General features: G+C 67.0%; 53 protein-coding genes and 2 pseudogenes (1 of these 55 running past the window's edge). 30 read left to right on the top strand and 25 right to left on the bottom strand.

Translation table 11 applies throughout. The annotated features are described in order from the left end of the window. Positions 1-358, bottom strand: partial view of an NAD(P)H-dependent amine dehydrogenase family protein gene (locus QSJ19_RS23210; protein ID WP_286323373.1) — the beginning only. The gene continues 728 nt to the left of window position 1, outside the view; 358 of the gene's 1,086 nt are visible here — the first part of the coding sequence; the start codon lies at positions 356-358; its stop codon lies beyond the left edge, outside the window. A 19-nt stretch (positions 359-377) separates the two neighbouring features. Further along, positions 378-1,427, bottom strand: coding sequence for a Rieske 2Fe-2S domain-containing protein (locus QSJ19_RS23205; RefSeq protein ID WP_286323372.1), 1,050 nt, complete (start codon positions 1,425-1,427; stop codon positions 378-380). A 141-nt stretch (positions 1,428-1,568) separates the two neighbouring features. Here QSJ19_RS23205 and QSJ19_RS23200 point away from each other — a divergent pair, with 141 nt between their 5' ends. The 5 genes from QSJ19_RS23200 (at position 1,569) to QSJ19_RS23180 (ending at position 5,885) form a co-directional block, all read left to right on the top strand. Next, complete coding sequence (locus tag QSJ19_RS23200) at positions 1,569-2,198, top strand: TetR/AcrR family transcriptional regulator (RefSeq protein ID WP_286323371.1); 630 nt, start codon at positions 1,569-1,571, stop codon at positions 2,196-2,198. A gap of 135 nt (positions 2,199-2,333) precedes the next feature. Continuing rightward, complete coding sequence (locus QSJ19_RS23195) at positions 2,334-2,654, top strand: putative quinol monooxygenase (protein WP_286323370.1); 321 nt, start codon at positions 2,334-2,336, stop codon at positions 2,652-2,654. Between the two features lie 164 nt (positions 2,655-2,818). Next, positions 2,819-4,012: a thiolase family protein gene (locus QSJ19_RS23190; RefSeq protein WP_286323369.1), complete on the top strand. Its 1,194-nt coding sequence runs from the start codon at positions 2,819-2,821 to the stop codon at positions 4,010-4,012. Next, complete coding sequence (locus QSJ19_RS23185; RefSeq protein WP_286323368.1) at positions 4,005-4,667, top strand: TetR/AcrR family transcriptional regulator; 663 nt, start codon at positions 4,005-4,007, stop codon at positions 4,665-4,667. Before QSJ19_RS23190 ends, QSJ19_RS23185 begins: the two co-directional genes overlap by 8 nt. Positions 4,668-4,733: 66 nt before the next feature. Beyond that, entirely contained in the window at positions 4,734-5,885 is a 1,152-nt protein-coding gene (locus QSJ19_RS23180; protein ID WP_286323367.1) for an acyl-CoA dehydrogenase family protein, read from the top strand. A gap of 57 nt (positions 5,886-5,942) precedes the next feature. Here the strand turns inward: QSJ19_RS23180 and QSJ19_RS23175 are convergent, their stop codons facing one another. Next, positions 5,943-7,598, bottom strand: coding sequence for a class I adenylate-forming enzyme family protein (locus tag QSJ19_RS23175; protein ID WP_286323366.1), 1,656 nt, complete (start codon positions 7,596-7,598; stop codon positions 5,943-5,945). Positions 7,599-7,725: 127 nt separating this feature from the next. Here QSJ19_RS23175 and QSJ19_RS23170 point away from each other — a divergent pair, with 127 nt between their 5' ends. From QSJ19_RS23170 to QSJ19_RS23150, 5 genes are all read left to right on the top strand, one after another. Next, the gene (locus tag QSJ19_RS23170; RefSeq protein ID WP_286323365.1) at positions 7,726-8,565 is read left to right on the top strand and encodes a TetR-type transcription factor C-terminal domain-containing protein; all 840 of its coding nucleotides are present in this window, start codon (positions 7,726-7,728) and stop codon (positions 8,563-8,565) included. A 147-nt stretch (positions 8,566-8,712) separates the two neighbouring features. After that, positions 8,713-9,669, top strand: a complete 957-nt coding sequence (locus tag QSJ19_RS23165) for a cyclase family protein (protein ID WP_286323364.1) — start codon at positions 8,713-8,715, stop codon at positions 9,667-9,669. Continuing rightward, on the top strand, positions 9,666-11,324 hold the full coding sequence (locus tag QSJ19_RS23160) for a class I adenylate-forming enzyme family protein (RefSeq protein ID WP_286323363.1): 1,659 nt from the start codon (positions 9,666-9,668) through the stop codon (positions 11,322-11,324). Before QSJ19_RS23165 ends, QSJ19_RS23160 begins: the two co-directional genes overlap by 4 nt. Positions 11,325-11,478: 154 nt before the next feature. After that, on the top strand, positions 11,479-12,621 hold the full coding sequence (locus QSJ19_RS23155; RefSeq protein WP_502876329.1) for a serine hydrolase domain-containing protein: 1,143 nt from the start codon (positions 11,479-11,481) through the stop codon (positions 12,619-12,621). Between the two features lie 91 nt (positions 12,622-12,712). Next, entirely contained in the window at positions 12,713-13,777 is a 1,065-nt protein-coding gene (locus QSJ19_RS23150; RefSeq protein WP_286323361.1) for an alpha/beta fold hydrolase, read from the top strand. A gap of 504 nt (positions 13,778-14,281) precedes the next feature. Here QSJ19_RS23150 and QSJ19_RS23145 read toward each other — a convergent pair. The 6 genes from QSJ19_RS23145 to QSJ19_RS23120 all read right to left on the bottom strand — a co-directional run bounded on the left by QSJ19_RS23145 (position 14,282) and on the right by QSJ19_RS23120 (position 20,428). Further along, complete coding sequence (locus tag QSJ19_RS23145; protein WP_286323360.1) at positions 14,282-14,923, bottom strand: endonuclease domain-containing protein; 642 nt, start codon at positions 14,921-14,923, stop codon at positions 14,282-14,284. 48 nt (positions 14,924-14,971) lie between these two features. Then, positions 14,972-16,333 carry an FMN-binding glutamate synthase family protein gene (locus QSJ19_RS23140; protein ID WP_286323359.1) on the bottom strand — a complete coding sequence of 454 codons (1,362 nt, stop codon included), beginning with the start codon at positions 16,331-16,333 and terminating at the stop codon, positions 14,972-14,974. Between the two features lie 17 nt (positions 16,334-16,350). Next, positions 16,351-17,046 (bottom strand): GltB/FmdC/FwdC-like GXGXG domain-containing protein, encoded by a 696-nt coding sequence (locus QSJ19_RS23135; RefSeq protein WP_286323358.1) that lies wholly within the window; start codon positions 17,044-17,046, stop codon positions 16,351-16,353. Then, positions 17,034-17,939, bottom strand: a complete 906-nt coding sequence (locus QSJ19_RS23130) for a class II glutamine amidotransferase domain-containing protein (protein WP_286323357.1) — start codon at positions 17,937-17,939, stop codon at positions 17,034-17,036. The genes QSJ19_RS23135 and QSJ19_RS23130 overlap by 13 nt, the downstream gene beginning before the upstream one ends. A 52-nt stretch (positions 17,940-17,991) precedes the next feature. Further along, positions 17,992-19,338 carry a type III glutamate--ammonia ligase gene (gene glnT / locus QSJ19_RS23125; RefSeq protein ID WP_286323356.1) on the bottom strand — a complete coding sequence of 449 codons (1,347 nt, stop codon included), beginning with the start codon at positions 19,336-19,338 and terminating at the stop codon, positions 17,992-17,994. 202 nt (positions 19,339-19,540) lie between these two features. Then, positions 19,541-20,428, bottom strand: a complete 888-nt coding sequence (locus QSJ19_RS23120; protein WP_286323355.1) for a LysR substrate-binding domain-containing protein — start codon at positions 20,426-20,428, stop codon at positions 19,541-19,543. Between the two features lie 110 nt (positions 20,429-20,538). Between QSJ19_RS23120 and QSJ19_RS23115 the strand changes: the two genes are divergently transcribed. Genes QSJ19_RS23115 through QSJ19_RS23095 form a run of 5 tightly spaced genes read left to right on the top strand, consistent with a single transcriptional unit; the run spans position 20,539 to position 24,371 of the window. Further along, positions 20,539-21,153: a HutD/Ves family protein gene (locus QSJ19_RS23115; RefSeq protein ID WP_286323354.1), complete on the top strand. Its 615-nt coding sequence runs from the start codon at positions 20,539-20,541 to the stop codon at positions 21,151-21,153. Then, positions 21,150-22,400: an allantoate amidohydrolase gene (locus QSJ19_RS23110; protein WP_286323353.1), complete on the top strand. Its 1,251-nt coding sequence runs from the start codon at positions 21,150-21,152 to the stop codon at positions 22,398-22,400. Before QSJ19_RS23115 ends, QSJ19_RS23110 begins: the two co-directional genes overlap by 4 nt. Before the next feature lie 51 nt (positions 22,401-22,451). Then, entirely contained in the window at positions 22,452-23,645 is a 1,194-nt protein-coding gene (locus QSJ19_RS23105; protein ID WP_286323352.1) for an NAD(P)/FAD-dependent oxidoreductase, read from the top strand. A 58-nt stretch (positions 23,646-23,703) separates the two neighbouring features. Continuing rightward, positions 23,704-23,976, top strand: coding sequence for a type II toxin-antitoxin system Phd/YefM family antitoxin (locus QSJ19_RS23100; protein ID WP_286323351.1), 273 nt, complete (start codon positions 23,704-23,706; stop codon positions 23,974-23,976). Then, the gene (locus QSJ19_RS23095) at positions 23,973-24,371 is read left to right on the top strand and encodes a type II toxin-antitoxin system VapC family toxin (RefSeq protein WP_286323350.1); all 399 of its coding nucleotides are present in this window, start codon (positions 23,973-23,975) and stop codon (positions 24,369-24,371) included. Before QSJ19_RS23100 ends, QSJ19_RS23095 begins: the two co-directional genes overlap by 4 nt. Before the next feature lie 27 nt (positions 24,372-24,398). On the opposite strand, the gene QSJ19_RS23090 is transcribed toward QSJ19_RS23095, so the two are convergent. Then, complete coding sequence (locus QSJ19_RS23090) at positions 24,399-25,430, bottom strand: hypothetical protein (protein ID WP_286323349.1); 1,032 nt, start codon at positions 25,428-25,430, stop codon at positions 24,399-24,401. Positions 25,431-25,513: 83 nt separating this feature from the next. Here QSJ19_RS23090 and QSJ19_RS23085 point away from each other — a divergent pair, with 83 nt between their 5' ends. After that, positions 25,514-26,107, top strand: coding sequence for a TetR/AcrR family transcriptional regulator (locus QSJ19_RS23085; protein ID WP_286323348.1), 594 nt, complete (start codon positions 25,514-25,516; stop codon positions 26,105-26,107). Positions 26,108-26,162: 55 nt separating this feature from the next. Here the strand turns inward: QSJ19_RS23085 and QSJ19_RS23080 are convergent, their stop codons facing one another. From QSJ19_RS23080 to QSJ19_RS23050, 7 genes are all read right to left on the bottom strand, one after another. Further along, positions 26,163-27,512, bottom strand: coding sequence for an ammonium transporter (locus tag QSJ19_RS23080; protein ID WP_286323347.1), 1,350 nt, complete (start codon positions 27,510-27,512; stop codon positions 26,163-26,165). 61 nt (positions 27,513-27,573) lie between these two features. Then, positions 27,574-28,614, bottom strand: a complete 1,041-nt coding sequence (locus QSJ19_RS23075; RefSeq protein WP_286323346.1) for a heme-dependent oxidative N-demethylase family protein — start codon at positions 28,612-28,614, stop codon at positions 27,574-27,576. After that, the gene (locus QSJ19_RS23070; RefSeq protein WP_286323388.1) at positions 28,611-29,534 is read right to left on the bottom strand and encodes a PDR/VanB family oxidoreductase; all 924 of its coding nucleotides are present in this window, start codon (positions 29,532-29,534) and stop codon (positions 28,611-28,613) included. The genes QSJ19_RS23075 and QSJ19_RS23070 overlap by 4 nt, the downstream gene beginning before the upstream one ends. Positions 29,535-29,656: 122 nt before the next feature. Further along, positions 29,657-31,222: a heme-dependent oxidative N-demethylase family protein gene (locus tag QSJ19_RS23065; protein WP_286323345.1), complete on the bottom strand. Its 1,566-nt coding sequence runs from the start codon at positions 31,220-31,222 to the stop codon at positions 29,657-29,659. Further along, positions 31,219-32,208, bottom strand: coding sequence for a PDR/VanB family oxidoreductase (locus QSJ19_RS23060; protein WP_286323344.1), 990 nt, complete (start codon positions 32,206-32,208; stop codon positions 31,219-31,221). The genes QSJ19_RS23065 and QSJ19_RS23060 overlap by 4 nt, the downstream gene beginning before the upstream one ends. Further along, positions 32,205-32,759 carry a dimethylamine monooxygenase subunit DmmA family protein gene (locus QSJ19_RS23055; protein ID WP_286323342.1) on the bottom strand — a complete coding sequence of 185 codons (555 nt, stop codon included), beginning with the start codon at positions 32,757-32,759 and terminating at the stop codon, positions 32,205-32,207. The genes QSJ19_RS23060 and QSJ19_RS23055 overlap by 4 nt, the downstream gene beginning before the upstream one ends. Positions 32,760-32,765: 6 nt before the next feature. After that, positions 32,766-33,152 carry a cupin domain-containing protein gene (locus QSJ19_RS23050; protein WP_286323341.1) on the bottom strand — a complete coding sequence of 129 codons (387 nt, stop codon included), beginning with the start codon at positions 33,150-33,152 and terminating at the stop codon, positions 32,766-32,768. Positions 33,153-33,337: 185 nt separating this feature from the next. Here QSJ19_RS23050 and QSJ19_RS23045 point away from each other — a divergent pair, with 185 nt between their 5' ends. Next, on the top strand, positions 33,338-34,063 hold the full coding sequence (locus QSJ19_RS23045; protein WP_286323340.1) for a DUF1275 family protein: 726 nt from the start codon (positions 33,338-33,340) through the stop codon (positions 34,061-34,063). A 56-nt stretch (positions 34,064-34,119) separates the two neighbouring features. Continuing rightward, positions 34,120-34,980, top strand: a complete 861-nt coding sequence (locus QSJ19_RS23040; protein ID WP_286323339.1) for a ribokinase — start codon at positions 34,120-34,122, stop codon at positions 34,978-34,980. 73 nt (positions 34,981-35,053) lie between these two features. Here the strand turns inward: QSJ19_RS23040 and QSJ19_RS23035 are convergent, their stop codons facing one another. Continuing rightward, entirely contained in the window at positions 35,054-35,830 is a 777-nt protein-coding gene (locus QSJ19_RS23035; protein ID WP_502876328.1) for a crotonase/enoyl-CoA hydratase family protein, read from the bottom strand. Positions 35,831-35,952: 122 nt separating this feature from the next. Between QSJ19_RS23035 and QSJ19_RS23030 the strand changes: the two genes are divergently transcribed. Further along, positions 35,953-37,302, top strand: coding sequence for an aspartate aminotransferase family protein (locus tag QSJ19_RS23030; protein ID WP_286323338.1), 1,350 nt, complete (start codon positions 35,953-35,955; stop codon positions 37,300-37,302). Between the two features lie 2 nt (positions 37,303-37,304). Here QSJ19_RS23030 and QSJ19_RS23025 read toward each other — a convergent pair whose 3' ends face one another. Beyond that, positions 37,305-39,326, bottom strand: a complete 2,022-nt coding sequence (locus tag QSJ19_RS23025; protein WP_286323337.1) for an OPT family oligopeptide transporter — start codon at positions 39,324-39,326, stop codon at positions 37,305-37,307. Between the two features lie 153 nt (positions 39,327-39,479). Beyond that, positions 39,480-40,202: a DsbA family oxidoreductase gene (locus tag QSJ19_RS23020; protein WP_286323336.1), complete on the bottom strand. Its 723-nt coding sequence runs from the start codon at positions 40,200-40,202 to the stop codon at positions 39,480-39,482. Positions 40,203-40,502: 300 nt separating this feature from the next. Between QSJ19_RS23020 and QSJ19_RS23015 the strand changes: the two genes are divergently transcribed. The 3 genes from QSJ19_RS23015 (at position 40,503) to QSJ19_RS23005 (ending at position 43,243) form a co-directional block, all read left to right on the top strand. Further along, positions 40,503-40,934 (top strand): MarR family winged helix-turn-helix transcriptional regulator, encoded by a 432-nt coding sequence (locus QSJ19_RS23015; RefSeq protein WP_286323334.1) that lies wholly within the window; start codon positions 40,503-40,505, stop codon positions 40,932-40,934. Positions 40,935-41,184: 250 nt separating this feature from the next. Beyond that, on the top strand, positions 41,185-42,825 hold the full coding sequence (locus tag QSJ19_RS23010; protein ID WP_286323386.1) for an MFS transporter: 1,641 nt from the start codon (positions 41,185-41,187) through the stop codon (positions 42,823-42,825). Between the two features lie 88 nt (positions 42,826-42,913). After that, entirely contained in the window at positions 42,914-43,243 is a 330-nt protein-coding gene (locus QSJ19_RS23005; protein WP_286323333.1) for a hypothetical protein, read from the top strand. A gap of 14 nt (positions 43,244-43,257) precedes the next feature. Here the strand turns inward: QSJ19_RS23005 and QSJ19_RS26875 are convergent. Both QSJ19_RS26875 and QSJ19_RS23000 read right to left on the bottom strand, forming a co-directional pair. After that, a pseudogene (locus tag QSJ19_RS26875) lies at positions 43,258-44,037 on the bottom strand (type IV toxin-antitoxin system AbiEi family antitoxin domain-containing protein); the annotation flags it as partial. Positions 44,038-44,134: 97 nt separating this feature from the next. Beyond that, entirely contained in the window at positions 44,135-45,136 is a 1,002-nt protein-coding gene (locus QSJ19_RS23000) for a LacI family DNA-binding transcriptional regulator (RefSeq protein WP_286323332.1), read from the bottom strand. 165 nt (positions 45,137-45,301) lie between these two features. Between QSJ19_RS23000 and QSJ19_RS22995 the strand changes: the two genes are divergently transcribed. The 4 genes from QSJ19_RS22995 (at position 45,302) to QSJ19_RS22980 (ending at position 49,463) form a co-directional block, all read left to right on the top strand. Continuing rightward, a complete protein-coding gene (locus tag QSJ19_RS22995) occupies positions 45,302-46,483 on the top strand; it encodes a Gfo/Idh/MocA family protein (protein WP_286323331.1) in 1,182 nt (393 codons plus the stop codon). A gap of 41 nt (positions 46,484-46,524) precedes the next feature. Continuing rightward, positions 46,525-47,523 carry a sugar phosphate isomerase/epimerase family protein gene (locus QSJ19_RS22990; RefSeq protein ID WP_286323330.1) on the top strand — a complete coding sequence of 333 codons (999 nt, stop codon included), beginning with the start codon at positions 46,525-46,527 and terminating at the stop codon, positions 47,521-47,523. A gap of 114 nt (positions 47,524-47,637) precedes the next feature. Then, positions 47,638-48,579, top strand: coding sequence for a substrate-binding domain-containing protein (locus QSJ19_RS22985; RefSeq protein WP_286323385.1), 942 nt, complete (start codon positions 47,638-47,640; stop codon positions 48,577-48,579). Further along, positions 48,579-49,463 (top strand): sugar phosphate isomerase/epimerase family protein, encoded by an 885-nt coding sequence (locus QSJ19_RS22980; protein ID WP_286323329.1) that lies wholly within the window; start codon positions 48,579-48,581, stop codon positions 49,461-49,463. The genes QSJ19_RS22985 and QSJ19_RS22980 overlap by 1 nt, the downstream gene beginning before the upstream one ends. Before the next feature lie 119 nt (positions 49,464-49,582). On the opposite strand, the gene QSJ19_RS22975 is transcribed toward QSJ19_RS22980, so the two are convergent. After that, positions 49,583-50,809 (bottom strand): oxygenase MpaB family protein, encoded by a 1,227-nt coding sequence (locus QSJ19_RS22975; protein ID WP_286323328.1) that lies wholly within the window; start codon positions 50,807-50,809, stop codon positions 49,583-49,585. A gap of 67 nt (positions 50,810-50,876) precedes the next feature. On the opposite strand from QSJ19_RS22975, the gene QSJ19_RS22970 reads away from it, so the two are divergent. Continuing rightward, positions 50,877-51,758 carry an SDR family NAD(P)-dependent oxidoreductase gene (locus tag QSJ19_RS22970; protein ID WP_286323327.1) on the top strand — a complete coding sequence of 294 codons (882 nt, stop codon included), beginning with the start codon at positions 50,877-50,879 and terminating at the stop codon, positions 51,756-51,758. Between the two features lie 28 nt (positions 51,759-51,786). Here the strand turns inward: QSJ19_RS22970 and QSJ19_RS22965 are convergent, their stop codons facing one another. Together QSJ19_RS22965 and QSJ19_RS22960 are read right to left on the bottom strand one after the other, a co-directional pair. Continuing rightward, positions 51,787-53,013, bottom strand: a complete 1,227-nt coding sequence (locus QSJ19_RS22965; protein ID WP_286323326.1) for a sulfotransferase family protein — start codon at positions 53,011-53,013, stop codon at positions 51,787-51,789. A 2-nt stretch (positions 53,014-53,015) separates the two neighbouring features. After that, complete coding sequence (locus QSJ19_RS22960) at positions 53,016-54,254, bottom strand: DUF1214 domain-containing protein (RefSeq protein ID WP_286323325.1); 1,239 nt, start codon at positions 54,252-54,254, stop codon at positions 53,016-53,018. A gap of 132 nt (positions 54,255-54,386) precedes the next feature. Here QSJ19_RS22960 and QSJ19_RS22955 point away from each other — a divergent pair, with 132 nt between their 5' ends. The 3 genes and pseudogenes from QSJ19_RS22955 to QSJ19_RS22945 form a co-directional block, all read left to right on the top strand. Continuing rightward, on the top strand, positions 54,387-55,538 hold the full coding sequence (locus QSJ19_RS22955) for an acyl-CoA dehydrogenase family protein (RefSeq protein ID WP_286323324.1): 1,152 nt from the start codon (positions 54,387-54,389) through the stop codon (positions 55,536-55,538). Beyond that, on the top strand, positions 55,538-56,578 hold the full coding sequence (locus QSJ19_RS22950; protein ID WP_286323323.1) for an acyl-CoA dehydrogenase family protein: 1,041 nt from the start codon (positions 55,538-55,540) through the stop codon (positions 56,576-56,578). Before QSJ19_RS22955 ends, QSJ19_RS22950 begins: the two co-directional genes overlap by 1 nt. 370 nt (positions 56,579-56,948) lie before the next feature. Continuing rightward, positions 56,949-57,179: pseudogene (locus QSJ19_RS22945) on the top strand (MspA family porin); the annotation flags it as partial.

Genomic DNA, 57,179 nt, shown 5'->3' with positions numbered 1-57,179 from the left:
GGCCGCTGGCGTGCGGATGATTCGTGTCGCGGTGGAAGCCGGTGATCCAGTCGGCGGTGGTGACGACGTCGATGCCCGCTTCGAGTACCGCGACGTAGAGGCCCTCGTCGGGGAACACGCCGTGGAACGTCAGCACGTCGGGGCGGGCGGCGATGATCTCGTCGACCGATCCGGTGGCGATCACGCCGATGGGCTCCAGACCGACGATCTCGCCCACGTCGCGTCCGATCTTCTCCGCTGTGTAGCAGTGCAATCCGACCAGTTCGAGGTCCGGATGGCTTCGTATCCGACCGATCATCTCCGTGCCGAGGTTGCCGGTGGCGACCTGGAAGACCCGGATCGGCGTCGAGGTGGTCATCGTGATCTGTTCTCCTGAATCAGCGACTCGACGCGGGGATGACCGCGCCGCTCTGGGGTTGACGGGTGGGGTCGACGCCGGCGGGACCGCCGTCGGGATAGAACTGGCGGGCCCAGTCCCGCAGGGCGGTGAAGCCCGCGTACTCCTTGCGCGACAACGCCGGCGGGTCCGAGTAACGCTGGTGCGCCCAGATGGTGATGTCGGCTTCGAACTGTTCGATGACGAAGTCCGCCATCGCCTTTCCGTACGGGGTGAGGTCGCCGTGCTCCTCGCCCGCCTTGCGGCCGATCCACACGGTGAACCGGATGTCGGAGGTGTGGTCGTCGACGGGCGTGACCGCCGGCATCGTCCGGTTGTCGACCATCCCCCGGCTCTTGGTGATCGAACATCCCAGACCGGCGTTGATGGATTCGACTCCGCTGGTGGCGTTCTCGAGCGTGGCGCCCTCGTCGAAGGCGATGGTGAAGTCGACGTAGGAGACCGGTCCGGAGAAGTCCTGGCGGGTGAACTCCGGCATGAACGGAGTCTTGTGCACGAACGTGAAGTGGGCGAAGTCGACGCCGTTCTCCATGATGTACTGCGGGTGGATCTCGAGGCCGGGTCGGAACAGGGTCGCGGCCGGCACCGGCGGGTAGTAGTCGTCGGCGGTGCGGTCGTCCCCGAAGTCGGCGAAGATGTCCGGCACGTCGAAGTGGGGCGGACGGTTCGCGGCGTCGTACCAGAGCCAGACGGCCTCGTTGCGTTCGACGACGGGATAACTCCGGATGCGCCGGCCTCGATTGGGATGGTTCTCATACGGGATGCAGACGTTGCGTCCGTTGCTGTTCCACTCCCACCCGTGAAACGGGCACACCAGGTTCTCACCCTCCACGTGGCCGCCGTATCCGAGGTGCGCGCCCAGATGCTCGCAGTAGGCGTCGAACACCGAGACCTGCCCCGACGCCGACCGCCACGCCACCATCTCCCGCCCGAAGTACGTCATCCGGTGGACGGCGCGTTCGCCGATCTCCGCCGACCACGCCACTTGGAACCAGCCGGTGGGCTCCATCGACAACGGGGTCCTGGCCATCTCCGAACTCCTCTCGCACGTCCTGGCTGCTGCGTGCTCCCGTCCGGGAACGCGAGTCCTGTCGAAAAACCATAGTGGGTTCTGTGAAAGATTCACAGTGGGCTCTGTGAAAAACTTCGGTCGCGGTTAGGATCGGGAGTCATGACCCTCGACGCCGTCGGTGGACGTCGCACGAACCGTCGCGGACTCGCAACCCGTGAGGCGATGCTCGATGCCGCGCTGGCCGCCCTGGCCTCGGGTGATCCCGGGTCGGTGTCGGCCAACCGCATCGCCAAGGACATCGGCGCCACGTGGGGGACGGTGAAGTACCAGTTCGGCGACGTCGACGGACTGTGGGCGGCGGTGCTGCGCAGGACCGCCGATCGCCGCGGCGAACTCCCCTATCGCGAGAACAACACCGCCCCGCTGCGCGAACGGGTCATCGAGATCGTCGAGACGCTGTTCCTCGGGCTCACGTCCGTCGACTCCCGCGCGATCGAGAACCTGCGCGCGGCGCTGCCGCGTGATCACGCCGAACTCGAACGGCTCTACCCGCAGACCGCCGCCGAGTTCGCCTCCTGGAATCACTCATGGGCCCGGGCGTGTCAGAAGGCCTTCGCCGATCTCGAGGTCGACCCCGGCCGCGTTCGGGACGTTGCGGCATTCATCCCGGGCGCGATGCGCGGTTTGGTGTCGGAGGCACGGTTGGGCAGTTACCAGGACGACGCACTCGCCCGCCGCGGATTCGCCGGCGCAATCGTCGCGTATCTGGAACAGCCCGTTCGGGATTGACGCCCACTCGAGATGGGCACTCGGCCCCGGTTCGACGAATCAGGGTCACCGGCGGGGCGTCGTCACCTACCGTCGGTGAGCGGATCGACTCATCACCGATCCCCGACCGACCCATCAGAACAGGGAGTACCACACATGTCAGCAGTCATCGTCGTCGCCACCATCTCACCGAAGCCCGGCGAGGAGGCAGCCGTCCGGGACGCCGTCCTGGCCGCCATCCCGCAGGTACACGGCGAGCCCGGCTGCGACACCTACGCCCTGCACGAGGCCACCGGCGATTCGACCGACCTCGTGATGATCGAGAAGTGGGAATCGATGGAGGCTCTCGCCACCCACGGCGGCGCACCAGCGCTGACTGAACTCGGCAAGGCGATCGGCTCCCTGCTCGCGGGTCCGCTCGATGTCAAGACGTTCAGCGCCGTGCCCGCGGGTGACGGTGACAAAGGCGCCCTCTAGGACGAGGCCGCACGAGGCGAACCTGCGGACTGTTGATTCCGCGGGTTCTGGCGTGCTAGACAAGTAGAACGAGCGTTAGATCGGCGCTGTCACGTTGACGTCGCACCGATGGTCTGCGCCGATGATCAGCCCGTTCCGGTCAACACCACCCTGGGAGGACCCTCATGCCTGAAGCCGTCATCGTCGACGTCGCCCGCCTCGCGTCCGGTAAGGGAAAGCCCGGCGGCGCCCTCTCGGAGACGCAGCCCGTCGAGCTGTTGGCACATGTGCTCAAGACCCTGGTCGAGCGCAACAACCTCGACCCCGCCCTCGTCGACGACGTGATCGGCGGATGCGTCGGCCAGGCCGGCGAGCAGGCGCTGAACATCTCGCGGACCGCGCTGCTGTCCGCCGGGTTCCCCGAGTCCGTGCCGGCCACCACGGTCGACCGGCAGTGCGGATCCAGCCAGCAGGCCGCCCACTTCGCCGCCCAGGGCGTCATCGCCGGCGCGTATGACGTCGTGATCGCCGCGGGCGTCGAATCCATGAGCCGGGTACCGATGGGCTTCACCACCGTCGGGCGCAGCCCGTACGGCCCGAGCATCGCTGCCCGTTACCCCGATGGCCTTGTCGGACAGGGCATCTCGGCCGAACTGGTCGCTGCGAAGTGGAAGTTCGACCGCGACACCCTCGATGCATTCGCCGCACAATCCCACCAGCGGGCCGCGCAGGCGGCGGCGGACGGATTCTTCGACCGCGAGATCATCCCGATCGACGTCACCGACGCCGACGGTGCGCAGATCACCCACACCGTCGACGAGACCGTCCGCGCGTCGACCACGACCGAGGGCCTGTCCGGGCTCAAGTCGTCCTTCCACTCCGAGGAGAGCGCGCAGCGATTCCCGGAGATCAACTGGCACATCACGCCCGGCAACTCGTCACCGCTCACCGACGGAGCGTCGGCCGCCCTGATCATGAGCGACACGATGGCCGCCAAGCTCGGCCTCACCCCGCGCGCACGGTTCCACTCGTTCGCGCTGGCCGGCGACGACCCGATCTTCATGCTCACCGCGCCCATCCCGGCCACGCGCAAGATCCTGGAACGGTCGGGCCTGTCCGTCGACGACCTCGACGCCTACGAGGTCAACGAGGCGTTCGCGTCGGTGCCGCTGGCCTGGGCCCACGAGTTCGGCGCCGACCCGGCGAAGCTGAACCCGCGCGGCGGTGCAATCGCCCTCGGCCACGCGCTCGGCTCGTCGGGCACGCGACTGCTCGCGACACTGGTGAACCACCTCGAGGCGACCGGCGGCCGCTACGGGCTGCAGACCATGTGCGAAGGCGCGGGCATGGCGAATGCCACGATCATCGAACGTGTCTGACACCGTCTCTGCCACCACAGGACCCGCAGTCGCCGACGACACCCTCGACGACTGGCGGGTGATCGTACCGATCACCCTGCCGGTCACGCTCGCAGCCGCCAAGGAGTCGTTTCACAACCGCGGCTTCCACGGCACCTCGATCCGCGACATCGCGTCACGGGCCGGGGTGTCGCTGCCGACGCTCTACTATCACCACGACAACAAGCAGGGCATCCTCGTCGCACTCCTCGAAGCGGGCATGACGTCGGTGCTGCGGCGCGTGCGTGCGGCGATCGCGGACGGCGCGACACCCACCGAGCAGTTGTCGAACGCCATCGAGGCGATCGTCCTGCACATGACCGCGGACCTCGAATTGGCCAGTGTCGCAAGGGAGCTGCGCTACCTCGACGCGGACAACGAGCATCGCCGTCATTACGTCGGCATGCGCACCGAGGTCGAGGATCTGCTGGAAGGTGTGCTCCGCGACGGCATGTCCTCCGGTGACTTCCACCTGGACGACGACGTCAAGGAAGTCCTGCGCTACCTTCTCGGCGCCTGCCAGGAGGTGACCACCTGGTATCACCACGGCGGCCCCCGCACCCCGGCGGAGATCGCCACCTCGTACGCGGCGACATCGCTCCGAGCGGTCGGAGCCGAACCGCCGCAACGAGACTGACCACCGTCGAACAAGCACAACCGATGATCGACGACAACACCGAGACACCCATCTGAGGAGCGAACCATGAAGCGCACAGTCTTCGAACCCGAGCACGAACAGCTCCGCGCGAGCGCGCGCGAGTTCCTCGCCCGCGAATGCGCCCCGAACGTCGAGAAGTGGGACGCCGCAGGCCAGGTGGACCGCGAGTCCTACCTGAAGGCCGGCGAGGCGGGGCTGCTCGGCTTCAACATCCCCGAGGAGTACGGCGGCGGCGGCGTTTCCGACGATTTCCGGTTCAATGCGGTCGTCGTCGAGGAGTTCGCGCGCTTCGGCGGCGCGGCCCCCGGCCTGAGTCTGCAGAACGACGTCCTGGTCCCCTACTTCCTCAACCTCGCGAATGAGGAGCAGCGCAAGCGCTGGATGCCCGGAATGGCAACGGGCGAGACGATTCTCGCCGTCGCGATGACCGAGCCCGGCGCCGGAAGCGACCTGGCGGGCATCAAGGCGTCCGCCAAGCTCGACGGCGACCACTACATCCTGAACGGTAACAAGACCTTCATCTCGGCCGGTATCAACTCCGACCTCGTCGTGGTGGTCTGCCGCACCAACCCGGATCCCTCGGCGGGCCACAAGGCCTTCTCGCTGCTCGTCGTCGAGCGGGACATGGAGGGCTTCGAGCGGGGCCGCAAACTCGACAAGATGGGCCTCAAGGCGGCCGACACCGCGGAGCTGCACTTCACCGACGTGCGCGTGCCGCGGGAGAACCTGCTCGGCGAGGAGAACAAGGGCTTCTACCACCTGATGCACAACCTGCCGTCGGAGCGCCTCTCGATCGCGATCGGTGCGATCGCGGGCGCCCGTGCGGTGCACGAGGAGACCTTGCAGTACGTGAAGGACCGCAAGGCCTTCGGCAGGCCGATCGGCACCTTCCAGCACAACCGATTCGTCGTCGCCGAGCAGTCCACAGAGCTCGACATCGCCGAGCAGTACCTCGACCGCTGCCTGCAGGCCGTCGTCGACGGTGAGCTCACCGCCGTCGACGCATCGAAGGCCAAGTGGTGGTGCACCGAACTCGCCAAGAAGGTCATCGACCAGTGCGTCCAGCTGCACGGCGGCTACGGCTACATGAACGAGTACCGGGTGGCCCGCGCCTACACCGACTCCCGCATCCAGACGATCTTCGGCGGAACCACCGAGATCATGAAGGACATCATCGGTCGGGATCTGGGGCTGTAACCGCTCCCCACATGAAGACCCGTTGAAGGGTGTGCCGGATTCCGGCACACCCTTCACCTATCCGCGAAGCTTGCGCCGCAACAGCTTCCCGGTCGCCGACCGGGGCAGCGAGCCGACGAGCTCGACCTCACGCGGATACTTGTAGGCCGCCATCCGCTCGCGGCAGTACCCGACCAGATCCGCCTCGGTGACGGTCGCGCCCGGCCGTGGCACCACATACGCCTTGGCCGTCTCACCGCGATAGTCGTCGGGTATGCCGACAACGGCGGCCTCCGCGACGTCGGGATGACGGCCGAGCACCAACTCCACCTCGTGCGGCCAGATCTTGTAACCGGCCGCGTTGATCACGTCCTTGCTCCGGTCGACGACGTAGAACCAGCCGTCGGCATCCATGAATCCGATGTCCCCCGTGCGCAATTCGCCGCCAGTCAGCGCTGCCGCGGTGGCCTCGGGATCGTCCCAGTACCCGCCGATCACCTGCGGACCGCTCGTGATCAGCTCACCGATCTCCCCGACCGGGAGATCGCGGCCGTGATCGTCGACGACCCGGACCACCGTGTTGGACACCGGGAGCCCGACCGACAGGACACCGGTCTCGTCGTCCACCGGTGCACGCAGTTCGGCGGGCACGATGTGTGATGGCGAGGTGGTCTCGGTCTGACCGTAGATGTTGTGGACATACCCGCCGAGGGCCTCCTCCAGACGTTCGGCGACGACCGGATCGATCGGTGCGCCACCGGAGTACCGCAATCGCAGGGACGACATCTCGGCGGGTGTGATGTCGGACTCGTCGGCGAGACCGATGTAGGCGGTGATCGCCGCGACGGAGAACGCCGGCCGGTACTCACGGATCGCATCGGCGACCACGCCCGGATGGATGCGGTGGGTGAGAACGACCGGGGACCGCAGCAACATCGACAGTGTCACCGCCCCGACGAGTCCGGTCACGTGGAAGATCGGCGCCAGCGCCAGGATCGGCTCGCCGTCCCGCAGGCCGGTCCAGTCACGGTAGGTCTGCGTGTTGAACGTCAGGTTCGCGTGGCTGATGCGGGCGCCCTTCGGGAACCCCGTGGTGCCGGAGGTCGCCAGCAGTGCGGCGACGTCTCCCGGACCGACCGGACGACGCCGCGGCGCCGATCCGTCGTGGCCGGCCACCAACTCGGCCAGGTCGATGGTGTCGGCCGGCCGACGTCGCCGCACTCCGTCGAACACCCGGGGGTCGTCGCGAGTCTGACCGTCGAGGCCCGATGCGGTGACCACCACCGGGATCGAGACATCGGAATCGGTTGCGAGAACGGGTCGCACGACGTCGGCGTACAGCTCGTCGAGCACCAGCAGGGCGGCGGGTTCGTACCGGCGGAGTAACCAGCCCAGGTCGTCGGCCGTGCTCATCGGGCTGATGGCGGTCGGGATTCCGCCCGCCTTCCACGCGGCGACGAGCCCTATCACGAAGGCCGGATCGTTCTGGACCTGGAGCGCACACCGGTCGCCCGCCCGGAATCCGCGCATCATCAAGAGAGTCGCGAGAGCGTCCGACGCCCGGTCGAGCTGGGACCATGTCGTCGTGGTGCCGAAATAGTGCAGCGCCGGATCGTCGGGAGCGGCGCGCACGGCGGTATCGAACATGTCCATCGCGGTGCCGTGCTCCACCCGGAGGTGTGCCGGCCGGTCACCGTAGTGCGCGAGCCACGGCCGGTCGTCGTATGCGCTCACCCGACCTCCACCCCGTTCCCGACCGGTTCCTCACCGCGCCGCACTCGAATCACTGCGCGCTCCCGTATCTGCAGCCGTTGTCGGCTGCAGTCTACGACCGAGGGGACGCGGCGCTACCGTGTTCAGTATGGCCGAACCCTCCCCGACCGGTCCCGCGGTCCGCCAAGCCCGCGTCCGAGCCGGACTGACCTTGCGCGGGCTGGCTGCGGGGATCGGAGTCAGTGTCGGGACGATGAGTGCGATCGAGAACGGCAAGGTCGCGCTCACCATCGACCGGCTGCAGGAGATCGCGGAACATCTCGGTGTCACCCCGGCATCCCTGCTGAGCCCGCAACCGCAGCCAGCCGCCCCGGTGGACCCGGTGCCCGCCGCCGGCGACTGGCGTCATTTCACCGATCTCGACCTCGACCCGGCTCTGCGTGCGGCGGTCGAGGTGTTCACCGACCTGGGCTATCACGGAGCGACGATGCGGCTGGTCGCCACCGCCGCCGACAGCAGCGTCGCCGGGATCTACCACTATCACCGCAGTAAGCAGCACCTCCTCGCCACACTGATGACCCGCACCATGGAGGACATCGAATGGCGGGTCGTCGCCGCGGAGGCCGACGGCGACACCCCGGCGGAGAGGTTCGCCCTCATGGTCGAGGCGCTGGCGCTGTGCCACGCTGTCCGCCGAGACCTCGCGTTCATCACCGCCACCGAGATGCGTAGCCTCGAAGAGCCCACGCGTGGCGACATCATCGCGGCACGGCGGCGCCTGCAACGACGCCTCGACGACGCAGCCCTCGGCGCCGCCGCCGACGGCACGTTCGCCACCCCGGATCCCCGCAGCGCGACCCGCGTCGTGGCGACGATGTGCATGGCGCTGCCGTACTGGTTCTCACCCTCCGGGCCGCTGGCCCCGGCCGATGTCGCCCGCGAGTACGCCGACCACGCCGGGGCGCTCATGCGAGTTCAGCCGGGCTGAACCGGAAAGCGTTTGCCCGACAGCCATTTTCGATTTCGGCGAAGCCCTTGACGTGCGCCCCGATACCTGTGATCCTCGTCTCACTGAACATTCCGAACGTTCGCTCGAACCGTTCAGTCCGCGAAACGACTCACTGGAGAGGCGCCCATGACCACCGCACCCGATCTCACCGAACTCCTTGCCGGATCCCCGTCGAACTGGGGCAAGTGGGGCGCCGACGACGAGGTCGGCAGCCTCAACTATCTGACCGCCGGGCAGGTGCTCGCCGGTGTCGGACTGATCAAGAAGGGCGAACTGTTCACCCTGCAGCGACTCATCGGTGATCCCAACGGCGACCCGGTGTGGCCGGGGCGCAGTCCGGCCACGCGCGAGATGATCTTGGACGAGTCGAACTGGGACGAGGGTGGCGACGGACCGGCCTTCCCCGGCGGTCTGCATTACGCCGACGACAAGATCAATGCGTTCCTCCAGGGATCGACGCAGTACGACGCCCTGGGTCACGTCTGGTACGACGGGCAGATCTACAACGGTTACGACGCCCGCACCACCGTGGGCGGACTGGAGAAGGCCAGCGTCGAGCCCATCGCCCAGCGCGGTGTCGCCGGCCGTGCCGTGCTTCTGGACATGGCCCGACATCTCGGCGTCGCCCATCTCGAGGCCCGGCGGACCTTCGACCACACCGATCTCGAGAAGTGCGCCGCCGCACAGGGAATCGAGATCAAGCCACGCGACATCCTGCTGATTCGCACCAACCATCTCGATTTGTTCTTCGAGGACGAGTCGGCGTTCTACGGCGACTTCTGCGAACCCGGCCTGGTGTATTCGCCCGAACTGGTGAACTGGTTCCAGGACAAGGAGATCCCGAATCTGGTCACCGACACGATCGCGAACGAGGTCACCACCGATCCACACTCGGGTGTCGCTCTCGTGCTGCACAACGCCCTGATGCGCAACCTGGGCATCGCCTTCACCGAGATCTGCGACCTGGAGAAGCTCGCCGAGGACTGCGCTGCCGACGGTGTGTACGAATTCTTCTACGTCGCAGCGCCATTGAAGATCCATCGCGCCACCGGCGCGCCGGTGAACCCGGTGGTGATCAAGTGACCTACGCGGACCGGCCGTGGCTCGCCCGCTATCCGGCGGGCAGCCCGGCCGACATCGAGGTCGAACACCCCACCGCCCTCGCCGTCTTCGATGCGGCGGTCGCGGCGGAGCCGGACTCCGCCTTCCTGCACTACTTCGATGCGACGCTGACGTTCGAGGAGGTGAACTCGGCCGCGGACGCGTTGGCCGCCAGGCTGGTGGCCGAGGGTTTCGGCAGCGGTGATCGGCTGGCGGTCTATGTCCAGAACAATCCGGCGTTCGTGATCGGGATCGTCGCGGCGTGGAAGGCGGGCGGCATCGCGGTCGCGATCAACCCGATGAACAAGCAGCGTGAGCTCACCTACATGCTGACCGACTCGGGCGCGACGGCATTGCTGACACTCGACGATCTGTACGTCGACGTCGCCGAGCCGGTGATCGGGACCGGGACGACGGCGGTGCGGACGGTCGTCACGACGTCACCGCTGGATTTCCAGACCCGCGACGATCCGCGGCTGTTCGCCGGTGCGCAACGACGACGCTCCGCCGGCACTCTCGACCTCGTCGAGACGATCGACCGGTTCGACGGCACGCCGCCGCCGACTCCGTCGCCGACCGCCGACGACATCGCCGTGCTCACCTACACCTCGGGCACGACCGGAGAACCCAAGGGCGCGATGAACACCCACGGGAATCTGGCGTTCAACGCACAGACGTACCGGGACTGGACCGGGCTGAAACCCGGTGAAGGCGTGCTGGGTGTCGCGCCGCTGTTCCACATCACCGGTCTCGTGGGTCATGTGATGACGTCGATGCTGGTGCGCGCGCCGCTCACCCTGACCCACCGGTTCGCGCCCGACGTCACTCTCGACGCGATCCGCGAACGCCGGCCGGTGTTCACCGTCGCGGCGATCACGGCGTTCAACGCGCTGTCGGCCGCACCGGGCGCAACGCCGGCCGACTTCGAGAGTCTGCGCGTGCTGTATTCGGGCGGTGCGCCGATCGCACCGGCCATGGCGGATCGCCTGGAGAAGGTGTTCGGCGCCTACATCCACAACATCTACGGGCTGACCGAGACGTCGTCGCCGTCGCACGGGGTGCCACTGGGTGTCCGGGCGCCGGTCGACCCCACATCGGGCGCGCTGTCGGTCGGGGTTCCGGTGTTCAACACGATCGTGCGGGTCGTCGGAGAGGACGGCGACGACGTCGGAGTCGGCGAGATCGGCGAGTTCGCGACGTCCGGGCCACAGGTCGTGCGCGGGTACTGGAACAAGCCCGACAAGACGGCCGAGTCGCTCCCCGGCGGCGAACTGAGGACCGGTGATGTCGGCTTCATGGATCCCGACGGCTGGTTCTACGTCGTGGACCGCAAGAAGGACATGATCAACGCGTCCGGATACAAGGTGTGGCCGCGCGAGGTCGAGGACGTGCTGTACACCCACGACGCCGTGCGGGAGGCCGCCGTCGTCGGCGTGCCGGACGACTACCGGGGCGAGTCGGTCAAGGCATACGTGTCCCTGCAGGACGGAGCAGCCGTCGAGCCGGAGGAACTCATCGCGTTCTGCAAGGAGCAGATGGCCGCCTACAAGTACCCGCGCGAGGTGGAGATCGTCGGCGAGCTCCCGAAGACCGTCACCGGCAAGATCCTCCGACGCGAGCTCCGCGACCAGAGGTGACGGGCCGACGCTGAGGGACACTCGCTGATCGTGACCGGTTGTGGTCTGCGTCCGCTTTCCGACGCAAACCACAACCGGCGACGCGCACGGTGATCTACCGTCAGCCCAGACGGCGAGGCGACATCGCCCGACGAGGAGTGATCCCATGACCGAGATGCCCGAGGTCCGCGGCGACACCGACCCGCGATTCGACAGTGTCCGTGACGCACTGGCAGAGCAGCTCGCATCCGGTGAGGAACTCGGCGCCGCCATCGCGGTGGACATCGACGGCGAGGTCGTCGTCGACATCTGGGGCGGCCACCGCGACGCGGCCCGCACGCTGCCATGGGAACGCGACACCATCGTCAACGTGTGGTCGACGACGAAGGAGATCACCGCCCTCGCGGTGCTCGTGCTCGTCGAACGAGGCCTCGTCGACCTGCATGCTCCGGTGGCGACGTACTGGCCCGAGTTCGCCCAGAACGGCAAGGCGGACATCGAGGTCCGCCACATCATGGCGCACACCTCCGGCGTCTCCGGGTGGGATCAGCCGTTCACCGTCCCCGACATGTACGACTGGGACTCGTCGGTGGAACACCTGGCCCGCCAGGCGCCGTGGTGGGAGCCGGGGACCGCGTCCGGCTATCACGCGCAGAACCAGGGACACCTGCTCGGCGAGATCGTCCGGCGGGTCACCGGCGAACATCTCAAACAGTTCGTCGCCGACGAGATCGCCGGGCCGCTCGGCACCGACCTCCAGATCGGCGCCGGTCCCGAGGACGATGACCGGATCGCCGAGATCATCCCGCCACCACCGCTGGACCTCGATCTCAGCACGGTCTCCCCCGACTCACCCATGGTCAAGACATTCACCGGCCCGGCCGCGAGTGCTGCGGCGGCGAACACCATCGAATGGCGCCGCGCGGATCTCGGCGCGCTCAACGGGCACACCAACGCCCGCGCCCTTGCCCGCACGTTGTCGGTGATCTCCCGAGGCGGCACCGTCGACGGAGTGAACCTGTTGTCGGACAAGACCATCGACCAGATCTTCGACGAACAGGTGCGGGGCGTCGACCTCGTGCTCGGCGTCCCGCTGCGCTGGGGCATCGGCTTCGGCCTGCCCGAACCGGCGACCCTGCCCTACCTGCCCGACGAGCGGATCTGCTTCTGGGGTGGCTGGGGCGGGTCGATGACCATCATGTTCCCCCTGCAGAAGATGACCATCTCCTACGTGATGAACAAGATGGCGCCGGGCATCATCGGGTCGGAGCGGTCGGCCGCATACGCCAACGCGATCTTCGCTTCCCTCGGCACCTGAGGGGTCACCGGGGCACCCGAACGCGGGCCGATCGCCCGGCGCACCGATCCCGTAGGATCGCCCGTCGAGATCATTCGAGGGGGAGACACGCATGCTCGACGGAGTCCGTACGCTGTACCGGTTGACCCGGGGTGAGCGCGTGGCCGAGGATCAGCCGACGCCGCATACGCTCATCGCCGACGACCCGCATCGGCACCTCCGTCGCCACGGCTCCTACGACGACCTCGTGGCCGCTCGGGCCGCAGGTCGCGCTCCTGTTCTCCTCGTGCCGCCGCTTGCCGTCCCTGCCCGCTGCTATGACCTGTCGCCGGACATGTCCGTCGTCGCGTTTCTGCTGTCGACCGGGCGCGTCCCCTATGTGATCGACTTCGGCGAGATGGGTTACGCCGACCGGCATCTCGGGTTCGAGGACTTCTTCGACGACATCGTTCCCGAGGCGATCGAGAACGTCGTGGACGACTACGGGATCGCCGGCACGCGGGTCGATCTCGTCGCCTGGAGTCTCGGCGGGACGGTCTCGTTCCTCACCGCCGGCGCACACCCCGAACTGCCGGTACGGTCGATCACCGCGGTGGCGACCCCGCTCAACTACTCGCTGATACCGCCCTATCCGCTGGTCAAGCAGGTCGTCCGACCGATCGGGGCCAGTCCGGTGCGCTACGGCCTCAAGGCGCTCGGCGGCATCCCGGCACCACTGGTCCGGGTCGCCTACCGGGCGACCGCGTGGCAGCGGGAGATCAAGAAGCCCGGCTACATCATGCGCAACGCCGACAACACCGAGGCGCTGGCACGGATGCAGGTCATCGACTGGTTCCAGGACACGATGCCCGGATATCCGGGCAAGCTCGCCGAGCAGATGTGGGTCAACCTCGTCTACCGTGACGAGATCGCCCGCGGCGTGCTCGATTTCGGCGACCGGACAGTCGATCTGACGTCCATCGCGGTGCCGATCCAGCTGTTCGGCAGCCATCGCGACGCGATCGTCAGCTGGGCCGGGGCCCGGCATGGCGTCGAGTTGTTCGCCGACTCCCCGCAGGTGCATTTCACCACGGTCGAGAGCAGTCATCTCGGTCTCATCGCCGGCACCGACGCGGCAGCCAACACCTGGCCCCGGATCGACGAGTTCCTGACGGCGCTGGACGATCCGACGGACTAGCAACGTCCTGCAGCACGCGTCCGACACCCTGGGCCGCCACCTGAGCCGCGACGACGGGCCACGGCCGATTGCGGCCGGGCGTCGGGACCACCCCGGGCGGCGACCTCCCGGATGCCGGACCGGATCGGGGCGAGCAGCCCGAGGTCCCACATCCGGCGTCCGACGACGAAGGTGTTGTCGGGGCGGCGGGTCAGCGCTCCCCAGGTCTCGAGTTCGCGGACCAGCCGATGTGCGGTCGGGTTCCTGGGTTCCTGAGTTCCTGGGTTCCTGGGTTCCTGGGTTCCTGGAACAGTCGCCAAGCCGCTCCCGGGGAAATGCACCCCGGAAATGCGCCCGACTCAGCGGAGGCATCGACCCTGTGTCGACGGGCTCGCTGCAGGAGGTGCATCTCCGGGGCGCATTCCCGGGGGCCGCAGCTGAAGAGCGGCTTCCCAGGGAGCGTTTCCCAGGAGCATTTCCCAGCGCCACGATCTTGCCGGCACTCATCAGATACGACGTCCGCGATCAGCCCGCCCGACGGCGATGGATCCGCTGCCGCATGATCCGCTGGATGTCGGCGTAGGTGGCCTCCCAGTGCCGAAAGACCTGACCATAGGTAAGGCGGAGCGGGATGTAGCCATCCGCGACCAACAACCGATCCCGCCGACGGTCGGATTCGTAGTTCGTCACACCCGTGTGATGGTCGCGGCTGTCGAGTTCGACCGCGAGACGCTCCCCGACGAGCAGATCGATGTGCCCGACAGCGGGGACATGATGCTGGACCTCGACGGTCACCCCGGCCGCGCGCAGCCTGAGCCGCGCCGCGGTCTCGGTGCCGGATCCGGCCAACTTGTCGCACTTGTCGATCAGCCGACGTATCGAGTGCGGGGAATGCCGGAATTCGGTCCTCAGCTGCGCTTCTGTGAGCTTCCCGTGATTCATCGCCGAATCGCACAGGATCACGAAATCCTTGGCGGAACAACACCGCGCGGCGTAGTGCAGCGCGGTCACCACATCGTCGATCGCGCCGACTGCCGGCGTCGGCCGTCCGTAGCGTCGGCACCGATCATGGGAGTGCCGGCGTCCATAGCGTGTGACGCGCGAATGCACACCCTCGTGTGGATAGATGAGGCTGACCCGGCACATCGTCGCATTCCGTCCCTCCACCCGGGAATGCGCCCCGGAAGAGCTTGCCGGACGACCCTCACCAACCGATCAGAACCCCTGCCCTGGAATCCAACTCGTGCCGGCCAGCGGTACGCGGGCCATCGCCGACGCCTCGATGGTGATCGCCACGAGGTCCTCCGGCTCGAGGTGCTGCAGATGCGCCTTGCCGCAGGCACGCGCGATGGTCTGGGCCTCCATCGTCATCACACGCAGGAAGTTCGCAAGCCGACTGCCGCCCTCGACCGGATCGAACCGCGCAGAGAGCTCCGGGTCCTGTGTGGTGATACCCGCGGGGTCCCGACCCTCGTGGAAGTCGTCGTAGAAGCCCGCCGCCGAACCCAGTTCCTCGTACTCGGCTGCGTATCGTGGATCATTGTCGCCCAGGGCGATCAGCGCGGCGGTACCGATCGCGACGGCGTCGGCACCGAGGGCCATGGCCTTGGCGACGTCGGCACCGTTACGGATGCCACCCGACACGATGAGCTGGACTCCAGAATCCCCCGCCGCTCCGCTCGCCCCGCGTCGGTGAACTCCCAACTCCTGCAGGGCCTGCACCGCCTGCGGGATCGCAGCGAGCGTCGGGATGCCGACATGTTCGATGAACACGTCCTGGGTCGCAGCGGTGCCGCCCTGCATGCCGTCGACGACGACGACGTCGGCGCCCGAGTGCACCGCCAGCTTCACGTCGTAGTAGGTGCGGGTCGCCCCGACCTTGACGTAGATGGGCTTCTCCCAGTCGGTGATCTCACGCAGTTCGTTGATCTTGATCGCGAGATCGTCGGGCCCGGTCCAGTCGGGATGCCGGCAGGCGCTGCGCTGATCGATCCCCTCCGGCAGAGTGCGCATCGACGCGACACGCTCGGAGATCTTCTGGCCCAGCAGCATTCCACCGCCGCCGGGTTTGGCCCCCTGTCCCAGCACGATCTCGATCGCGTCCGCGCGACGCAGGTCGTCGGGATTCATCCCGTAACGCGACGGAAGATACTGGTAGACCAGGTTCTTCGACTGACCACGCTCCTCCGGGGTCATCCCGCCGTCACCGGTGGTCGTCGACGTCCCCACCTCCGACGCGCCGCGACCCAACGCCTCCTTGGCGCCCGCCGACAACGCGCCGAAGCTCATCCCGGCAATGGTGACCGGGGTGTCGAGGTGCAAGGGGAACTTGGCATTCCGCGCGCCGAGCACGACGTCGGTGTCGCACCGCTCGCGGTATCCCTCCAATGGATACCGCGACATCGAGGCGCCCAGGAAGAGCAGATCGTCGAAATGCGGCAACTTGCGCTTGGCTCCCCAGCCGCGGATGTCGTAGATCCCGGTGTCGGCGGCCCGCTGGATGGCGGCGATGGTGGTGCGGTCGAAGGTGGCGGACTCGCGGAGCCCGCGGTGTTCGACGGACAGATTGTCGGTCATGGTGTTCTCCGAGGTCCTCAGTAGGCAGACGTGTTGTCGACGTGGAAGTGGTAGAGCTCGCGGGCCGACCCGTATCGCGTGTAGTCCGTCGGGTCGTCGTCCTTGAACCCGGCGGCCTTGAGCAGGCCGGCCAGTTCGTCGAGGTGCTCGGCACGCATCGGCTTCGCGATGCAGTCGGCACCGAGGGAGCCGACGTCACCGCGCACGTAGATCCGTGTCTCGTAGATCGAATCGCCCAGACCGTCACCGGCATTGCCACGGATGACGAGACGACCGGCCTGCGCCATGAATGCGCTGTTGTGGCCGACGTCGCCGCCGACGACGATGTCGACACCCTTCATCGAGATCCCACAGCGCGCCGCTGCGTCGCCTTCGACGACCAGGAGACCACCATGCGCGGTCGCGCCTGCCGACTGTGAGGCGTTGCCCTTGACGACGACGGTGCCGCTCATCATGTTCTCGGCGACACCCGTTCCCGCGTTGCCGTTGATGGTGATCTCGGCCTGCTGGTTCATCCCCGCGGCGTAGTAGCCGACATGTCCGTTGACGGTGATCTTGACCGGCGCGTTGACCCCGGCGGCGACGCTGTGCGCACCGGACGGGTTGTCGATCACGATCTCGCCGGACACGTCGTCACTGTGCAAGGCCCCGTTGACGTCTCGCAGAGACGTGGTGGCGAGGTCGAACGTGTGGTTGGGGTTCAGCGTGTCCATGCGTAGACCACCTCCGGCTCGGGTTCCCAGATTCGGGCTTCGGCGACGCCGGGCAGGTGGGCCAGTGCGCGGTACTCGCTGGCCATGGCGACCCAGTCGTCGGTCTCGGCGATGACCGCCGGCTTGCAGGCGATGGCGTCACGAACCACCGCGAACGAATCGTGATTCGACACCAGCAGGGTGTAGAAACCGTCGAAGGTGGCGCACACCTCTTTCAGCGCGGTCTCGACATCCTTACCCTGCGCGAGCTGGTGCGCGACGAAGCGCGCTCCCACCTCCGTGTCGTTCTCGCTGTCGAACGACACGCCCTCGGCGCGCAGTTCGCGGCGGATCGTCGCGTGATTGGAGAACGAGCCGTTGTGCACCAGGCACTGCTCGGGTCCGACGGCGAACGGGTGTGCGCCCGATGGGGTGACGGCAGACTCGGTGGCCATACGGGTGTGTCCGACACCCTGCCAGCCGCTCGCGTTCGACAATCCCCACGCCCGCACCAGATCACGCGGCGCACCGACGCCCTTGAGGACCGTCATGTCGGCGCCGAAGCCGGCTACGAGCGCCTCCGGGTACACCGTGGTGGCCGTCGCGAGCAGGGTCTCCGAGTCGACCTCGGCGCTGAGCACGAGTGTGGCGTCGACGAGCCGACCCGTGACCTCGCTTCCCAGTGCTGTGCCGACGGCGATGGTCGCGGCGTCCAGTTCATCTGCACCGATGCCGGTTTCGAGCAGCGACACGCAACCCTGCCCGGCAGGTGACCAGGTCGGATCGCCGTAGATGGCGATGCCGGCCGAATCGGCGCCTCGGTCCTGCATCTCGCCCAGCATCTGGCCGAGAAGCTCACCGAGGCGAGGATGGAGTTCAGGGTTGCGCAGGTGCAACCCGACGATTCCGCACATGTCGTCTGTAGTCCTTGTCTGTCTGAGAGTAGCGGCTGTCTGATCAGGCGGGTTAGAAGGCGGTCAGGTAGTTCTCGATCTCCCAGGGGGAGACCGCGGAGTGCCACGCGAAGAACTCTTCGCGCTTGAGTCGAGAGAAGTAGTCGGAGACGAGTCCGGCATCGCCGGACCCGGCCTCGGGCACTGCGGCGTTCAGGACGCCGGAGATGACCGGATCCGCGTCGAGCGCCTCCACCGCGTGGAGCAGCGTGAGCGGTAGCGACTCGATGTGCTCGGGACATCCACCGATCACGCCCGGGTCGAGACTGCGCTTCACGCCGTCGAGCCCGGCGCCGAGCGCGGCCGCGATCGCCAGATACGGGTTGGCGGAACCATCTCCGCCACGGAGTTCGACGCGCTGCTCATCGGGCACCCGCACGAAATGAGTCCGGTCGTTGCCGCCGTAGGTGGGACGTCGAGGAGCCCACGAAGCGCCAGAACGTGTCGCGGTGGCGCCGGTTCGCTTGTAGGAGTTGACCGTCGGGGCCATCACAGCCTGCAGGGCACACGAATGTTCGAGGATGCCGCCGACGAATCCGTATGCGGTCGGCGACAATCCGAGACCACGCTCATCCTCATCTGCGGCGTCGGGGAACACGGGGGTACCGCCGGAGGTCAGTGACAGATGGAAGTGCAGACCGGAGCCGGTGCGCTCGGCGAACGGCTTGGGCATGAACGTGGCGACCATGCCGCGCTCGGCCGCCATCGTCGAGAGCAGGTAACGCAGCGTGATGACGCGATCGGCGGTGGTGAGGGCCTCGGCATATTTGAAGTTCTGTTCGAACTGACCGTTGCCGTCCTCGTGGTCGTTCGCGTAGTTACTCCACCCGAGCTGGTTCATCGCCGTGGAGACCGCGGTGAGATGGTCGTACATGCGGGTCAGGCCGCGAACGTCGTAGCAGGGCTGATTCGAATCGTCGGCATCGTCGGCGGTCACGAGTGACCCGTCGGCAGCGCGCTTGAGCAGGAAGTACTCCACCTCGGCGCCGACCCACGGCTCGAAGCCGGCGTCGGCGGCCTGCGCGACGAGCGACTTGAGGATGTTGCGCGGCGCGAACGGCCACGGCTTGCCCTCGACGTGGGGATCGCAGTGGACGACGGCCAGCCCCTCCTTGATGAACGGGATCGGTGTGAAGGACGCGATGTCGGGGATGGCAATGAGGTCGGGGTCCTTCGGCTCCTGGCCGATGGCACCCACCGCGTAGCCGGCGAAACCGACTCCGTCGGTCGCCAATTCGTCGACGGCCTCGACGGGCACGAGCTTGGCGCAGGGCTTGCCGCGGAGGTCGACGAACAGGGCCAGGATGAACTTCGTCCCCGAGGCCGCACACAGGTCGGCGAGTTCGTTGCGGTCGGTCATGGTGGTTCTCCGTCGGTGAGGGTGTCGAGATCAGTATGTCTGCTGCTAGGAAACTTTGTCTACAACGAGTAGACATCCCGATTATTTCCACCCTGTTACGACGTCGTGAGTCCTGTGTGTCGATCGCGCACGATGTGCGCATTCACATGGCGGGCATCCCGACATGTGCCACAGATGCCGTTTGACGGGACTACCCGGCCCCTCACCCATCCACTCGCTGCGCGGCCCGCAGACATTCGACGAACCCGTCAACGGCGGGATTCGACGACTCCTCGGGACGCGCGATCAGCAGCGCCGTCGTCGGCGCGCCGTCGATGGGACGGATGACGACATCGGTCGGCCGGAATCGCGACACCGAGGCCGGGAGGATGGAAATGCCCACCCCGGCGGATACCAACCCGGCCACGGTCTCGTGGTGGATCGCCTCCTGGACGACGAGGGGTTCGGCGCCGATCGCGGCGAACATCGCCCAGATCTGCGCGACGTAGGCGGGCATCAGATCATTCGGGAAAAGGATCAGTCGTTCGTCGACCAGGTCATCGACCCGGAGGTTGTCGCGTGGAGCCAGCGGGTGCTCGACCGGGAGGACGGCGACCATCGGCTCGGAGAACAACGGTTCCACCCCGAGACCGGGCTCTGCGCCCCCGGATCGGATCAGCCCGACGTCGAGTGATCCCGCCGCGAGCGCATCGAGTTGTTCGCGGGTCGTCAGCGGCGACAGGTCGACGCGCACGTGCGGATGGATTTCCCGGAAGATCCGCAGCCCGGGAGGCAGCACTGTGCCGCTGGCCGAGCTGACGAAACCCACCCGGATGCGCCCGCGACGACCCTCCGCGTGGTCGCGCGCCTCGACTACCGCATCATCGAGTCGTTCGAGCAACTCACCCACCCGTTCGGCGAACACCTCCCCGGCGCCGGTCAGCGCTACGCGTCGGGTGGTGCGGTCGAACAAGCGTGCACCGACTTCACGTTCCAGATCCTTGATGTGCGCGGTGAGCGGAGGCTGAGAGATGTGCAGGCGGGCGGCCGCCCGTCCGAAGTGCAGTTCGTCGGCGAGGACGCGGAAATAGCGCAGGTGACGGAGCTCCATGATGACTATTCTCAAAAGCAGAATAATCACAGTCAAATACATATTGGAGTTTTCACAATCTGCGTCGTCTACTGAAGATCCACCGACATCACCGCGGACGGATCACTCTCATGACGATCGATCACATTCCCCTCGACCACCCGATGGCTCCACCGACCGGACCGGTCGTTCGCGCGTCGACGCTCCCGCCGACGCCGTGGCGCAACGGTGCGGGTGTCACCCGGCGCATCGCCTCGGGAACAATCGCCTCGCGCAGCACCGACCACCCGGACTGGACGCTGAGCCTCGCGGACATCGAGACCGACTGCGCGTTCTCGCTGTTCCCGGGGATGCGGCGGACTGCGGTAGTCGTCGGTGACGACCCGGTCGACCTCACCGTCAACGGGACGACCCACACCCTCGCGTTGCTCGACCGCATCGGCTTCGACGGCGAGGACGACGTCCGCGCCACCCCGGCTCGACGCCCCACGCGATTGCTCAACCTGATGGCCCGCCGCGAGACCTGCGACGGCACCCTCACGCTGCGCAATCTGCGCGGCGCTCACACGATCGGCCCCGACGACGACGCCGTGTTGACCGTGCTCGCCGGTTCCCTCGAGATCGACGGCAAGGAATTACGGCGCTGGGACAGCCTGCTTCTCGAAGGTTCGCCGCGCGACGTCACCGGAGCCGCGACCGTCGCCGTCGCCCACATCCACCCGTCTACAGAGGAGAGCTTGCCGTGACCGAATCACTCACCCGCACCACCTCGGTGAGCGGCCTGCTCGCCGAGATCGCCGAGATCGGAACCGACAGCGCCCGAGGTGGTTACAGCCGCCCCGTCTATTCGACCGCTGAACTCGAACTGCGCGAGTGGTTCACGGCGGCCGCCGCGCAGCGCTCGCTCGAGATCGAGACCGACCGCAACGGGATCATCTGGGCCTGGTGGAATCCCGCAGGATTGCCACTCGCCGACGCCGTGGTCACCGGAAGCCATCTCGACTCGGTCCCCGGCGGCGGAGCCTTCGACGGCCCGCTCGGCGTCGCCTCCGCGCTCGCCGCCATCGATTCACTCCAGGCGGGCGGCATCCGCCCGGACCGGCCGCTCGCTCTCGCGGTCTTCCCCGAGGAGGAGGGCTCCCGATACGGATTGGCCTGCCTCGGCTCGCAATTGATGACCGGGGCTGTCACGCCGGAACGGGCCGCCGCGCTCGTCGACGCCGACGGCACCACCTTCGCCGACCTCGCATCCCGCAACGGTCTGGACCCGCGCGCCATCGGTCGCGACGACGAACGACTCTCACAGATCGGATGTTTCGTCGAACTCCACGTCGAGCAGGGACGCGGACTGATCGACCAGGGCCGTGCCATCGCGATCGGCTCGTCGATCCTCGGGCACGGACGGTGGCGTCTGTCGTTCAGCGGCCAGGGGAATCACGCGGGCACCACCCTGATGGACGACCGCCGGGACCCGATGCTGGCCGCGGCCGCCACAGTCCTCGATGTCCGGCGCCTCGGCAGGATGGTCGACGGCGCGCGCGCGACCGTCGGAAAACTCGACCCCGTGCCGGGTGGCAGCAATGTGATCGCCTCCCGCGTCGACGTCTGGCTCGATGTCCGCCACTCCGACGACGCCGTGGTCGCCGCACTGGTCGCCGACATCGCCGCCGCCGCAAGGGAACATGCCGCCGCCGAGAACTGCGCGATGATCCTCACCGAGGCGTCGATGAGTCCACGCGTGGACTTCCATCCCGGTCTGCGCGGCCGACTCTCCACGATCCTGCCCGACGCACCCATCCTTCCCACCGGCGCCGGCCACGACGCCGGCGTGCTCAAGGAGGAGATCCCCACCGCGATGCTGTTCGTGCGCAACCCGACGGGCATCTCGCACTCCCCCGACGAGTACGTCGAGGACCCCGATGCAGATGCCGGTGGCGATGCTCTCGCCGCCGTGCTCGCCGAACTGCTCACCCAGCCGGGCGACGTCAACTGACGCTGCTCCGCAAAACCTCTCCCATCCTCATCCACCGAAAGTGAACCCGACATGACCTCCACCACCACCCGCTTTCTCATCGTCGGCGGCGGACTCGAAGGACTCGCGATCGCCTGGTCGCTCGCCGATCAGGGCGAGACCGACGTCCTCGTCGTCGAACGCGACACTCTGTGCTCCGGCATGACCGGAAAGTCCAGCGGCGTCGTGCGCTGCCACTATGGCAATCCGTCGCTCGCCGCGATGTCGTGGTACGGCGTCGACGTCTTCACCCGCGCGACCGAACTCTTCGGCGACGACATGGCGTTCCAGCAGTGTGGCTATGTCGTCGGCGTCGGCGAGAACAACGTGGCCCCGTTGAACGCCAACGTCGAGCTGATGCAAGGCCTCGGCATCGACGTCTCGCTGATCGGCCACGACAAGATGACTGAGCTCTGGCCCGGTCTGCACCTCGATGACTTCGCCGCGTTCGCCTACGAACCACTCGGTGGTCGCGGTGAGGCCTACATGGCGGGCATGGCCTTCGCCGCCGCCGCCCGCAAGCTCGGCGTGAAGGTCCGCCAGTCGACCACTGTCACGAAGCTCCTGCAGGGCGACGACGATCGGGTCATCGGTGCCGAACTCGCCGACGGCAGCACCATCCATGCGGAGACCGTGATCGTCGCGGCAGGTCCGTGGACACCCGCGCTGACCGAACCCGTCGGCGTGCCCGTGGACGTCCGGGCCCAGCGGGCGCAGCTCGTACTGATCGACCAGGGCGAGCCGACCCCGGTGGTTCCCGTCCTGTCCGATCTGGCCGGACTCTCGTACGTGTGCCGCGAGCCCAACGGCGAACTGCTGGTGGGCAACTCCGATCATGCTGTGCCGCAGTACATCGACCCCGACAACTACATCAACCGCGCCGATGAGAGCACCATCGACAAGATCATCATGAAGATGGGTCATCGCCTGCCGGACATGCCCGACCCGCGCATCACGAGCAGCTACGTCGGCGCCTACGACGTCACCCCCGACTACAACCCGATCATCGGGCCGTCACCGGTCGACGGCCTGTTCCTGGCGACCGGTTTCTCCGGTCACGGATTCAAGATCTCCCCCGCCGTCGGCAAACTCGTCGCCGACCTCCTGCTCAGCGGTTCGACGACACTGAAGAACGTCGATCCGCATGACTTCCGGTACTCGCGATTCGCCGAGGGCGATCTCCTGCTGAGCCTGAATCCGTATGAGGGGGCAGGCGAGATGCGATGAGGCTCAGCCACTGAGCCACACGAGCAAGAGTAGCACATCGTGTGCTACGCTCGCCTCCATGACGACCATCGGTGTCCGCGAGCTTCGCCAGCATGCCTCTCGCTACCTCGCGCAGGTCGAAGCGGGCGAAGAGATCTCGATCACCAATCGCGGCAAGACGGTGGCACGACTCGTGCCGGTCTCTACCGAGACCTCCGGACGCGAGGCCTTGATCAGGACCGGTGTTCTCACGCCCGCGCGGAGCCCCGGCTCTCTCCACATGATCGCGGTCGAGGACCTGCCCGTCGGAGACCTGACGTCGGAGCTCGACCGCGTGCGCGACGAACGATGATCTACGCGGACACCTCTGCCATCGTCAAACTCGTCGTGTCCGAGGCCGAGACATCTGCACTCATCGCCTGGCTACGGCAGCATGCCGATGAGAACCTCGTGACCAGCGCGTTGACACGAGTCGAACTGATGCGCACCGCAGTTCGCGACGGAAGCAGCGGACTGGTGGATCGCGCGAGCAAAGTGCTCGACGGCATCGACATCATCCCCATCACCGAGGCCGTCATTACGCGCGCCGAGACTATCGGTCCATCGACCCTGCGTTCACTGGACGCCATCCACCTCGCATCGGCCGCCCACATCGGCGAGCAACTCACCGGTGTGCTCGCTTACGACCGCCGGCTGTTGAAGGGATGCGTCCACGTCGGCTACCCCACATGGTCACCCGCACAGTGATCCACGGATCCACGCAGGCATCGAAGGCTACGAGGTCACGACACCGTCGTCGACCGCATGCCGTCCGATGTGGATCTCGTCCTCGTCGACCTCGTGGGAACGCCGGTTCCGCCAGACGCCCAGCACGTACAACGCGAGGCCGCCGACCAGCCAGCACACCAGCACCACGATCGCGTGAAGGGCCCCGTTTCCGTTGAAGAATGCGACGTCTCGCAGCATGGTGCCGGTGGCACCGGGTGGCAGGAGCTGACCGATGCGGCCCCAGGGCGTGGGGATCATCTCAGGTGCACTCGCCAACCCCGACAACGGGTTCCCGAGGAAGATCAACAGGATCGCTGCGATACCCAATCCGGCCCCGCCGAGGAGCTCACGTAATCCCAGAACCGCGAAACACGTTGCGGCGATACCCAGCATCGCGGCAAGACTGGTCACCCAGTAGTTGCCGTCAAACGTGCCGATGACGTAGGTCAGGGTGGCCACGAGGACCAATCCGCCCACCACCGAGACGCCGAGAGCGGTGAGCACCCGGGCACCCGGGGTATGGATCAGCAGCATGATGACCATCGCGCTGATCCAGCCACCCAGCGCGAGCGGCAATGCACCGGCGGCGAGCCCGGCGCCCTTGGGATCGTCTGGTGGGAATGATCGGATGTCGACGGTCTGCGACGTCCCACCGGCAGTCTGCGACACGCGACTTCCGATCGCCGAGATGGCCGTGGCCACAGTGGGACTCGCCGCCGAAGCGACCATCGCGTCGACGTTTCGGCCCTCGACGATCAGCGACCCGTAGATGTCGCGGTGCTCGATCGCCTCGCGTGCGGCCTCGGAACTGTCGTAGCGGGTGACATCGAAGCCGTCGAGCTGTTGACTCAGACGATCGGCCTGCGCCGCCGGCGCGACCACCCCGATCGGGACGTCGTGCGGTCCGGAGTTGGCCGCGGGGAGCGCGAACGCGGTGACCATCGCAGCCAGCAGCGCGGCGACACCCACGACGAGTCCGATGACGGTGCGTGGATTCGGACGGGCGGCGGTTCCGCCTGCCGGGGACAGCATTGCCATGTCAAGTCCTTAAGAAACGGTACGTTTCCTAAAACGGTAGGCTATCGTTCTAGGAAACGCAACGTTTCTTACGAGGAGTGAGGGTGGCGACACGACGCCGGGGCGCCGATCTCGAGGCCGCGATCCACGCCGCCGTGCAGAGCGAACTGATGGCACACGGCTACGCCCAGCTGACCTTCGAGGGTGTGGCCGCAGCCGCGGAGACCAGTAAGGCCGTCTTGTACCGGCGGTGGCCGACCAAAGCCTCGATGGTGTTCGCCTCGATGGTCGGCGCTGACTCCTCCCCGCTGCACACCCCCGACACCGGCTCGCTCGTCGACGACCTCACGCAGCTGCTGCGCGACGGCAACGAGCTCTTCATGCACCGTGGCCGCGGCATGATCCTCGGCATCCTCTCCGGTGCCGACGAGACGACTGCCCAGGCTATGCGGGAGGTCATCTTCCGACGGTCGGCCGATGTGGTCGGCCCGATCGTCGAACACGCCCGTGCGAGAGGCGAACTCGGTCCATCCCCGATCCCGACACGCGCACTCGCACTGCCCATGGACCTGTTGCGGAACGAGACACTGTTACGGCGGTCGCTCGATGACGCGGGGATCGCCGAGATCGTCGGCGTCTGTGTGGTGCCGCTGTTTCGGGCGTTGAGTTCGGCAGACGCGGGCGAGGGCCCACCGTGACCGGTGAACCCCCGCTGGATGTCGTCCCCGCCGACGTGGCTGCGATGGACGCGGATCAGGTGGATGCCGGCACCGGCTCCGCCGCTCCCGCATTCGCCGGACCGACCTTCGGCGGAACGGTCGCGACCAGACCCGGTGCATGTCCCACACCGGCTGCCGGGATCTCGTAAGCGGTCTCCGCATGAACGGTCGAGTCGAGGCCGTTCATCTCGGTCTCCTCGTCGACACGCAGGGTCATCACCTTGTCGAGGCCCTTGGCGATCAGCCAGGTCACGACGAAGGAGTAGGTGCAGGTGATGACGATGCCCGCGAGCTCCCTCCACAGGATGCCGATGTCACCGCCGAACAGGATGCCCTGCACTCCGGCGGGAGCCGACTCCGAGGCGAACAGCACGATGCACAGGGTGCCGACGATGCCGCCGACGCCGTGCACGGCGAACGCGTCCAGGGTGTCGTCGACCGTGAACTTGCTCTTGAAACTGAGCAGAAGCGCGACGACGGCGGCCGCGAGCAGGCCGACGCCCAGCGCACCGAGCGGCGTCATCGTGTTGGCGGCCGGGGTGATTCCGACGAGTCCTGCGACGGCACCGGTGATCAGGCCGAGTGAGGTGGCGTGACCCTCGCGCCACTTCTCGATGAGGCAGAAGCCGATCATGCCGGCGCTCCCGGCAAGCAGGGTGTTGAGGATGACGACCTGGGTCAGGAAGCTGGCCCCGAGGGCGCAGCTGCCGTTGAATCCGAACCAGCCGAACCAGAGGATGCCACCGCCGAGCAACGCCATCGGGACATTGTTCGGGCGCTCCATCCTCTTGCGGCGCGCCCCGAGCACCATGGCGAGGGCCAGGGCCGCCACACCGGAGTTCATGTGGACGGCCGTGCCACCGGCGTAATCGTGAATGCCGATGTCGTTCAGCAGGAACCCACCACTGATACCGTCACCGTCGGCGGCGAACACCCAGTGTGCAACCGGGAAGTACACCAGCGTCAGCCAGATGGGCGCGAACACCAACCAGGCCGAGAACTTCATCCGGCCCGCCGCACCGCTGGCGACAATGGCGATGGTGATCGCCGCGAAGAGGATGAACCAGGCGGCGAAGTACAGCACCTGCGTGCTGCCCGAGCCGTCGTCGGCCATGTTCGATCCGAGGCCTATGTAGTCCATCGGATTACCGATGATGCCCCAATCGTTCAGCGACGGCCCCGACACGAGGCCATAGCCGTAGAGCACATAGAGCACGCTCGTGATGCCCAGGGTGACCATCACCATGGTCATCATGTTCAGGACATTGCGTGACCCGACCATGCCCCCGTAATACAGGGCAAGGCCGGGGAACATCAGCAGCACGAAGACAAAGGCCGCGAGCATCCACGCCAGGTCGGCGTTGGCGGCGAGTATCGGTTCCATTCTAGAATCCTCGGGTAATGTTGTGGGACAGACAAATCGGAGAGAAAAAGCGAGGCGGACGTCACTGTCCACGAAGATGTGCCACGACGTCGTCGCGGTACTCGAGAAAGCCTTTGTAGGCGGCGATGGGCTCGCTGAGGGTCTCGATGACGGTGGCGAGCTGACCGGCCCATTCCGGTATCCGCCGGATCTCCGCGAGGGAGGCCATGAAGGTGCGGATGTTGAAGGTGACGGCCCCGGACATCGGGAGCCGGATGAAGTGCTCGAGCTCGATGCGCAGGTGTACCCGATCGAAGTCTCTGTCCCGCAGCATCTGCGGGATGTCGTCGGCCCATTCCGGCAGCTCCTCCAGGCTCACATCGAGTTTCGGCGAGTCCGATGCGGACAGTGTCCAGTTGACCCGGCGGTACACCTGATCGGCGGGAAGGCGCCGGAGGAAATGTTCGGCCCGGGCCACGATCCCCTGCCGGGTGAGACCCGGTACCGGGGCGTGGATCTCGTACATGTCCATACCGACATCGAAGGACACCGACCAGGCGGCCGCGAAGGTCACGGCGCCGGCATCGAAGTACAGGTGTCCATCACGTTCGATCACCAGGAGCAGATCGTCGGGGACCTCGCGGGCGAGGAAGTCGAGCGGACCATTCGGCACCGAGTCGTCCACACCCAGCACGAAGTACTGATCGGTGCCGAGAAGATCATTCCGCCAGTGGAATCGGGCATCTCCGTACTCGGTGAGGTGCATGGTGCCGGGATTGCTCAGTGCGAGGTCGCGGAGGTAGTAGAGCAGCAGGTCCCAGCAGGCGAGCTCCATTCCGGGCCGGACCTTGACGCGGTGCGGGTCAGCATCGAGGATGCGCCGGCGCTCGGCCATGATCATCGGGTACTCGCGACCACCGAGATCGACGATATGCCTTCCCCATTCGCCACCGCGGGTCGCGCGGGGAATTCGCGCGGGCTCGACGTTGACGCTGTAACGGAACTCCTCGAGCTCATCCGGGAAGGGCCAGGGCAGATTCGCCAGGTGGTCGACCCTGGCGGTCGCGTCGCGATCGGAGGGATCACGGTCGGTCGCGCCGACACGTCCGGTGGTGATAGTCATAAGTCCACCTCGATGTTCTCGCCGCGGGAGACGCAGCACAGCATGCTGTCGCCGGCCGCCCGCTCCTCGTCGGTCAACACGAAGTCCCGGTGTTCGACGTCGCCGGAACGAATTCCGATGCGGCATTCGCCGCACACTCCTTGTCTGCACAGGTTCGGAACCGGGAGCCCGTGATCGAGCATCCGCTGCAGCAGCGACACCCCGGCAGGTACGTCGATCACCGCACCTGTCGAGGCGACACGCACCGAGAACGGTTCTCCCGGTTCTTGTTCGGGCGCGGAGAAGCGTTCGAGATGCACGCGTGCCGACGGCCAGCCGGCGAGTTCCGCGACCGCGGTGTAGGTGTCGAGCATGCCCGCAGGGCCGCAGGCATAGGCGTGGGTACCCAGCGGTTGAGCGCCGAACCGTTCGGCGAGCAGCCATCTCGTGTCATCAGCGCCGGACACCTCGAACAGGGTCAGATCAGAACACTCGGCAAGGGAACGCAACTCGTCGAGATGGGCGGCGTGACCCGGCCGGTAGGAATACACGATGTCTGCTGTTCCGCCCCGGCGGGCCAGCGATCGTGCGTGCGACAGGATCGGAGTGATCCCGATCCCGCCGGCCACCAGCAGGGCGTGTCGCTGATCCCAGACCGGTGCGAACATCGACCGTGGCCCTTCGACATCGAGGAGTCCGCCCTCGACGAGGTTGTCGTGCAGCCAGTCCGAGCCGCCGCCCGCTCCGCGCCGGAGCACCGAGATGCCGTAACTCGACGGGAGGATGCCGTCGTCGACGAGCGAGTAGGCGTTGCGATGCGCACCCGCCTCCACGATCAGGTGACTGCCCGGTTGGTACGACGCCAGTGCTGATCCGTCGGCGGACACCAGCCGGACGTGATTGATCTCCGCCGTCAGAGCTGTCACCTCGACGGCCCGCATCGTCCGACGACCGGTGCTGTAGCCCGGGTGCTGGTGGCCCGGGTGCCGATGGGCGGACTGCTGATCCGCCGGTGATGTCACCGATCGTTCGCCCACAGCTCGCGGCGTGTCGGACAGCAGCATCACTCTTCGACCTCCGTGTCGGAGGCGGAGGCGAGAAAGCCTCCGCGCGTGGCGGAGTGATGGGTGTGGATCTCGACTCGTCGGGCGCATCCCGGGCACTCGACGACGGCCCCGGGCATGCCGTCGACGCGAAAGGTGTCCCGGCAGTGGGCGCAGTACAGCGGGAGGTCGCGGGTGTGCACGACGAATGCGGACAACTCTGCGGCGACCGCTCCGTGGTCCCGGGCAGTCGACAGTGTGGTCATGACGTCGTACTGGCCGCCGACGACATGGATGCGCACACCGGTGGTGGTGGACGCCAAAGCCTCGGCCAGGGCGATCTTGTCGGCGGGCGAGGACAGCGAGTCCAAGACGACGAGCCGCGTCGGACCGATCGACTCCGCGGCGGTGACCCAGCCGCGGGACACCTGCCCCACCATCGGCTCCCCACCGATCGCGACGACCAGGAACGAGGCGCCGGACTCATCGACGGCCTCGGGTACTGCAGGCCAGAGCGGCAGGCCCTCGCCGGGCCGTTCGTCACGAGCGGCACTCCCGGCCGGGTGGGCCGGTCCGGCATCGCGGAGCCACTGCGCGGCGCGTCCCCGATACTTGATGACGCCCTTGTAATCGGCCATGTCGTCGGGCAGTTCGTCGAACACCTCTGCGGCCCGGAGCCGCCACGGGTCGATGGTGGCGAGTGTTTCGAGCGGCAGCATGTAGGTGCGGATCAGGAACATCACAGCTCCGGAATCCGGGAGCCGGATGAGGTGCTGCACCTCCACGCGCAGGTGGACGAGGCGCCCGAAGGTCTCATCGTCGACCTGTTGGATGGTCTCACGATCCGGTCCCCACTCGGGGTACCGCTCGGTCGACACATCGAGCCGACGGCCGATCGTCAGGGTCCAGTTGGTACGGCGGTACGGTCGATGCGGTTGCAGCCGTTTGATGAACTCGTGTGCGCGGGTGATCACGCCGTCGCGGCGCACCCGGGGAACGGGTCCGTGGATCTCGAGAAAGCTCATCCCGACGTCGAACCCGAAACTCCAGTCCGCCGCGAACGTGACCACGCCGGCGTCGGCGAACAACTGCCCGTCACGCTGATCGAGCAGGACGACGTCCTCCTGGATCTGACCGCAGATGTAGTCGAGCGGATCGGTGGGCAGCGTCGAGTCGTCGCCGTAGACGAAGGCCTGCTCGATCCCCAGCGGCGAGTTCTCCCAACGCCACTCGTCTCCATCGCGCTGCAGCGTGAACCGGTCGGGGTAGGCGGTGGCGAGTTCGGTCATGATCGTGACCATCGCGTCCCAGATGGCAGGGCGCATGTGTGGGAGGACCGCGTGCCGGGTGTCGTCGTCGGCGAGAATAGCTGCACGCTCGGTGATCTCATGCCGGTACTCACTGTCGACGTCGATCACCCGATCGCCCCACTGCCCGGCGGCGGTCGCCACGGGCTGATGGGCGGGCTCGACGTTGGTGCTGTACCGGTAATGATCGTCGACGAAGGGAAACGGGAAGCCGGCGACGAGTTCGGGCTCGAGCGGCACGGTGTCCGAATCGGGCGTGTGCGGCGATGTGATGGTCACAGGGGTACCTCCAGGATGCAGCCGGCGGCCGCCCGCGAGACGCATGGCATGAATGCGTCGCCGGCGGACTTCTCGTCGTCGGTCAAGTACAGGTCACGGTGATCGGCGGCGCCCGAGGACAAGGGGATTCGGCATTCTCCACAGACACCCTGGCGGCAGCGATTGGCCACCGTGATCCCGTTGTGCTCCAGTGTTTCCAGAACCGATGTTCCCGAGGGCACGTCGAGCGTCAGATCCGACTCGGTGAGGCGCACGACGAATGGCTCCCCGGCGTCGAGCGCGTCCGCCCCGAACCGCTCGAGATGAATCCGCGACTCCGGCCATCCCAGATCCTGCGCTGTCGTGACGACATGATCGATCATGCCGGGCGGCCCGCACATGTACAGGTGCGTGCCGATCGGCTGATCGGCCAGGGTTGCGGCGAGCCGCTCGGTGAACCCGGACTGGTCGACGAACAGTTCGGCCTGCCGACCTGCGAGAGCGATGACGTCGTCGACGTGCGCGCCGCAGCCGGGCCGGAAGGTGTAGAGGAGCTGGACGTCTCGGTTCCAGCGATGTGCCGCCCGCAGATGGGACAGGATGGGAGTCACCCCGATGCCGCCGGCGACGAGCAGATGCTTCATCGCCCGCGGGGCCGGTGGGAATGCGCTGCGCGGCAGCTCGACCTCGACCGGGTCTCCCACCGACAGCATGTCGTGCATCCAGCACGATCCGCCGTTGCCGTCAGCGAGGCGCAACACCGAGATCTGATAGGTCGTCGGTGCGACACCGTCGTTGGTCAGACTGTAGGCATTGGTGCGATCGCCGGCACCCACGATCAGATGACTGCCCGGCACGAATCCCGGCAGCAGCGAGCCATCGGGCGCCGCGAAGGTGAAACTGCGGATTCCGGTTGCGGCGTCGACGATGTCGGTGACGACGAGCGTGCGCCGCACATTCGGGGTTCGTGCCTCGTCCACGGGTGCACCGGGAATGGTGGCTGTCATGACTGGGAACCTCCGGCGGTCGGAGGCGACGCCTCGGCGTCGACCATGAAGCCGAGGTAGCGGCCGCTTCGACGCGAGACGTGGTGATAGACGAGCAGATGACGGTCACAGCCGCCGCAGTCGACGATGTCGTCGACCGCGGCGACTGCGGATGTGATTGCGCGGCAGTGCGAACAGAAGATCTCGATGGCCCCTGCGCCGACCGTCGTCACGTGGATCTCGTCATCCTCGAGCCCGGCGGAGGTCGCCACCCCGCGCAACGCCAGAGCGGCGCCGGCAGGAGCGACGATCACGAGCCGGACCCCGACGCGCGCACGCCACAGCTCATCGCGCAGTGCCTGGGCGGCGGAGTCCGCGTCGTCGAAGGTGAGGGTCCGCAGGGCGATCTCGTCGGGGAGGGCGTCCACCCATCGCCGGAGGCCGTCGCCCGTCGCGGCCCCGACGCCGAGCAGGATGTACGACCGGCCCGACAGTGGCGGCAGCTCGGTGTCGTCGGCCGAGACCCCGGGGCGGGCCCATGTCGGGATGCTCGAGAATGCGATCTGCGACATGGCCCCTCAGAGGAGGTCGGCGTCGCGGTGCCCGGCGTAGAACGCCAGGGCATAGCTCGGGGTACTGAAGTAGATCTTCGAGCCCTTGGGGAAGAAGATCGCGTCCTTGGCCTTGGCGATCCGGGTCTGTCCGGTCTCCTTGTTCTCCAGGAGGAACTCGCCCTCGAGAACGACCTTCATCTCGTCGTACTCGTATTCGTAGTAGAGGGGGGCGTCGGTGTGACGCAGTTCGAAGTATCCGGAGCACATGACGCTGCCCTGGGGGTTCTCGTAGACGTCGCCGATGAATCCCTCGGTTCCGGGATACTCTGACTCGGCCATGCGGGGCAGGTTCTCCCACGCGCCGCCGGTCACCAGGAACGGTGTGGCGGTATCGGTGCTCTCGACGGTCATGTCGTCCTCCAGATCGTTGTTCGGCCCACCACATCGGTGGCTAACATCAGTAGACTTTGTTCGTCCTCATGAAACCCACCGGGTGTTACGTGGCGATGACGCGGTCGTTTACCGATGTAAAACATGATTCACCCCAGGTGGACGTGACCAGTGTTGCTACCGGCCGCGCTTGTGCCCGGAGTCACGTGGCATACCGCCGGGCCTTCGGGTGGGCTGGTGAGGACCGCCGTTCGATCATCGATCACGACTGGAGTCGACACGTGGCGACCATCAACGCCTCACCCACCACCGAGATGAGCAGAGAACTTCTGTACTCGTCGGGCTGGTACGTCACATTCATGACCGGCAACACCGAGCGGATCATCCTCCAACACATCAAAGGTGCTCATGCCCTGGGTATCTCGGCTCTGGTGACTGTGCTGACGTTCGTCCTCGGCGTCATCGTGGCGACACTCGCCCGGCTCTACGTCTGGACGAAGGCCCGTCACGGCGCCACGGTCCTCACCGCCACGTCGACGGTCGCCGCCTCCGCATCGGATGCCGCCTTCAGCTCACCCAAGGACGAGTTCGGCATCGCCCCGGTCCTGTGCCTCGCCTTCGGACTCGGCGCCCTCAACACCTCCATCAGTCGCAAGGGTGAGGTCGTGATGCCGCTGTCGTACGTCACCGGAACGCTCGTCAAGATCGGCCAGGGCGTCGGATTGCACATCGCGGGCAAGAAGCGCTGGGGATGGGTCGCCCACGCCAGCACGTACGCCGGATTCCTGCTCGGGGCAGGCGTCGGTGGCCTTCTCTTCAACGCATTCGACGAGCGGAACTCGCTTCTCACACTTGCCGCGGTCGCTGTTGCCATCGCCGTGGTCACCTGGCGCCTGGACCATCCGCGGTTCCTCGAGAAGGACGGTCACTGAGGAGCATCGCCGACAGATGCCTTCATGAGCACCGAGCGACGGTGGATACTCGTCTCATGGGCACCTCCGTGGATGTCGCCGTGGTCGGCACACTCAATGTCGACGTTGTCGTTCGGGTCGACCGTCTGCCGGCACCGGGCGAGACCGTCCTCGGTCACTCGATGTCGGAACGTCTCGGCGGCAAGGGCTTCAATCAGGCGTTGGCGGCCGCCGCTCTGGCGACCACAGCTCTCGTGGGCGCCGTCGGCGACGACGAACCGGGCACCGGGATGCGGTCGGCCGTGCGCGACGGAGGCGTCGACGTCACGCATGTCGTGCAGGTACCCGGACAGCGCAGCGGTCAGGCCATCATCGAGGTCGACGACGCCGGCGAGAACCGGATCGTCGTGCTCTCGGGGGCCAACGCCGCGTTGACCCCGGTCGTTGTCGAGGACGCGCTCGACGCGCTCGATCCGAAGGTCGTTCTGACACAACTCGAGTCGCCGACGGCGGTCACGGAGGCGGTGGCGGGATGGTGTATTCGGAACCGGCGACGACTGCTGCTCAATCCGAGCCCGGTGGACGCGCTCGACGACGCGATCGTCGGCGCAGCGGACCCATTGGTGGTCAACGAGGGCGAGGCCGCGTTCTACGCGGGCGTCGAGGGCGATGATCCGGATGTCGTCGCGCGTCGGCTGCTCGAGGTCGCCCGGTCAGCGGTGATCACGCTGGGCGCCGACGGGGTGGTCGTCGCCGATCACGCTTCGGTCGAGAGGATCGCGGTCGAGCAGGTTCGGGCGGTGGACACCACCGGCGCCGGCGACGCCTTCGCCGGAACGCTGGCCGCACATCTCGCTCACGGCTCGGATCTGGACGCGGCCGCGCGACAGGCCGCTGCTGCGGCGACAGCCCTTGTCGCGCGACCACGTGGCGGGTGAGGGCCCTTCGTGACGCTCGCACGCTCGCTCCTCAGGACCGGATGACCTCGGCTCGCTCCTCGAGGAGCGGGGGTCATCGCCTGCTCCACTGTGCGACCCGTTCCTTGTGGTCGGCGGTCTGATGGGCCAGCGGCTGCATGGCGGCCGCGAGATTCAGCACGGAATCCAGTGAGCTGGTGCGTGATTCGATGAGCAGACGTTTGGCCATACGCAATGCGTGCGGCGGGTTCTTCGCGATGCGCGCGGCCACGTCACGAGCGTCGTCGAGGAGCGCGTCGTCCGACGACACCCGACTCACCATGCCCCACTCGAGAGCGGTGGCGGCGTCGACCCGATCGCCGGTGAATGTCATCTCCGCGGCGCGCTCATACCCGATGGCCCGCTGCAGGAACCACGACCCGCCGTCACCAGGGATCAGCCCCAGCTGAACGAAACTCTCTGCGAAGAAGGCGGATTCGGCGGCGATGCGCAGATCGCACATCATCGCCAGGTCGCAGCCGGCACCGATGGCGGCTCCGTTGACCGCCGCGATGACCGGCACCTCGCAACGCTGCATCGCGCGCGGTATCCGTTGGATACCATCGGCATAGCCGTGACGCTGGTCGACGGGATCGAGCCCGAACAGGCCCTCCTCGTCGGCCATCTCCCGGACGTTGCCGCCCGCCGAGAAGAACCTCCCGGACCCCGTCAGGATGACGACACGGATCTCGTCGTTCGCGTTCGCGTCGTCGACGGCCCGCTCGAATGCCGCGATCACATCATGGCCGGTGATGGCGTTGCCCACCTTCGGGAGGTCGAGCGTCCAGACGGCCACTCCGTCGGCGACCATGATGTCGAGCGGTTCGCTCACGTATCCGGCCTTTCTCGAGATGCAGGGGACTCCCCTGCACCCTACGACCCCGGCGCACCATCGAACCGGCGCATGGGCGACACGGCAGGCGCCGGCCCCTCCTCCGGTCGTACCGTTGACCCATGACGACCACCCGCGACGCCGCCCACCGCACCACACCAGTCGCCGACGACCTGTCTCGCCATCTCATCCGGTATGGCGGCACCTTCTCGCCCGAACTGATCGCGCGTGCGTCGGGCAGTTACGTCTACACCGCCTCGGGCCGTCGGCTTCTCGATTTCACGTCGGGTCAGATGTCGGCGATCCTCGGCCACTCCCATCCCGACATCGTGGAGACCGTGCGGCGACAGATCGGGACGCTCGATCACCTGTTCAGCGGCATGCTGTCGGAACCGGTCGTCGACCTCGCGCGCCGACTCGCCGACTCCCTGCCCGAGCCGCTGGACAAGGTGCTGCTGCTGACCACGGGTGCCGAATCGAACGAGGCGGCCATCCGGATGGCCAAACTCGTCACCGGGCGGCACGAGATCGTGTCGTTCGCACGATCGTGGCACGGTATGACGCACGCCGCGGCGGCAGCGACGTACAGTTCGGGTCGAAAAGGATACGGCCCCGTGGCCGCCGGGAATCTCGCCCTGCCCACCCCGAACACGTACCGTCCGGATTTCGTGACCGCCGACGGCGAGTTCGACTGGCAGCGGCAGCTCGACTACGGATTCGAGATGATCGATGCACAATCCGTCGGCGCACTGGCCGCATGCATCGTCGAACCGATCCTCTCCTCCGGCGGTGTGATCGATCTACCGCCCGGCTACCTCCGCGCGCTGAAGACCAAGTGCGAGGAGCGGGACATGCTCCTGATCCTCGATGAGGCCCAGACCGGCCTGTGCCGCACCGGCACCTGGTATGCCTTCGAACGCGACGGCGTGGTGCCGGACATCCTGACCGTCTCGAAGACCCTGGGGGCGGGTCTGCCACTCGCCGCCACCATCACCACCACCGAGATCGAGCGGGTGGCGCACGAACGCGGATTCCTGTTCTTCACCACCCATGTCTCCGATCCGCTCGTCGCCGCCGTCGGCAACACCGTTCTCGACGTCCTCGCCCGCGACCGACTCGACGCGCGAGCACGGGAGGCGGGCGACCTCCTGAACGCGGGATTGCTCGACATCGCCACACGGCACGACGTCGTCGGCGACGTGCGCGGCCGCGGACTCATGCAGGGTATCGAGCTCGTCACGGATCGCGAGACCACGACCGGCGCAGATGAACTCGGCGCTGATGAACTCGGCGCTGCGATCACCCGACGGTGCTACGATCTCGGCCTGCACATGAACGTCGTCCAGCTGCCGGGGATGGGCGGCATCTTCCGCATCGCGCCGCCGTTGACCGCCACCGACGACGAGATCCGGTCCGGTCTCGAGATGCTCGATCAGGCCATCGGGGAGTGTGTGACCGGCGCACCCCGCTGACACTAGGCCTGCGCGGTGGGATCCGCGTCCTTGCGGACCGTCTCCCTCGACGCCCAGTTCTGCGTCCATTTGTACAGCCAGGCGAGCACCGCGACGAACAGGACGACGCCGAGGATCTCCGACCCGGCCTCCCAACCGTCCCCGATGAACGGCAGGTTCAGCACGGCGTCGTTGCCGCTTGCGGCCACGATGGCGGCGAAGACCACGTTCCACAGGCTCTCTCCGACGATGAGTCCGGTGGCCAGGAGAACGCCCATTCGCTTCTTGCGCCCCACATTTCGGCCCGAACGCTCGGCCCACTTGTTGTACCAGAGACCGATGAAGGCGCCGATCGGAATGATCAGGGTGATCGACATCGGCAGATACATACCCATACCGACGGCGAGCGGGGGGACACGCAGCTTGCCGGTCGTGCGGCCGAGCACCTCGTCGACGAGGATGACCGCAGCGCCGATGAGGACACCGACCCCGATGAGGGCCCAATCCAGGTCGCCACCGAAGACTCCCTCGGCCAGCGATGAGATCAGCCCGGCCTGCGGGGCGGGCAGCGCGTCCTCCCCGGCACCCGGAGCGCCGACGAATCCGAATGCGGTCTGCATCAGCTGGAGGACCGGCGGAATGACGGCCGATCCGAAGACGACGCCGATCACCAAGGCCACCTGCTGTTTCCACGGTGTCGCGCCGACCAGTTGGCCGGTCTTGAGGTCCTGCAGATTGTCGTTCGAGATCGTTGCGACGCCGAACACGATCGCGGCGGTGAACAGTGTGTAGGCGACGAGGGCCGTCGACTGCGAGTCGTCGGCCGACCCGAAGGTGATCTTGATGAGGACCGCCGCGATGAGGACGACCACGATCCCGACGCCGGAGATCGGACTGTTCGACGATCCGATCAGACCGGCCATGTACCCGCACACGGACGCGACGATGAGTCCGATCACGAACACGAAGACGATGCTCACGGTGATGATCCCCGCCGCACTGCCGTGCAGCACGGTCCCACTCGCGAAGTCCCACAACATGAATCCGATGGGGATCAGCGAAGCGAGGATGACCCCGGAGACGATGGTCACGGGCAGGTCCTGCTCGGTCAGGTCGACCGTGGTGCCCGCCCGGCGTGCGCGGGTGGAGACGATGGCGTCCTTGATGCCACGGACGATCGGGCCGATGATCTTGATCAGGGTCCAGACCGCGGCGATCGCGATGGCACCGGCGCCGATGAACCGGACGTCGTTGGTGAAGGTGTCACTGACGATGTCGTCGATGGATCCGCTGGCGGGCAGGTCGTTCCACGTGCGGATCGGCAGCAGGACGCCGTAGGAGATGAACAGTCCGATCAGCATCGAGATTCCGACGGTGATACCGACCAGGTGACCCACGCCGATCAGCGAGAACAGCAGGCCGGCGCCGAACATGGTGCCGCCCTGACCGATCCGGACGAAACCGGAGATCGTCCCGGCGATGAGCTTGGTCTGCGTCAGGATCGAGAAGATCGCGGACACGACACTGCCCACCACGATGACGCGCAGCCCGCGCTGATTTTCCTCCGCACCCTCGGCGGTGTCACCGACCTTGAGGACCTCGGCCGCCGCCGCACCCTCGGGGTAGGGCAGATCGGATCCCGTCACCAACGCCCGCCGCAACGGGATCGAGTACATGACACCGAGGATCCCGCCGATCATGCAGACGGCCACCGTCGTCCAGTAGGGAAAGCCCGTCCACCAGCCGATCATGATCAGACCGGGTAACACGAAGATGATCGCCGACAATGTCCCCGCGGCCGAGGCGATCGTCTGCACGATGTTGTTCTCCACCACCGAGTGATCGGCGAAGTAGCGCAACAGACTCATCGAGATGACCGCGGCCGGGATCGCGGTCGCGAACGTCAGCCCGACCTTGAGTCCGAGATAGACGTTGGCAGCGGTGAACACCAAGGTGATCAGACCGCCGAGGACGATTCCGCGGATGGTGAGTTCGCGCAGCCCTGCGGAACTGGAACCCTTCATGATCGACCCTGGTGTGGACATGACTACGACCCCTTACCCGACTGGTACGGCGTTGTGAACTCTCCCAACTGTAGGAGCGGGGTGGGGGATCCGCAGGGATTCCTCCAGGCATCGGCCGCGTCACCGTCGCCAGGGGGCGAAATGTCCGTTCTACGCTGCGGTCACGCGGCCATGTCAGTCGTCGGATGCCGCTGGTACAGCGCAACCGTCGGGGCCGCACGCGCCGGCGGATTCGGTCCCGATCGGCACGATCTGCTCACCCCAGGCAAGTTGCAATGCCCGGGCGAAGGTCTCGGTCGGCTGCGCCCCGGACACCGCGTACTTCCCGGCGAAGACGAAGAAGGGCACACCATTGGCGCCCATCGCGGCGGCCTGCTGTTCGTCGCGACGTACCGCATCGGCATATGCGTCCGGGTCGTCGAGCACTCGCCGCACCTCGGACTCGTCGAGACCCGCACCGACGGCGACCTCGACGAGGCGATCGGTGTCGCCGAACAATGCGGAGTCGTCGGCGAAGTTCGCGGCGTAAAGGGCGTCGAGCAGTGCGTCCTGGCTGCCCACGGCGAGTGCGTGGTGAAGCAGGCGGTGCATGTCGAAGCTGCTGCCGAAGTCGCGGCCCTCGGTCCGGTACGGCAGACCGACCTCGGCCGCCTGGGCGGCGATGCCCTGCTCGCTGGCACGGGCCTGATCGACGGAGATCCCGTACTTCTGCGCGATGTGTTCGGCCACCGGGCCGCTCGCGTCGTGCGACAGGGTCGGGTCGAGCTCGAAGGACCGGTGCACCACGCGCACGTCGTCGCGCTGCGGGAACTCATCGAGAGCCGCCTCGAAACGTCGCTTGCCCAGATAGCAGAACGGGCAGTTGATGTCGGTCCAGATGTCGACCGTGACACTCATCGCGGGCAGTCCTTCCCGCCGGCCGTACCGGCAGTCCCCTCGCCGACGGACGGCCCGCCGACAACACGGCAGGTGCAACGCGCGACGCTCCGCCGCTGTTCCGCGGCCCGGCGACGCCGCCTCGCCGGACACCTCGAGGAGAGCACGCGGCCGTCGGGCACACACCTCGGTACGCTGTCCCCGGACTGATCGGCCGACGGGTCGAGGACGCCGACAGCTCGGGAACCGCGGGCCCGGCACGGGGTGTCGAGGCGGCGGGTGTCGAGGCGGCGGGTGTTGATGCGAAGGGAGGCTACGACGATGGGCTCGGATCCGATCACCGATCTGGAGACCGAACTCGTCGACATCTGGCGCCGCGGCCGCATCCAGATCCGAGACCGCGTCCGCATCATCGACCCCCGACTCGATCCCACCTGTTATCCCCTGCTCGTACTGCTCGCCCGTCGTGATGCGATGCCCATGTCCGACCTCCTGACCGAATTGGGGCTGGAGAAGTCGACGCTGACCCGGCAGATCGACTCCGTCGTACGCCTCGAACTCGTCGAGCGGCATCCGGATCCCGACGACGCCCGCGCACGGCTCGTCGCACTCACCGACAGCGGCCGGCGGCGACTCGAAGAGGTCAACGCGACCGCACTGAGCGAGTGGCGCGAGCGGTTGTCACGGTGGGACCCGGCCGACGTGCGCCAACTCGCCCAGTTGCTGCGACGCCTCTCCGAGAGCACCCGCTGATCAGATCGGTTTGCCGCGGGGGAATACTCCGAGATAGTTGCGAGTTGCACCTATCTGACCGTATGGTTGCACACATCAACTATTAGGTTCGTGCCCGCCTACGGCGCTGTACGACATCCGGCACGCACTGTGACCCGTGCCCACCCACCCTCGCGGCGATGTCCGCGCGGGTCCCGCCATGACCTGAGGAGGTTTCCGCATGAGTACGACCGCTGTCCCGCCCGTCTCGGCGCCGGCCCCGGACTCACCGATGACGCACCGTCAACGCCTGGAAGCGCTCGTCGGGTTGCTGCTCGGGATGTTCGTCGCGTTCCTGTCGTCGACGATCGTGTCCAATGCGCTGCCGGTGATCATCACCGATCTGCACGGCACCCAGGATCAGTACACCTGGGTGGTCACCGCGACCCTGCTCGCCTCGACGGCGACCACCCCCATCTGGGGCAAATTGTCAGATCTGATGAGCAAGAAGCTGCTGGTCCAGATGTCGCTGACCCTGTTCACACTGGGATCGATCCTGGCCGGGTTGTCCCAATCGGTCGGCATGCTGATCGGGTTCCGCGCGATCCAGGGACTCGGGCTCGGCGGATTGCAGGCTCTCGTCGTCATCGTCATCGCGTCGATGTTCAGCCCGCGCGAACGCGGCCGCTATCAGGGCCCGATCGCTGCGGTGATGTCGATCGCCACCGTCGCCGGCCCGCTGATCGGCGGCGTCATCGTCGACACCAGCTGGCTCGGCTGGCGCTGGACCTTCTACGTCTGCGTGCCGCTCGCCGTCATCGCCCTGCTGGTCATCCAGCGCACGCTGAACCTGCCGGTGATCCGGAAGAACGTCAGCATCGACTACGTCGGTGCGCTGCTCATCGCCGGCGGTGTCAGCACCCTGCTGATCTGGGTCACCTTGGCAGGCAAGAGTTTCGAGTGGGTGTCCGGGATGTCCTTCGGTCTGGTCGCGCTGGGTGTGGTGCTGCTGGCCGCCGCCGTGTTCGCCGAGACCAAGGTCAAGGATCCGATCATCCCGCTGTACCTGTTCCGCGACCGCACGACCACGCTGGCCACCCTCGCGAGCATCGCCGTCGGCGTCGCGCTGTTCGGCGGTGCCGTGTTCCTCGGTCAGTACTTCCAGATCGCACGAGGGTACTCACCGACCGCAGCCGGCCTCCTGACGCTGCCGATGGTGATCGGTTCGATGTTGTCGGCCGGGGTGTCGGGAGCGCTCATCACGCGGTTCGGCCGGTGGAAGATCTACCTCGTCGTCGGTGCGGCGATGATGACGCTCGGTTTCGGACTGCTCTCGACGATCGACGCGCACACCGACATGGTGCTGCTCGGCGGATTCCTGTTCATCCTCGGCGTCGGCATGGGTATGACCATGCAGAACCTCGTCCTCGCGGTGCAGAACAACGTGGGCCCCGACGACCTCGGGGCCGCGACGTCGACGGTCGCGTTCTTCCGGTCGCTCGGTGGTGCCGCCGGCGTCTCCGTGCTCGGCGCGGTTCTCAGCAATCACGTCACCGACCTGATCGCGAAGGGCTTGTCCGCGATGGGGATCGGGGCCGCCCAGACCGGCGGATCGAGTGCTGGGCTGGCGAACCTGAACGAGTTGCCCGGCCCGATCGCCGACATCGTCCGTGGCGCCTACGGAGACGGCACCGCCCGGATCTTCCTGGTCGCCGGTGTGATGGCCGCGCTGAGCCTGGTCGCCATCCTGTTCATCAAGGAGATCGCATTGAACACGCTCAGCGGCGAGGAGCAGCGCCGTGCACAGGAGCAGGTATCCACCGACCTCGTCGAGGAGATCGTCGGCGACAGCATCGTCGGCGACGGGACGGCTCGGCATCAGGCAGCGGGAGCACGCGGCGTGGCCGTGCGTGATCTCTCCGCCGTCGAGTAGCGCACACCGACCGGCGAGTGCCCGAGTTCCCCGGACTCGGGTGCCTGCTACGCGTGGCCGCGGCACGTCGTCGGCCCAGCGTTCGGACATGACCGTCGACGCCCCGCTCCTACCCGCGCGAACGCCCGCGCACCGGGTCCGGTCGGGTCCGGTGGTGCTGGTCGGAGTGATCGCGGTGGCCGTCGTCGGCTGCTCCCCGTGGATCATCACGGGTGTCGACGACGGTGAGCGTTCGGCCGACATCATGCCTGTCGTGCAGACGAATCCGTCACCGACGGCGTGTGCAGGCGGTCGGTACCTCGCGCCGTCCGCGTTCACCGCGCGGGTGATGCGGAATCTGGTCGTCGACGCCCACCACGATCCACTCGCCCACACCCACCTACGCCCGTCGTCGGCCGATCCGTCCTGCTCACCCTGACCCACGGTCCACCCGGCCGCGATCAGGTCATTGCGGCGAGTTCGGTCGTGCTGGAACTCTTGGGCCCCACGGTGATAGGTCATGCCGTCAATCTCCACGGCCACGCGCTCTCGGACGAATGCGAAGTCAATGGCGTATCTCCCGCAGGGATGACCGGCGACCCAACATGTGATCCCGGCGTCATGGAACAGCCGGACCGTCAGCCTCTCCGCAGCCGACCGCGCACCGGATCCGATGCCGTCGAGCAGCTTCCCCATCGCGGTCGCGCCGATCGTTCCCCGTCGCCTTCGGTACGCAGCGTGCAGCTGCTTCTCCGACACCCGACGCAGCAGCAGCGCACGGTCGAGCACGGCCACGTCACGCTCGACGGCGCCCTCGAGAACCGACAGCGGCAGAGCCGTCACACGGAGGTGAGAGCGGTCGACGACGTCGGCGGCGTCGAGCGAGCGGCGTACGACACGGACACCCGGCACCCGCTTCACATGACCGCCCGGTGTCGCCGTGACAGCGATGACCGGCGGCGGTGTGTCGACTATTCCGTGCCAGTACGCCGCAGCAAGCGCGCTCAGGATGGCGGTGTCACCCACCCGCAGAACCGCTATCCGAATACGGGCGCAGTCGGAGAGCGGATGATCGGCGAGGCGATAGATCCCATGCGCCTCCCGCACCCAGACGCCCGAGCTCACGAGTCGTCGGACCGCGGAGTTGTCCAGACCGTGTGCTGAGGCATCCGGCGACGTGAGCACACCGTCCCGATCCAGGGCGAACCGTCGGAGCTGTGGAGAGATGTTCACCCTCCTTCGACGCACGCAACCCCGCTCCGGTTCCGCCCCGCCCCTGCCTGCCCCTGCCTGCCCCTGCCCGCAGAGGGGCAGAGGGAGGAGTCGAGGGTCAGCGCGCGGGGGCGGTCGTCGCCCGCACCACCAGGTCGGGGATCAGGGTGGAGGAGACGCGGACGGTCCGTTGACCGTCGAGCCGCCCGACGACCGCCTCGATCGCCTGCTCGGCCTGCGCCTTGGGTTGCTGACTGACCGTGGTGAGATCCACGTTCGACAGGCGCGCCAGGACACTGTCGTCGTAACCGGTGATCGACACGTCGCCCGGCACGTCGACGCCGGCGCGGCGCAGCACGTCGAGCACGCCGACGGCGAGGCGATCGTTCGCGCACACCACCGCGGTCGGCGAATCACCTCGCAGTATTCGGCGGGCAGCCGCCATGCCCGCTTCCTCGGTGAAATCGCCGGCGTCGACGACGGCGGGCTCAGTCGGCAGGTCGTGTCGTCGCATGGCGGCCACGAACCCTGCGCGACGGTCCTTGGCGATCACGCCCGGCCCGGCCGCGACGTGCACGATCCGTCGATGGCCGAGGCCGAACAGATGGTCGACGACCCCCGCGATCCCCTTGCCGTCGTCGGTACGGATCACATCGACCGACGCCGCGCCGACACGACGCCCGATGACGACGGTCGGCAGCCGGTCACCGAGCCGGGAGATCACCCCGGAATCCAGCTCCGGACCGACGAGCAGCATTCCCTCGCAACGGAAATCGATCAGGGTCTCGATGACCCGCGTCTCGTCGTGAGTGGGCGTGACGGCGCCGAGGACCACCTCGTAACCAGCCACATCGGCTGCGGCGACGATACTCTCGACGATCTCGGCGTGAAAGCTGTTGCTGATCTGCGCGACCACGCCGATGAGATGTGATCGACGCGCCGTCATCAGCGCGGCGGCGCGGTTCATCCGGTAGCCGAGTTCCTCGGCCGCCTTCAGCACCTCCTCGCGGGTCTTGTCCCCCACTCCGGGCGCCTTGCGGAAGACCAACGAGACCGTCGCCTTCGACACCCCCACCCGCTCCGCGACGTCCTGCATCGTCGGACGACTCGACCCGTTCATCAACTCCGATCCCTTTCTCGCACGACGGCCGTCACCCGTGGGGCTTGACAGACCCGTGTGACCGGGTTCATAGTACCGGAACTAGACCGGTTTAGTAGACCGGACAAGTTGAGACGCCCACCACGCCGGAACCAGACCGGACATCAGCACGAAGGAGCTGGCCCAGTGACCGAGAAAACCATCGGAGTCGCCGTCATCGGCGGCGGAATGGCAGGCCGCGCACACGCCGCGGGCTACCGGATGGCGAGCACCCTGTTCGGAACCGATCGCCCCGGGGTCCGACTCGTCGCGATCGCCGACGCGAACCGGGCCGTCGCCGACGACACCGCCAAGCGCTACGGATACGAGCGCGCCGAGTACGACTGGACGGCGATCGCCGAGGCGTCGGACATCGACGTGGTCAGCGTCGTCGTCGCCAATCACCTGCATCGCGAGATGGTCGAGGGTCTGCTGGCCGCCGGAAAACACGTCCTCTGCGAGAAGCCCCTCGCGGGCTCGGCCGACGATGCCGAGGCGATGCTCGTCGCCGCGGAACGCTCCGAGGGCGTGGCGGGCGTCGGCTACACCTACCGGCGCTCGCCCGCCGTCGAGCAGATCCGGCGCGAGCTGGCCGCCGGCACCGTCGGCGACCTGGTGCATTTCAACGGCCACTACTGGTGCGACTACGGTCTCGACCCGTCGTCACCGATCACCTGGCGCTACCGCGGCGGACCGGGAACCGGCGCTCTTGCCGACGTCGGCAGCCACCTGATCGATCTGTCCGAGTTCGTGTGCGGTCCGATCACCGAGGTCAGCGGGGCCACGTTCCACACCCTCATCACCGAGCGTCCGGTCCCGGTGGGTACCACCTACGGCCACACCAAGGCCGAGGTGACCGGAGAGATGGCACCGGTGGAGAACGAAGACGTCGCCACCTTCACCGCCACCTTCGCCAACGGGGCCATCGGTACCTTCTCCGCCTCACGCGTCGCGCACGCGCTTCCGGACGGACTCGGCTTCGAGCTCTTCGGCTCGCGGGGATCGGCGTCGTGGCAGCTCTTTCGCGCCAGCGAATACGAGATCTCCGTGGTCGGCGATCGCCCTGAGCTCGCGGGCCCACGTCGCGTGATCATCGGTCCCGACCATCCCTACATCCGTGGCGGTCTCCCCATGGACGCAGGCGGCGTCGGCCACGGCAAGGCCGAGTTCTTCGCCTATCAGGCCCGGGCGTTCCTCGACCAGGTGACCGGGATCGACGGCGGGCTTGCGCCCGTGCCCGACTTCGCCACCGGTGTGCACAGCATGCGCACCGTCGCCGCCATCACCGAATCGGCCCTCGGTGGCGGTTCCACCGTCAAGGTCATCTGAGAACCACAACCGTTCCACAACTTTCGAAAGGTCAACGAATCATGAAGCTCGGTGTGTACACCGCCATCCTGCACGACAAGCCGTTGCGTGAGGCTCTGGAGATCATCGGATCACTGGGATTGACGGGTGCGGAGATCAATGCCGGTGGGTTCCTGCCGACTCCGCATCTGCCGGTCGACGATCTGTTGTCGGGGGCGGTGACCCCGCAGGAGTATCTGGCCACCTTCGACGGCACCGGTGTCTCGATCGCGGGTTTGAACTGCAACGGCAATCCGCTGCATCCGGATCCCGAGGTCGGTCCGGAGGATGCCGAGGATCTGCGCAAGGCGATCCGCGTGGCCGGGTTGCTCGGGGTGGATCGGGTGGTGACCATGTCGGGGTTGCCGCATGCGCATCCGGGTGGGCAATGGCCGGCCTGGCATGTGAACACCTGGGATTCGGGCTATCTGGACTCGTTGGATTACCAGTGGGATGAGGTGGCGGTGCCGTTCTGGACCGAGATCGATGCGCTGGCCCGTGAGCACGGGGTGAAGGTGGCCATCGAGATGCATCCGCAGAATCTGGTGTTCAACCCGCCGACGCTCAAGCGCCTCGTCGACAAGGCCGGCGCCACCAACGTCGGTGCCGAGATGGATCCGTCGCACCTGTTCTGGCAGGGCATTGACCCGGTCGCGGCGATCGAGTGGTTGGGTCCGTTGGTGTTTCATGCCGCTGCCAAGGACACCCGTATCAACAAGAATTGTGAGATCTACGGGGTCCTCGATGAGCGGTTCACCCGTATCCCGGCATCGCAGAACCCGACCGGGCTCGGTGGCAAGCACGTGGTCAACAAGTGGCCCGAGGACTCCGCGTGGGACTTCGTCGCCGTCGGCCGCGGTCACGACGTCGACTTCTGGACCCGTTTCCTGCAGGCCTTGGAGAAGGTCGACCCCGAGATGTGGGTCAACATCGAACACGAAGACGTCGAGTTCGACGCACTCGACGGGCTGCGGGTCGCCGCCGAGAGTCTGACATCTGCCAATTCCGCACCGGTGCGCTGACGCCGGACGTCACGAGAAGAGTCAACGATGACGAACACCCGCACCCGGCAGACAGGTTCTGGCCGAGGACGACTGGTGCGCATCACCGGTACCGCGGCCGCGATCCTGGCCCTGATGACCGCCTGCTCGAGCACGGGCGGCAAGCCCGACTCGAGCGGTGGCGGCATGAACGCCGGGACCGCCGACACCCCGCGGTTCACCGTCGCGATGATCACCCACGGTCCGCCCGGAGACACGTTCTGGGATCTGATCCGCAAGGGTGCGGAGACCGCCGCGGCAAAGGACAACATCGATCTCAAGTACTCGTCGGAACTCGAGGCGCCCAACCAGGCCAACCTCGTGCAGAACGCGCTGGACAGTGACGTCGATGCCATGGCGGTCACCCTGGCCAAGCCGGAGGCTCTCGCCCCGAACGTCACGAAGGCGACCGACGCCGGGCTTCCCGTCGTCGCGTTCAACGCCGGTATCGACGCGTGGAAGGCGATGGGCGCCAAGTCCTTCTTCGGACAGGACGAGCAGGTCTCCGGCGAAGCGGCCGGCCAGCGACTCAAGCAGGAGGGTGCCAAGAAGGTCGTCTGCGTGATCCAGGATCAGGGCAACGTCGCACTCGAATCCCGTTGTGCCGGTGTCAAGGCCGGGATGTCCGGGGGCGGGGTCGTCGAGACGCTCAACGTCAACGGCACCGACATGCCGAGCGTGCAGTCGACCATCGCGGCCAAGTTACAGGAGGATCCGAGCGTCGATCACATCATCACCCTCGGTGCGCCGATCGCGCTGACCGCCGTCAAGTCCGCCGACAACGCGGGCAGTGACGCCAAGATCGCCACCTTCGACACGAACGCGGCGCTCGTCACCGCGATCAAGGACGGTTCGGTGCAGTGGGCGGTGGACCAGCAGCCGTTCCTGCAGGGCTATCTCGCCATCGACTCGCTCTGGCTGTATCTCAACAACCGCAATGTGATCGGTGGTGGTCTACCCACGCTGACCGGTCCGGCGTTCATCGACAAGAGCAACATCGACGCCATCGCCGACTACGCGGAGAAGGGAACCCGCTGATGAAGATCGCGCTCGACCCGACCCCGTTCCATCACAGCCACGAGCTGCTCGAGTTCCCGGCCCTCGTCGCCGACCTGGGCTACGAGTACCTCCAGCTGACGCCGCATCGTGACTTCATCCCGTTCTTCAATCACCCTCGCGCAGATGACGATCTGGTCGCGAAGTTCCGGAGGGCCTGCTCCGATGCCGGGGTGCAGATCGCGTCTGTTCTTCCGGTGCTGCGGTGGTCGGGACCGGACGAGGATGCGCGCGAGGCCGCGGTCCGCAACTGGAAACGCGTCATCGAGATCACCGTCGATCTCGGTGTGAACGTCATCAACACCGAGTTCTCCGGTCGTCCCGAGCGTGCCGAGGAATCGGAGCGGGCATTCTTCCGGTCGATGGAGGAACTCGTGCCGATCATCGAGCGCGAGGGCATCGACGTCCGGATCGATCCGCACCCAGACGATTTCGTGGAGGACGGCCTCGAGGCCATCCGCATCATCCGTGGTGTGAACTCCCCGAACATCGGCATGGTCTACGTCGCATGCCACAGCTTCCACATGGGTGGCAACATGGCCGAGATCATGGCCGCGGCCGGTGACCGTCTGCGCCTGGTGCACGTCGCGGACTCGATGGATCATCATCGCTCGCACGGCCTGCGCTACATCACGAACCCGCCCGGCAATGCGGTTCGCGTCCATCAGCACCTCAAGATCGGTGACGGCGACGTCGACTGGGACGAGTTCTTCGGCGGACTCGGACGACTCGGATTCTACGATCGCGAGGACACGGTGATGGTGTCGTCGGTGTTCGCGGAGAACGAGAACGCCGCCGAGGTGTCGCGCTATCAGCTCGAGACGATGCGTGCCTACGTCGACAAGTACCGCACGGCAGATCGCTGAGGCCGCACGACCATCCCGCATTCACATGGGGAGCTGCCCATCCACACGGGGAATCACCTGTGTGGATGTCAGCTCCCCATGTGGTTGCCCCCGCGTTCTGGTATCGCGCCGCACCACACCTATTCGGTGGGCAGCGCACCGATCTCGGCCCCGGCGTCCCCGAAGTGCCGGTACCGGGCGCGGTCTCGTGCCCGCCGGCCGCGCCACTCCAGGTACTGGCCGCCGACCGGCGTTCGCCCGATGAGTCGATAACTGATCGTATTGCGCACCCACGCCGTCCCGAACGCCCATGGAAGTCGATGCGGCAGTTCGAGATCACGCATGCCGCGGGCACCCAGGAATCCCTCCAGCATGCTGAGGAGACGTTCGCGGGTGTAGCGGGCCGACACGGCGGGAAGGTGCCGGTAGTGCAGGTCTCGCTGGACATCCACGAGGGCATTGGCGAGTTGGGGTCCGGCAACCGAGACGTCGGCCTGCGACAGCAGGATCGCGTAGCTCAACTGGTGTTGGTCGCGTTCGTCGTCGAAGAGCCAGTCATCATCGACCCCGATCAGCCATCCGACGTACTTCCACAGGTGCATCATGGCCCGGGACTCGTCGCGACTGATCGGCACGCCGAGCGCCCGCACTCCCATCATCAGGGCGCCGCTGAAGAGGTTCAGCGTCGACGCGAGGTCACTCTGGTTGATCGGTAGCCCCCACTCCGCGCTGTCCCATCGGCCGTTGCGCTCGAACGACGCATTGACGAGCGCGTGCATCAGTCGGACGTGCACGGTGAGCTTCCAGCCCTCCCCGTGCCGATCCATCCCACCCTCTCGACCGACAGCGATGGCCCAGGTCTGTGTCTCACCGAGACGCCGTTTGGTGGTGGAGCCCGACAGCCCGCCGGTCTCCGCGAGGAGGTCGACCGGTCCGCCGAACCGATAGCCGCCGATCAGGGAGAGTTGGAGCAGCACATCGTCGGCGTTCTGACCGAAGCGGCGGAAGACCGTGGCGCCGCGCTCGCAGAGGTCCCGGTCGACCCACGACGGGGTGGCCTCCACCTGGGCGAAGAAGTCGCGCAGCGCGCGCGGATCGTCCTCGGACACGCCCGCTTCGAGCGCGTGGTGGAAGCGGCCCATGCTGACGCGTTCGGGATCGTCCTTGGGCAGACGCATCGCCCGCACCAGCGCCGCAGCCGTTTCGTCCCGCTTCATCAACCGCTCTCCCAGCGCGGAGAGTTCGGCGTCCGACGGCTCGCGCAGATGCCAGTACAGACGGAGCAGACGGCCCATCTGACGGCCCCGGGCGTCGGCGGACCGATGCCGTCGGGGCAGAACCGTTGAGGAATCCGTCGTCGCCGTCATGAGACCAATTTAGCAATTCGTCTCACCGGGGACAATCATCGTTCCCGGCTGCCTACCCTCGGGGGTCATGGACGAGACACTGCGCACCCTGTCCGGACAACGGGTCGTCGTCACCGGCGCCACCAACGGACTCGGCATGGCCACCGCCCGCGCCCTGGCGCAAGCCGGCGTGCGGGTGGTGCTGGCCGTGCGCGACATCGAACTGGGCGCTCGACGGGCCCGCGAGTTCGGCGGGGACTGTGAGGTGGCGCATCTCGATCTGGCCGACCTGTCGTCGGTGCGTGCATTCGCCGACGCACTCGAGGGGCCCATCGATCACCTCATCAACAACGCGGGGGTGTTTCCCCATCAACGTCGTCGGACGGCCGACGGCTTCGAGATGGGTATCGGCACGAACTTCCTCGGTCCGTTCGCGTTGACCAATCTGCTGTTGCCGCGGATCGAGCGTCAGATCGTGTCGGTGGCCTCCGACGCCCACCGCGGCGCCAAGCAGATCGAGCCCGACGATCTCGATCTGTCCCGCACGCGCTGGACACCACCGCGTGCCTACGCGCGCTCGAAACTCGCTGTGATGCTGTGGGGTCTGGAACTGGACCGGAGATTGCGTGCCGCCAGGTCGCCGGTGAGCGCGATGCTGACGACACCGGGCTGGGTGGCGTCGAACATCTCCAACAAGCCCCACCTGAGGATCGCCCACAAGATCGTCCAGAGTGCGGCCTCCCGGCTGGCGAACGACGTCGACGCCGGCGCGCAGACCACGCTGTACTGTCTGACGCATCCGATCGCGCCCGGGAGTTATGTCGGCGTCGACGGCGTCTGGGCTCTGCGTGGGCAGCCCGTCCTGTTCGGCCGGTCCACGGCGGCATGTGATTTCGACGCCGCGGCCGCGCTGTGGGCGAGGGCCGAGGAGCTGACGGGCACCACATGGCCGTCGACGATCACGGCGTAGGGCGTATTTCGTCCGTGGCGTGCGACGCTCACAGGTCGAACGCGGCCCGGTAGCGCGAGTAGACCGTGCGGACCTCATCGGCGGTCAGGCCGAAATCCTCGAGATCGTAGGTGTGGACGCCGTGCGCGTACTGAGCGTGACCGGCGCGATGCTCGTCCATACGTGCACGCACCTCGTCGGTGAGAACGAAACCTGCTGCCGTGTAGATTCTCTCGACCTCAGCGAGTGGATCGTCGACGAGGTCCGGATAGCGCACGTCGACGAAGACGTCGGGGCGCTGCGCCCGCACGTCGAGTGCGCGGTCGACCATGGCGCCGTTGAGTCCGAGCCAGTGCCGCGCGACCGACTCGGCGTCGACACGATCACTGAACATCGAATGCCCATGGGCCAGCATGCTCGAGAACGACGCCGTGGTGCGGACGGGGTCGCGGTGGGTCTGCACGATCAGGGCGTCGGGAAAGACGTCGAGCAGCGCGGACAGATTCTCCAGATGCGCGGGAGTCTTCAGTACCCAGCGTGGGCGGGGATTCTGCGCATGGAGGATCTGCAGCAGCGTCTTGAGATACTCGTAGGACCTGCGCATGTCCTGTCGTCGGAGCCAGGTCGAGTACGACGGCACGTTCAGCATGGCCTCGGGCACCTGCGACAACAGCGAATACTCCTGCAGCAGAACGTCTTCTTCGGGACCGTCGGCCTCCACCGCGTGAATCGCGAAGAACCGCGGATTCAGATAGCGCAACGCGAGTTCGGCCATCGTCGTCTGTGCGACACGGATCGTCGGCCTACCCGGCTTCTCGTGCTTGCGGGGCAGCAGATGTATGACCTCCCACGACCCGACGGCGCGCACCTCCGGGTCGGCCGCGATCAGGCGATGCAGCATGGTGGTCCCGCTGCGCTGCAGACCCGCGATCACGATCGGCGGCCCGATCGGCATACTCGTGATCTCCGGATCAGCCCGGATGAGTTCGGCCACCCGCAGTCGGGTACACAGGATCCCGTGCATCCGGGCCCGGATGATGAACGACCCCAACAGGCTCAGATCGGCCTCCTCGACGATCGAGGTGCACAACACGTCCAGCGCCTCGTCGGCCTGCGGATCGGCGATCCATGCCAGCCCGGTCGCCTTCTCGGCCCGTCGACGAAGAGTGTCCGCCGAGAGGTCCACCACCGACACGCCACGCGCTCGGAGCTCCTCGCCGACCCGGTTGATCACGCGAATCGGGCGGCGCCGGAACGGGGTGAACGTGTCGGTCATCATCAATCCATCCGTGCCAGTTCGGCAGTGGACACGACTCGGGTCCGCGGCTGGGGATGGGTGGCGGCCCGGATCCAGCGGAAGCTCATCGCGCCGCAGTCATGACCAGCGGTGTCGATCCAGTTGGGCAGACCCGGATCCCGGTGGGCGACGACGATCCGCACACTCCCGTCGGGGCGGTAGCTCGCGGTGTGCTTGTTGACATGTATCCGGTGGTGGCGGTAGTCCAAGGACTCGAGCCAGTGATTGTCGAGCTGGAAGTTCCAGGCGTCGCACTCCGGGATCTCGCTCTCGATGACCAGCGCCTCCTCCGGACCGAGTCGCCAATAGCTATGGTAATAGATGATGTTCGGGTCTCCGCCCGCCTTCGTCGACCGCTCCGGATCGAACATCGGCAACTCGTTGGTGTGCTTCTGGAAGTCCCGAGCCCACTTCGCGAACAGCATGGAGGCGCCCGCCACCAGAAGACCCGCCTTGGCGAGCCCAGCGTCGAGTTGCGCCGGCGTCAGCGGAGCGGGAGTCACTCGCTGCGCTCCCGGCGCCGGAGCCACCCGGCCCGCTTGCCCCGCTCCCGGCGCCGCCTCCAGCAACTCGATACGCAGATCGGCAGGCACCTCGGTTTCCCGATCCGCGAACGTCTGACGAACGATCAGCAACCCGGTGTCGGGGGTCATCGGCAGCCAGTTGCCCTCGTGCTCGGCGGCACTCAGGATGAGCTCGAAACGACCGTCGGGCCCGATGTCGAGGTCGGCGGCCTCGACATACCCCGTCGTCGGCATCTGGCCGCCCTCACCGTAATTGCCCTCCTGCGTCCCAAATCCCAGGTAGTCGACGGTGCCGCGGGTGCCGATGATCCGATAATCGAGTGTCCCGTCGATCGACGCGTTCAGGTAGTGGTTGTCGGGGTTGTCGGACCCCATCTTGGCGGTCTCGTGGATCATGCGCCGTAACACCGGCGCGTGTGGATCGGCGTACTCCACGAACGCCTCGAGTCCCGCGCGGGTGAGTCGGCTCAGATACCGGTATCCCTCCGCCTGGGTGAGCGGATCGGTCGGGGTCCCGGGGAACACGATGGCAGCGCCCGCCGATTTGAGCGTGTCGCAGAACTCGTCCCAGGATGTGCCGCTGACGACGCGCTGCTCGGCCACGTCATCGAGAGTCCGGCCACGCAGTCGCAGATACGCCACGCGGGCCTTCTTGAACTGTCCCAGCGCGGTTGTCGCGATCGTCCGCCCGTTCATCGCCCACCTTTCCTCGTCTCCGGTCCCCGTCGGTTTCCGTACCGACCTCGGTGACTCCATGATCACCGGATCTCCCCTACGTGTCCGGAGTTCGCCGATCCCGCAGCAGCACCGCGGGTTATCGTGCAGGTCATGCCCGACCTCCGCCTGGTACCGCCGATCGTCGACGACCCCGCTCAGTACCACACCCTGCGCCTGGAGGTCCGTGCCTTCATCGACGAGCATCGCGCGTCGGGTCGGATCCGCCGCGAGGTCGACAGCTGGCTGACCGGCTGGGACGAGGAGTTCACGCGCGCCCTGGCCGAGCAGGGGTGGCTGGGCATGACCGTTCCGCTCGACTACGGCGGGCACGGCAGGAGTCCGCTCGAACGGTTCGTCGTCACCGAGGAGCTGCTGGCCGCCGGCGCGCCGGTCGCGGCGCACTGGATCGCCGATCGCCAGATCGTTCCGTCGCTCCTCAAGTACGGCACCGACGAACAGAAGCGCGAGTATCTTCCGCGGATCGCGGCGGGCACCTGCTTCTTCGCGATCGGGATGAGCGAACCCGACTCCGGCTCGGACCTCGCCAGTGTCCACACCCGCGCGACGCGGGTCGAAGGTGGTTGGTCGATCACCGGCACGAAGGTGTGGACCTCCGGCGCGCACCGTGCCGAGGCGTTCATCTGCCTGACCCGGTCCGAGCCACTCGATCCCGCACATCGCCATCGCGGGTTGAGCCAGTTCATCGTGGACCTCGGGACCAACGGTGTCGACATCCGCCCGATCCGTTCGATGGACGGCCGCCACCATTTCAACGAGGTGATCCTCGACCAGGTGTTCGTCCCTGACGCGCGCGTCTTCGGGTCCATCGGCGAGGGATGGACACAGGTCACCTCCGAGCTCGCGTTCGAACGCAGTGGCCCCGAACGCTTCCTGTCGACCTTCCCGTTGCTCGCGGAGACCGCCGAACAGATGCAGGCCGGCGCGCTCCCCCGCCACCCCGATCTGGGTCGGCACGTCGCACGCCTCGCAGGTCTGCACCAGATGTCCACGGCCGTCGCGGGCGCTCTCGCCCGACGCGAACCCGCGGACACCGCGGCAGCCGTCGTCAAGGTGCTCGGCACCACGAGCGAGGGCGACATCGCCGACTTCTCCGACACCTTGACCGACGACGCCGATCCGGCACTCGCCGAGCACCGCCGACTCGTCGAGGCAGCCGTCGTGCAGCGGCCGGGATTCACCTTGCGCGGCGGCACCAACGAGGTGTTGCGCGGCGTCATCGCCCGCGGATTGGGGGTGCGCTGATGAGCGGCAACCACATCGATCGCGGGCTCGTCGACATGTTGTCGGCGGTGTTCTCGTCGCATCGGGCACGCATGTCCGAGAGTCGCTCCGAGAACACCGACACCACAGCAGATCTCGAGCTGTGGGCGCAACTCCGCGAGCTCGGACTGGCCAGGCTGACCGGGAGCGAGAGCTCCGGCGGCAGCGGTGCCGACTGGTTCGCCGCCGCCGAATTGCTTCGCGCAGCAGCGCATCACGCCGTCCCGACGCCCGTCGTCGAGCACGATCTGCTCGCCGGATGGCTGCTGACCCACGCCGGCCTTCCCGTCGACGACACACGCCGATCGGCGTGCGTCCTCGACACCTCGGGAACGGCCCGAGATGTCGGATGGGCCTCGAGCGCAGAGCGTGTCGTCGTCGGCTGGCCGTCGGGAGACGCATGGATGGTCGCCGACGTCGACACCGATGACCTAACGGTCGACCGGGGTGTGAACCTGGCCGGCGAGCCCCGGGACATCGTCGGCGCACGGCTCGACGACCTGACCGGTGTCGAGGTGGACGCGGCCACGATCCGACGGTTCCGACTGCGCGGTGCGCTGGCGAGATCGGCGCAGATCTGCGGGGCGCTCGAGCGGATACTCGATCTGACCGTCACCCACGCCCGTCAGCGTGAACAGTTCGGCCGACCACTAGTCCGCTTCCAGACGGTGACGTCGATGATCGCCGACATCGCGGCGGAGACGTCGCTCGCGCAGGCCGCGACGGAGGGCGCGCTCGCCGCCGCCGTCCACCGCGACTGGGCCGACTCGACGCTGGAATTCCTTGTGGCGGTGGCTCGCTCATGCACAGGTCGCGCCACATCAGTCATCGTACGCAATGCCCATCAGGTTCATGGCGCGATCGGCACGACCCGAGAGCATCGACTGCACGAGTTCACCCTGCCCGCCCTTGCGTGGCGGTCGGAGTTCGGGTCGGTGCACGACTGGGAGCGCGTGGTCACCGAGGCGGCTGGAGACGCCGGCGCTGACGGGCTCTGGTCGCTCATCGTCGACGCGGGCTGATCGTCGGCGCGTCGAGTCGACGGCGAATCTGGGAACGCTCGGCGAGAATCTGGGCACGGTCGGCGCAAACGTCGCGAGCAGCGCTCGGCGTGTGACGGAGTGCGGTCGACGTCCGGTCGGCCTTGGTTCTCCACAGACCTTTATCGCGAATACCGTGCCAAAGCAACCCATTCCGCTCGGCCAGGTCCCAATTGCCGGGCTCCGCTGACCGCACTGTAGTGTACGGAGCGCTGCGCGAAGCTGATCGGAGTGAAGTAGGCGCCGGTCTCCGCTGCCGCCATACGCGATGGGTGCTGGATTCCTCTGTTGCACGACCGTCGCCGTGGCGCGCACTGCGCACGATGACACCGAGTCCTGTGAGAGGGAGCGAATGAACAAGTTCAGCAAACGTGGTCTGCGTCGTGTCGTCGGCGCGGGCGCCGTCGCCGCGGTCGCGGTTGTCGGCCTGGCCACGATGACCGCCGGTGGTGCGGGCGCGGCTCCGCTGCCCAATGGCTTCAAGAACGCCACCGGCATCGACGGTGAGTCGCTGCAGACCTGGCGTAGCGGTGAGTCGGCACTGCCGGCCCCGTCGGTCGCCAACAACGGTGCAGGCCGGGCC

Source organism: Gordonia sp. ABSL11-1, from assembly GCF_030315685.1.
In the GTDB taxonomy this organism is placed as follows: Bacteria; Actinomycetota; Actinomycetes; order Mycobacteriales; family Mycobacteriaceae; genus Gordonia.
The sequence above is the reverse complement of the archived record's forward strand: the minus strand, read 5'-3'. Positions and strand labels throughout refer to the sequence as shown.

Excerpts from the sequence above, each read along its gene's own strand:
- QSJ19_RS23120 (WP_286323355.1), bottom strand. The coding sequence starts at position 20,428 with ATGGAGCTCCGTCACCTGCGCTATTTCCGCGTCCTCGCCGACGAACTG.
- QSJ19_RS23020 (WP_286323336.1), bottom strand. The coding sequence starts at position 40,202 with ATGAGTGTCACGGTCGACATCTGGACCGACATCAACTGCCCGTTCTGC.
- QSJ19_RS23090 (WP_286323349.1), bottom strand. The coding sequence starts at position 25,430 with ATGGCAATGCTGTCCCCGGCAGGCGGAACCGCCGCCCGTCCGAATCCA.
- QSJ19_RS23055 (WP_286323342.1), bottom strand. The coding sequence starts at position 32,759 with ATGTCGCAGATCGCATTCTCGAGCATCCCGACATGGGCCCGCCCCGGG.
- QSJ19_RS23150 (WP_286323361.1), top strand. The coding sequence starts at position 12,713 with ATGCTCGACGGAGTCCGTACGCTGTACCGGTTGACCCGGGGTGAGCGC.
- QSJ19_RS23025 (WP_286323337.1), bottom strand. The coding sequence starts at position 39,326 with ATGTCCACACCAGGGTCGATCATGAAGGGTTCCAGTTCCGCAGGGCTG.
- QSJ19_RS22985 (WP_286323385.1), top strand. The coding sequence starts at position 47,638 with ATGACCGCCTGCTCGAGCACGGGCGGCAAGCCCGACTCGAGCGGTGGC.
- QSJ19_RS23050 (WP_286323341.1), bottom strand. The coding sequence starts at position 33,152 with ATGACCGTCGAGAGCACCGATACCGCCACACCGTTCCTGGTGACCGGC.
- QSJ19_RS23135 (WP_286323358.1), bottom strand. The coding sequence starts at position 17,046 with ATGGACACGCTGAACCCCAACCACACGTTCGACCTCGCCACCACGTCT.
- QSJ19_RS23040 (WP_286323339.1), top strand. The coding sequence starts at position 34,120 with ATGGGCACCTCCGTGGATGTCGCCGTGGTCGGCACACTCAATGTCGAC.
- QSJ19_RS23195 (WP_286323370.1), top strand. The coding sequence starts at position 2,334 with ATGTCAGCAGTCATCGTCGTCGCCACCATCTCACCGAAGCCCGGCGAG.
- QSJ19_RS23015 (WP_286323334.1), top strand. The coding sequence starts at position 40,503 with ATGGGCTCGGATCCGATCACCGATCTGGAGACCGAACTCGTCGACATC.
- QSJ19_RS23140 (WP_286323359.1), bottom strand. The coding sequence starts at position 16,333 with ATGACCGACAATCTGTCCGTCGAACACCGCGGGCTCCGCGAGTCCGCC.
- QSJ19_RS22990 (WP_286323330.1), top strand. The coding sequence starts at position 46,525 with ATGAAGCTCGGTGTGTACACCGCCATCCTGCACGACAAGCCGTTGCGT.
- QSJ19_RS23030 (WP_286323338.1), top strand. The coding sequence starts at position 35,953 with ATGACGACCACCCGCGACGCCGCCCACCGCACCACACCAGTCGCCGAC.
- QSJ19_RS23130 (WP_286323357.1), bottom strand. The coding sequence starts at position 17,939 with ATGTGCGGAATCGTCGGGTTGCACCTGCGCAACCCTGAACTCCATCCT.
- QSJ19_RS22975 (WP_286323328.1), bottom strand. The coding sequence starts at position 50,809 with ATGACGGCGACGACGGATTCCTCAACGGTTCTGCCCCGACGGCATCGG.
- QSJ19_RS22955 (WP_286323324.1), top strand. The coding sequence starts at position 54,387 with ATGCCCGACCTCCGCCTGGTACCGCCGATCGTCGACGACCCCGCTCAG.
- QSJ19_RS23080 (WP_286323347.1), bottom strand. The coding sequence starts at position 27,512 with ATGGAACCGATACTCGCCGCCAACGCCGACCTGGCGTGGATGCTCGCG.
- QSJ19_RS22950 (WP_286323323.1), top strand. The coding sequence starts at position 55,538 with ATGAGCGGCAACCACATCGATCGCGGGCTCGTCGACATGTTGTCGGCG.
- QSJ19_RS23000 (WP_286323332.1), bottom strand. The coding sequence starts at position 45,136 with ATGAACGGGTCGAGTCGTCCGACGATGCAGGACGTCGCGGAGCGGGTG.
- QSJ19_RS23115 (WP_286323354.1), top strand. The coding sequence starts at position 20,539 with ATGACGATCGATCACATTCCCCTCGACCACCCGATGGCTCCACCGACC.
- QSJ19_RS23200 (WP_286323371.1), top strand. The coding sequence starts at position 1,569 with ATGACCCTCGACGCCGTCGGTGGACGTCGCACGAACCGTCGCGGACTC.
- QSJ19_RS22965 (WP_286323326.1), bottom strand. The coding sequence starts at position 53,013 with ATGACCGACACGTTCACCCCGTTCCGGCGCCGCCCGATTCGCGTGATC.
- QSJ19_RS23180 (WP_286323367.1), top strand. The coding sequence starts at position 4,734 with ATGAAGCGCACAGTCTTCGAACCCGAGCACGAACAGCTCCGCGCGAGC.
- QSJ19_RS23205 (WP_286323372.1), bottom strand. The coding sequence starts at position 1,427 with ATGGCCAGGACCCCGTTGTCGATGGAGCCCACCGGCTGGTTCCAAGTG.
- QSJ19_RS23095 (WP_286323350.1), top strand. The coding sequence starts at position 23,973 with ATGATCTACGCGGACACCTCTGCCATCGTCAAACTCGTCGTGTCCGAG.
- QSJ19_RS23005 (WP_286323333.1), top strand. The coding sequence starts at position 42,914 with ATGACCGTCGACGCCCCGCTCCTACCCGCGCGAACGCCCGCGCACCGG.
- QSJ19_RS23155 (WP_502876329.1), top strand. The coding sequence starts at position 11,479 with ATGCCCGAGGTCCGCGGCGACACCGACCCGCGATTCGACAGTGTCCGT.
- QSJ19_RS23105 (WP_286323352.1), top strand. The coding sequence starts at position 22,452 with ATGACCTCCACCACCACCCGCTTTCTCATCGTCGGCGGCGGACTCGAA.
- QSJ19_RS23100 (WP_286323351.1), top strand. The coding sequence starts at position 23,704 with ATGACGACCATCGGTGTCCGCGAGCTTCGCCAGCATGCCTCTCGCTAC.
- QSJ19_RS22970 (WP_286323327.1), top strand. The coding sequence starts at position 50,877 with ATGGACGAGACACTGCGCACCCTGTCCGGACAACGGGTCGTCGTCACC.
- QSJ19_RS23010 (WP_286323386.1), top strand. The coding sequence starts at position 41,185 with ATGACGCACCGTCAACGCCTGGAAGCGCTCGTCGGGTTGCTGCTCGGG.
- QSJ19_RS22960 (WP_286323325.1), bottom strand. The coding sequence starts at position 54,254 with ATGAACGGGCGGACGATCGCGACAACCGCGCTGGGACAGTTCAAGAAG.
- QSJ19_RS23070 (WP_286323388.1), bottom strand. The coding sequence starts at position 29,534 with ATGCGGGCCGTCGAGGTGACAGCTCTGACGGCGGAGATCAATCACGTC.
- QSJ19_RS22980 (WP_286323329.1), top strand. The coding sequence starts at position 48,579 with ATGAAGATCGCGCTCGACCCGACCCCGTTCCATCACAGCCACGAGCTG.
- QSJ19_RS23190 (WP_286323369.1), top strand. The coding sequence starts at position 2,819 with ATGCCTGAAGCCGTCATCGTCGACGTCGCCCGCCTCGCGTCCGGTAAG.
- QSJ19_RS23060 (WP_286323344.1), bottom strand. The coding sequence starts at position 32,208 with ATGACAGCCACCATTCCCGGTGCACCCGTGGACGAGGCACGAACCCCG.
- QSJ19_RS23165 (WP_286323364.1), top strand. The coding sequence starts at position 8,713 with ATGACCACCGCACCCGATCTCACCGAACTCCTTGCCGGATCCCCGTCG.
- QSJ19_RS23075 (WP_286323346.1), bottom strand. The coding sequence starts at position 28,614 with ATGACTATCACCACCGGACGTGTCGGCGCGACCGACCGTGATCCCTCC.
- QSJ19_RS23170 (WP_286323365.1), top strand. The coding sequence starts at position 7,726 with ATGGCCGAACCCTCCCCGACCGGTCCCGCGGTCCGCCAAGCCCGCGTC.
- glnT (WP_286323356.1), bottom strand. The coding sequence starts at position 19,338 with ATGACCGACCGCAACGAACTCGCCGACCTGTGTGCGGCCTCGGGGACG.